General features: G+C 39.7%; 52 protein-coding genes, 3 pseudogenes and 1 CRISPR repeat array (1 of these 56 running past the window's edge). Of the genes and pseudogenes, 9 read left to right on the top strand and 46 right to left on the bottom strand.

The window, feature by feature from the left end; translation table 11 throughout:
- The 11 genes and pseudogenes from G7Y42_RS08190 to G7Y42_RS08140 form a co-directional block, all read right to left on the bottom strand.
- Nucleotides 1-304: the start of a PTS sugar transporter subunit IIC gene (locus G7Y42_RS08190; RefSeq protein WP_165005671.1), read on the bottom strand. Its footprint begins 986 nt before the window's first position; 304 of the gene's 1,290 nt are visible here — the first part of the coding sequence; its start codon is at nucleotides 302-304; the stop codon falls past the left edge of the window.
- Between the two features lie 25 nt (nucleotides 305-329).
- Entirely contained in the window at nucleotides 330-632 is a 303-nt protein-coding gene (locus G7Y42_RS08185) for a PTS sugar transporter subunit IIB (protein ID WP_165005670.1), read from the bottom strand.
- A gap of 24 nt (nucleotides 633-656) precedes the next feature.
- Nucleotides 657-2,750 carry a PTS sugar transporter subunit IIA gene (locus G7Y42_RS08180; RefSeq protein WP_165005669.1) on the bottom strand — a complete coding sequence of 698 codons (2,094 nt, stop codon included), beginning with the start codon at nucleotides 2,748-2,750 and terminating at the stop codon, nucleotides 657-659.
- Nucleotides 2,751-2,988: 238 nt separating this feature from the next.
- Nucleotides 2,989-3,748 (bottom strand): annotated as a pseudogene (locus G7Y42_RS08175) (TIM44-like domain-containing protein).
- A 104-nt stretch (nucleotides 3,749-3,852) separates the two neighbouring features.
- A complete protein-coding gene (gene mdcB / locus G7Y42_RS08170) occupies nucleotides 3,853-4,731 on the bottom strand; it encodes a triphosphoribosyl-dephospho-CoA synthase MdcB (protein ID WP_165005668.1) in 879 nt (292 codons plus the stop codon).
- 25 nt (nucleotides 4,732-4,756) lie between these two features.
- Nucleotides 4,757-5,842, bottom strand: a pseudogene (locus tag G7Y42_RS08165) (acyltransferase).
- 24 nt (nucleotides 5,843-5,866) lie between these two features.
- A complete protein-coding gene (locus G7Y42_RS08160) occupies nucleotides 5,867-6,460 on the bottom strand; it encodes a malonate decarboxylase holo-ACP synthase (protein ID WP_165005667.1) in 594 nt (197 codons plus the stop codon).
- A 2-nt stretch (nucleotides 6,461-6,462) separates the two neighbouring features.
- Nucleotides 6,463-8,139, bottom strand: a complete 1,677-nt coding sequence (gene mdcD, locus G7Y42_RS08155; protein WP_165005666.1) for a biotin-independent malonate decarboxylase subunit beta — start codon at nucleotides 8,137-8,139, stop codon at nucleotides 6,463-6,465.
- Entirely contained in the window at nucleotides 8,129-8,428 is a 300-nt protein-coding gene (locus tag G7Y42_RS08150; RefSeq protein WP_165005665.1) for a malonate decarboxylase subunit delta, read from the bottom strand. The genes mdcD and G7Y42_RS08150 overlap by 11 nt, the downstream gene beginning before the upstream one ends.
- A gap of 118 nt (nucleotides 8,429-8,546) precedes the next feature.
- Nucleotides 8,547-10,193, bottom strand: coding sequence for a malonate decarboxylase subunit alpha (gene mdcA, locus G7Y42_RS08145; RefSeq protein WP_165005664.1), 1,647 nt, complete (start codon nucleotides 10,191-10,193; stop codon nucleotides 8,547-8,549).
- Nucleotides 10,194-10,198: 5 nt separating this feature from the next.
- Nucleotides 10,199-11,110 (bottom strand): acyltransferase domain-containing protein, encoded by a 912-nt coding sequence (locus G7Y42_RS08140; RefSeq protein ID WP_165005663.1) that lies wholly within the window; start codon nucleotides 11,108-11,110, stop codon nucleotides 10,199-10,201.
- Between the two features lie 120 nt (nucleotides 11,111-11,230).
- Here G7Y42_RS08140 and G7Y42_RS08135 point away from each other — a divergent pair, with 120 nt between their 5' ends.
- A complete protein-coding gene (locus G7Y42_RS08135) occupies nucleotides 11,231-12,085 on the top strand; it encodes a LysR family transcriptional regulator (RefSeq protein WP_165005662.1) in 855 nt (284 codons plus the stop codon).
- Nucleotides 12,086-12,135: 50 nt separating this feature from the next.
- Here the strand turns inward: G7Y42_RS08135 and G7Y42_RS08130 are convergent, their stop codons facing one another.
- The 4 genes from G7Y42_RS08130 to tdc form a co-directional block, all read right to left on the bottom strand.
- The gene (locus G7Y42_RS08130; protein ID WP_165005661.1) at nucleotides 12,136-12,495 is read right to left on the bottom strand and encodes an MmcQ/YjbR family DNA-binding protein; all 360 of its coding nucleotides are present in this window, start codon (nucleotides 12,493-12,495) and stop codon (nucleotides 12,136-12,138) included.
- A gap of 101 nt (nucleotides 12,496-12,596) precedes the next feature.
- Nucleotides 12,597-13,940, bottom strand: coding sequence for an amino acid permease (locus G7Y42_RS08125; protein WP_165005660.1), 1,344 nt, complete (start codon nucleotides 13,938-13,940; stop codon nucleotides 12,597-12,599).
- Nucleotides 13,941-13,956: 16 nt separating this feature from the next.
- Nucleotides 13,957-15,390 (bottom strand): amino acid permease, encoded by a 1,434-nt coding sequence (locus G7Y42_RS08120; RefSeq protein ID WP_165005659.1) that lies wholly within the window; start codon nucleotides 15,388-15,390, stop codon nucleotides 13,957-13,959.
- Between the two features lie 253 nt (nucleotides 15,391-15,643).
- Nucleotides 15,644-17,479 carry a tyrosine decarboxylase gene (gene tdc / locus G7Y42_RS08115; RefSeq protein WP_165005658.1) on the bottom strand — a complete coding sequence of 612 codons (1,836 nt, stop codon included), beginning with the start codon at nucleotides 17,477-17,479 and terminating at the stop codon, nucleotides 15,644-15,646.
- A gap of 515 nt (nucleotides 17,480-17,994) precedes the next feature.
- Here tdc and G7Y42_RS08110 point away from each other — a divergent pair.
- Entirely contained in the window at nucleotides 17,995-19,419 is a 1,425-nt protein-coding gene (locus G7Y42_RS08110; protein ID WP_165005657.1) for a DNA-binding protein, read from the top strand.
- 41 nt (nucleotides 19,420-19,460) lie between these two features.
- Here the strand turns inward: G7Y42_RS08110 and G7Y42_RS08105 are convergent, their stop codons facing one another.
- The 6 genes from G7Y42_RS08105 to cas9 all read right to left on the bottom strand — a co-directional run bounded on the left by G7Y42_RS08105 (nucleotide 19,461) and on the right by cas9 (nucleotide 26,636).
- Nucleotides 19,461-19,823: a DUF1622 domain-containing protein gene (locus tag G7Y42_RS08105; protein ID WP_165005656.1), complete on the bottom strand. Its 363-nt coding sequence runs from the start codon at nucleotides 19,821-19,823 to the stop codon at nucleotides 19,461-19,463.
- Nucleotides 19,820-20,185, bottom strand: a complete 366-nt coding sequence (locus tag G7Y42_RS08100) for a DUF1622 domain-containing protein (RefSeq protein ID WP_165005655.1) — start codon at nucleotides 20,183-20,185, stop codon at nucleotides 19,820-19,822. Before G7Y42_RS08100 ends, G7Y42_RS08105 begins: the two co-directional genes overlap by 4 nt.
- 179 nt (nucleotides 20,186-20,364) lie before the next feature.
- Nucleotides 20,365-20,664: a CRISPR direct-repeat array (repeat unit 36 nt; unit sequence GTTTTGGAAGCATTCAAATCAACATAGCTCTAAAAC).
- An 89-nt stretch (nucleotides 20,665-20,753) separates the two neighbouring features.
- Nucleotides 20,754-21,416, bottom strand: coding sequence for a type II-A CRISPR-associated protein Csn2 (gene csn2 / locus G7Y42_RS08095; RefSeq protein ID WP_165005795.1), 663 nt, complete (start codon nucleotides 21,414-21,416; stop codon nucleotides 20,754-20,756).
- Nucleotides 21,406-21,750 (bottom strand): CRISPR-associated endonuclease Cas2, encoded by a 345-nt coding sequence (gene cas2 / locus G7Y42_RS08090; RefSeq protein WP_165005654.1) that lies wholly within the window; start codon nucleotides 21,748-21,750, stop codon nucleotides 21,406-21,408. Before cas2 ends, csn2 begins: the two co-directional genes overlap by 11 nt.
- Entirely contained in the window at nucleotides 21,747-22,613 is an 867-nt protein-coding gene (cas1, locus tag G7Y42_RS08085; RefSeq protein WP_165005653.1) for a type II CRISPR-associated endonuclease Cas1, read from the bottom strand. Before cas1 ends, cas2 begins: the two co-directional genes overlap by 4 nt.
- Entirely contained in the window at nucleotides 22,614-26,636 is a 4,023-nt protein-coding gene (gene cas9, locus G7Y42_RS08080; RefSeq protein ID WP_165005652.1) for a type II CRISPR RNA-guided endonuclease Cas9, read from the bottom strand.
- Nucleotides 26,637-27,157: 521 nt separating this feature from the next.
- Here cas9 and G7Y42_RS08075 point away from each other — a divergent pair.
- Both G7Y42_RS08075 and G7Y42_RS08070 read left to right on the top strand, forming a co-directional pair.
- Complete coding sequence (locus tag G7Y42_RS08075) at nucleotides 27,158-27,286, top strand: methanol dehydrogenase (RefSeq protein ID WP_165005651.1); 129 nt, start codon at nucleotides 27,158-27,160, stop codon at nucleotides 27,284-27,286.
- A 49-nt stretch (nucleotides 27,287-27,335) separates the two neighbouring features.
- On the top strand, nucleotides 27,336-29,030 hold the full coding sequence (locus G7Y42_RS08070; RefSeq protein ID WP_165005650.1) for an oleate hydratase: 1,695 nt from the start codon (nucleotides 27,336-27,338) through the stop codon (nucleotides 29,028-29,030).
- 436 nt (nucleotides 29,031-29,466) lie between these two features.
- Here the strand turns inward: G7Y42_RS08070 and G7Y42_RS08065 are convergent, their stop codons facing one another.
- Nucleotides 29,467-30,351, bottom strand: coding sequence for a hypothetical protein (locus G7Y42_RS08065; protein ID WP_165005649.1), 885 nt, complete (start codon nucleotides 30,349-30,351; stop codon nucleotides 29,467-29,469).
- Nucleotides 30,352-30,594: 243 nt separating this feature from the next.
- Here G7Y42_RS08065 and G7Y42_RS08060 point away from each other — a divergent pair, with 243 nt between their 5' ends.
- The 3 genes from G7Y42_RS08060 (at nucleotide 30,595) to G7Y42_RS08050 (ending at nucleotide 32,912) form a co-directional block, all read left to right on the top strand.
- A complete protein-coding gene (locus tag G7Y42_RS08060; protein ID WP_165005648.1) occupies nucleotides 30,595-31,728 on the top strand; it encodes an alcohol dehydrogenase catalytic domain-containing protein in 1,134 nt (377 codons plus the stop codon).
- 38 nt (nucleotides 31,729-31,766) lie between these two features.
- Nucleotides 31,767-32,084 carry a YrhK family protein gene (locus G7Y42_RS08055; protein ID WP_165005647.1) on the top strand — a complete coding sequence of 106 codons (318 nt, stop codon included), beginning with the start codon at nucleotides 31,767-31,769 and terminating at the stop codon, nucleotides 32,082-32,084.
- 93 nt (nucleotides 32,085-32,177) lie between these two features.
- Nucleotides 32,178-32,912 (top strand): class I SAM-dependent methyltransferase, encoded by a 735-nt coding sequence (locus tag G7Y42_RS08050; protein WP_165005646.1) that lies wholly within the window; start codon nucleotides 32,178-32,180, stop codon nucleotides 32,910-32,912.
- A 160-nt stretch (nucleotides 32,913-33,072) separates the two neighbouring features.
- On the opposite strand, the gene G7Y42_RS08045 is transcribed toward G7Y42_RS08050, so the two are convergent.
- The 9 genes from G7Y42_RS08045 to G7Y42_RS08005 form a co-directional block, all read right to left on the bottom strand.
- Nucleotides 33,073-34,326, bottom strand: coding sequence for a PTS sugar transporter subunit IIC (locus tag G7Y42_RS08045; RefSeq protein WP_165005645.1), 1,254 nt, complete (start codon nucleotides 34,324-34,326; stop codon nucleotides 33,073-33,075).
- 27 nt (nucleotides 34,327-34,353) lie between these two features.
- On the bottom strand, nucleotides 34,354-34,671 hold the full coding sequence (locus G7Y42_RS08040; protein WP_165005644.1) for a PTS lactose/cellobiose transporter subunit IIA: 318 nt from the start codon (nucleotides 34,669-34,671) through the stop codon (nucleotides 34,354-34,356).
- A gap of 22 nt (nucleotides 34,672-34,693) precedes the next feature.
- Entirely contained in the window at nucleotides 34,694-35,014 is a 321-nt protein-coding gene (locus G7Y42_RS08035; RefSeq protein WP_165005643.1) for a PTS sugar transporter subunit IIB, read from the bottom strand.
- A 243-nt stretch (nucleotides 35,015-35,257) separates the two neighbouring features.
- Nucleotides 35,258-36,673, bottom strand: a complete 1,416-nt coding sequence (locus G7Y42_RS08030) for a glycoside hydrolase family 1 protein (RefSeq protein WP_165005642.1) — start codon at nucleotides 36,671-36,673, stop codon at nucleotides 35,258-35,260.
- Nucleotides 36,674-36,704: 31 nt separating this feature from the next.
- Nucleotides 36,705-38,012 carry a PTS transporter subunit EIIC gene (locus tag G7Y42_RS08025; RefSeq protein WP_165005641.1) on the bottom strand — a complete coding sequence of 436 codons (1,308 nt, stop codon included), beginning with the start codon at nucleotides 38,010-38,012 and terminating at the stop codon, nucleotides 36,705-36,707.
- A gap of 159 nt (nucleotides 38,013-38,171) precedes the next feature.
- Nucleotides 38,172-38,870 carry a FadR/GntR family transcriptional regulator gene (locus tag G7Y42_RS08020; RefSeq protein ID WP_165005640.1) on the bottom strand — a complete coding sequence of 233 codons (699 nt, stop codon included), beginning with the start codon at nucleotides 38,868-38,870 and terminating at the stop codon, nucleotides 38,172-38,174.
- A 199-nt stretch (nucleotides 38,871-39,069) separates the two neighbouring features.
- Entirely contained in the window at nucleotides 39,070-40,059 is a 990-nt protein-coding gene (locus G7Y42_RS08015) for an aldo/keto reductase (RefSeq protein WP_165005639.1), read from the bottom strand.
- Between the two features lie 78 nt (nucleotides 40,060-40,137).
- Nucleotides 40,138-40,497, bottom strand: coding sequence for a peptide-methionine (S)-S-oxide reductase (locus G7Y42_RS08010; RefSeq protein ID WP_165005638.1), 360 nt, complete (start codon nucleotides 40,495-40,497; stop codon nucleotides 40,138-40,140).
- A gap of 210 nt (nucleotides 40,498-40,707) precedes the next feature.
- Nucleotides 40,708-40,794 carry a type I toxin-antitoxin system Fst family toxin gene (locus G7Y42_RS08005; protein ID WP_126344868.1) on the bottom strand — a complete coding sequence of 29 codons (87 nt, stop codon included), beginning with the start codon at nucleotides 40,792-40,794 and terminating at the stop codon, nucleotides 40,708-40,710.
- 576 nt (nucleotides 40,795-41,370) lie between these two features.
- On the opposite strand from G7Y42_RS08005, the gene G7Y42_RS08000 reads away from it, so the two are divergent.
- Together G7Y42_RS08000 and G7Y42_RS07995 are read left to right on the top strand one after the other, a co-directional pair.
- Nucleotides 41,371-41,925: an ImmA/IrrE family metallo-endopeptidase gene (locus tag G7Y42_RS08000; protein WP_165005637.1), complete on the top strand. Its 555-nt coding sequence runs from the start codon at nucleotides 41,371-41,373 to the stop codon at nucleotides 41,923-41,925.
- Between the two features lie 2 nt (nucleotides 41,926-41,927).
- Entirely contained in the window at nucleotides 41,928-43,043 is a 1,116-nt protein-coding gene (locus G7Y42_RS07995; RefSeq protein ID WP_165005636.1) for an FRG domain-containing protein, read from the top strand.
- Nucleotides 43,044-43,118: 75 nt separating this feature from the next.
- Here the strand turns inward: G7Y42_RS07995 and G7Y42_RS07990 are convergent, their stop codons facing one another.
- From G7Y42_RS07990 to G7Y42_RS07925, 15 genes and pseudogenes are all read right to left on the bottom strand, one after another.
- The gene (locus G7Y42_RS07990) at nucleotides 43,119-44,093 is read right to left on the bottom strand and encodes an N-acetylmuramoyl-L-alanine amidase (protein WP_165005635.1); all 975 of its coding nucleotides are present in this window, start codon (nucleotides 44,091-44,093) and stop codon (nucleotides 43,119-43,121) included.
- Complete coding sequence (locus G7Y42_RS07985) at nucleotides 44,093-44,305, bottom strand: phage holin (RefSeq protein WP_165005634.1); 213 nt, start codon at nucleotides 44,303-44,305, stop codon at nucleotides 44,093-44,095. Before G7Y42_RS07985 ends, G7Y42_RS07990 begins: the two co-directional genes overlap by 1 nt.
- A gap of 12 nt (nucleotides 44,306-44,317) precedes the next feature.
- Nucleotides 44,318-44,524, bottom strand: coding sequence for a BhlA/UviB family holin-like peptide (locus G7Y42_RS07980; RefSeq protein WP_070872800.1), 207 nt, complete (start codon nucleotides 44,522-44,524; stop codon nucleotides 44,318-44,320).
- 59 nt (nucleotides 44,525-44,583) lie between these two features.
- Nucleotides 44,584-44,709 carry a CD1375 family protein gene (locus G7Y42_RS15150; protein WP_277424428.1) on the bottom strand — a complete coding sequence of 42 codons (126 nt, stop codon included), beginning with the start codon at nucleotides 44,707-44,709 and terminating at the stop codon, nucleotides 44,584-44,586.
- Between the two features lie 37 nt (nucleotides 44,710-44,746).
- Nucleotides 44,747-44,860, bottom strand: a complete 114-nt coding sequence (locus tag G7Y42_RS15145) for a CD1375 family protein (RefSeq protein ID WP_277424427.1) — start codon at nucleotides 44,858-44,860, stop codon at nucleotides 44,747-44,749.
- Nucleotides 44,860-45,192 carry a hypothetical protein gene (locus G7Y42_RS07975; RefSeq protein WP_165005633.1) on the bottom strand — a complete coding sequence of 111 codons (333 nt, stop codon included), beginning with the start codon at nucleotides 45,190-45,192 and terminating at the stop codon, nucleotides 44,860-44,862. Before G7Y42_RS07975 ends, G7Y42_RS15145 begins: the two co-directional genes overlap by 1 nt.
- Nucleotides 45,193-45,205: 13 nt before the next feature.
- A complete protein-coding gene (locus tag G7Y42_RS14990; protein ID WP_241161935.1) occupies nucleotides 45,206-46,510 on the bottom strand; it encodes a BppU family phage baseplate upper protein in 1,305 nt (434 codons plus the stop codon).
- 17 nt (nucleotides 46,511-46,527) lie between these two features.
- Nucleotides 46,528-47,352 (bottom strand): hypothetical protein, encoded by an 825-nt coding sequence (locus G7Y42_RS07960; protein WP_165005632.1) that lies wholly within the window; start codon nucleotides 47,350-47,352, stop codon nucleotides 46,528-46,530.
- A gap of 3 nt (nucleotides 47,353-47,355) precedes the next feature.
- Nucleotides 47,356-48,405: a hypothetical protein gene (locus G7Y42_RS07955; RefSeq protein WP_165005631.1), complete on the bottom strand. Its 1,050-nt coding sequence runs from the start codon at nucleotides 48,403-48,405 to the stop codon at nucleotides 47,356-47,358.
- On the bottom strand, nucleotides 48,402-49,274 hold the full coding sequence (locus tag G7Y42_RS07950) for a phage distal tail protein domain-containing protein (RefSeq protein ID WP_002342059.1): 873 nt from the start codon (nucleotides 49,272-49,274) through the stop codon (nucleotides 48,402-48,404). Before G7Y42_RS07950 ends, G7Y42_RS07955 begins: the two co-directional genes overlap by 4 nt.
- 3 nt (nucleotides 49,275-49,277) lie before the next feature.
- Nucleotides 49,278-55,796: a phage tail tape measure protein gene (locus G7Y42_RS07945; protein ID WP_165005630.1), complete on the bottom strand. Its 6,519-nt coding sequence runs from the start codon at nucleotides 55,794-55,796 to the stop codon at nucleotides 49,278-49,280.
- A gap of 194 nt (nucleotides 55,797-55,990) precedes the next feature.
- Entirely contained in the window at nucleotides 55,991-56,302 is a 312-nt protein-coding gene (locus G7Y42_RS07940; protein WP_165005629.1) for a hypothetical protein, read from the bottom strand.
- Nucleotides 56,303-56,346: 44 nt separating this feature from the next.
- Nucleotides 56,347-56,805, bottom strand: coding sequence for an Ig-like domain-containing protein (locus G7Y42_RS07935; protein WP_165005628.1), 459 nt, complete (start codon nucleotides 56,803-56,805; stop codon nucleotides 56,347-56,349).
- A 72-nt stretch (nucleotides 56,806-56,877) separates the two neighbouring features.
- Complete coding sequence (locus G7Y42_RS07930) at nucleotides 56,878-57,465, bottom strand: major tail protein (protein WP_165005627.1); 588 nt, start codon at nucleotides 57,463-57,465, stop codon at nucleotides 56,878-56,880.
- A 54-nt stretch (nucleotides 57,466-57,519) separates the two neighbouring features.
- Nucleotides 57,520-57,671: pseudogene (locus G7Y42_RS07925) on the bottom strand (IS5/IS1182 family transposase); the annotation flags it as partial.

The raw sequence follows: 57,671 nt of genomic DNA, 5'->3' as shown, positions 1-57,671 counted from the left end.
TTAGTGCGATATCTCTGCCTAAGCCTAAATCATTCATCGCTTGGCCATTGATGGACTCAATAGAAGGGATGATCCCTTGCATATGGAATCCTTCAGTAAAAATTTTCCCGAAATAAGTCAAGCTTCCAACGATGATGCTCGAACCAGCGCTCAATACTTGGAATCCTAGGAGTGTCTTTAACGTGCCAGAGATGACTTGTCCTGCTGTTTTCTTCTGCAAAAGTAGACCCAACATAGCAATCAGTGCAATGGTGATCGATGCCTGAGTCAAAATATTTTCGATGATAAAATTGATAACGCCCATCTTTTTACCCTCTTTTCTTTTTTATTTAGATAACTCCTTTATCTTGTAGAACTGGGGTGATTTTTTCTTCAATTTCATTTTTCGAGACAATATTTTTCAAATAGATCATCGCCGTTTTTGGATCGACTGTGAATTTTTCGAACTGCGAACGAAAATTTTCTGCTGTGATGATCACATCTGGTTTCATGGAAACTGCAGAAGAAATATCACAATGGTCCAGTTTGGCTTCTACCCCTAATTTGTTCAACACATCCTCAGCAGACATCTGTGCTGCAAAACTGCTTCCTAAACCTGCACCGCATACGAATAAAATGTTCAATTTGTTCATCTTTGTTCTCCCCCGTATCATTTATTATTTCTCACCTGCTGAAAAAAGCAGTTGTTTGAAATCTTCGACATTCGTGCATTCGGACAATCGATCCAACTTCTCTTCGTTGTTGATCAGTTCGATCAGTTCTTTCATGATATTCAGATGCGAGTAGGAATCTACTGCCGCCAGACAAAAAATAATCTTTACTGGATCCATTTCAGGATTACCAAAATCGATTGGTCGTTCGATCGTAGCTACGCTGACTCCTAACTTATTGACCCCATCTTCTGGTCGAGCATGGGCTAGCGCCATGTGTTTGCCAATCACGATATATGGACCATATTCATTCACTGCGCGGATCATCGCTTCGACATAGCGTTCTTCGACAATGTTTTCTTTGACCAATGGTTTAGCAGCTAGTTCGATCGATTCCTCCCAAGTAATGGCTTTTTCTTTGATCATAATATTGCTGTCCGTCAAAATATCTTTTAACATAGGCTGGATCTCCCTTTTGTTGATTTCTAAATTGTTTGTTTCGAATAGTTTTTCCAACTTGCCATAGATGATGCGATCCACTCGGCCACCACTTTCTTCCATGACGGCTATTATTTGAGTGAACAACTCCGTCGATTCATGACTGTTAGGCTCTAAACGCTGTAGTCCTTCATTTCTTTTCAAGAAGTCTTCTATAACCAAGACATTCGTCTCAGTCAAAATCGGATCGACAACTAAAAGCGGTTTATTTCGGTAATTCAATTGAAAGGTGCTGAAAACTAGATCGACATCCAGTTTATCCACCAAATCGATTTCTTTTGAACTTAAAACTGCAACAATCTCGATCTGAGGAAATTTTTCTTTCAGGTTTTCTGCTAACAGATTCCCGGTAGCCATACCGTGATTGCAGACAACGACTGATTGATAAACATAATTCAAGTCTCGCTTGATCACACTGGCGATCGTCGAAAAGTGGATGACAAGAAAAGCTATCTCGTCCTCAAGCATCTTGCCACCAATCACTTCTTCAATCGTAGGAACAAAATGAGTGACGGCGCGGTAGATCGAAAAATAATTCGTTCGGATATTTTCTTTCAATGGATTCATGACTTGGATATCGTTCTTGATCCTTACGATCAGAGCAGCCATGTGTTTATAGAGATTTTCGAATAAAGCTTCTTCTTTTAGATTGAAAGGGATGCGTGTCTCGTTCTCTACAGATTGGATCAATTGGATCGTTAGCAATTGAGCTTGTACCCACTCGATCGAATTGGAGATATCTCTAGCATTGAACGTCTCGATAGTGAAACGAAGGTAATTTCTTTCTACTTGCGGGACATTAGCCAATTGAAATCCCTCGATCATGAGATCCATAAATGCAGAAAAGCTGCTGTCTTTTATTTCTGTATTTTTCCAATTGATCGCAGAGATAAATTCATGCTTCCTGATTCGCTGGACCCAGATCAATGTAAAAAGCAGGATTTGCTTTTTATACATCTCATCCTCTTGTTTCGATAACTTCTCGGAATAGATCTCCTCTATTTTTTTGATTTCCGCCAAAGAAAAATAATGGAGAAAGATTTTTTGAGCTGGTGTTGATTGCGAATCTTGGTCCATAAAGAAGTCGGTCATCCCCAGATTCTGATTGATAAAATCATAGATCATCGTACGGATAGACCGTTCTGGACCTTTATAGACCAGTCCTTGCTTTCCATAACTGACGATCTCGATCCCATAACTGACCAGCGTTGCCCGTAAACGTCTCATATCTTCATCTAATGTACTTTTAGAGATTTGGAATTCTTCTTCTTTTCTGTTTAGGTGGATCGGGCTCCGGCTGTAAGCAATGGCTAAAACTAAATCAAAAATGCGTTCGCGCCGATTCAAAAATCCGTCTTTCACATCTTTTATTTCAGTTTCTAATCGAACTTGCTTGTCAGCCTCCAGCTTCAACAAAAAACCTTTATTGCGAATCGTACGGATTTCCGGAAGCTGTTTACTGCTCAGCCAGATGTTCGCTTCAAGAACTTCATTACGGATCGTCCGCTGACTGACATTGAATTCAGATGCTAGATGTTCCGCTTTTATCGGATATTGGGCTGTCAAGATTCTGTGAAGTATTTCAATCGTTCTTGTTTTCATAGAAATGATCTCCTTCTGATTCCAAGTATATGGTTCCGCTTACAAAATAAAAAGTAGATGTTTCTGCCACTTGAAGTGGAAAGAAAGTAAGCAGAGCAAACAAAAAAATAAGCCATATGCTTCTCCATCTCCTCAACGAAAAAGACATACGCCTATTATTACAAAAAATTTGCTCAACTTTACAAAAAAACATCGAAGCAAGTAATAACCCTTACTTCGATGTTCATAAATTTCCCTGTCAATCCAGCGAAAGCGGTTGGATGAAATCCGCTTTCCATGTTTTTTCTGCTTCCTCATAATCAAAATACCATATCTGAGAAAAATACTGTCGCTGCTTCTTACTCCCTGAGATCAGTCGTCCATCTTTCCGGTCAACTAGATAATCATAGCAACTGAAGTCGATCCGGATCGAAAAACTATTTTCACGGATCTGCCGATAATTCCCTAATTCTTGGACGGTTATTTTTTTCGTGTGGTTCCTTACACCGTCTGCTTTGTTTTTTTTGCAGGACTTTCTGATGTTCAGCAAACAGCTTCTCCGTATAACAGCTTCTAGCTTTCTCAGGAGCTTCTTCTTCCCAAGCAGTTTGGATCTTCGTGAATGTCTTTTGGATTTCTAGAAACTGCGCTTTCTTTTCTTTAGCCGTTCCTGACATGTGGGACAATATCTCAGCTTTCAGCCTTTTCTTTTGTCTTTTATTCTTGACGATAGAAAATGCAGAAACACCTCCTAATGACAAAACAGCTAATGCAAGAAAACCCGTTTCCTCATAGCTAGAAGTTCCCGTACTTGGACCATAATATCCACCATAAGAACGACTGCCAAATGAACTACGACCACCAAACGAGCTTCGTCCGCCAAATGAACCGCCACCGGAACTTCGGCCACTTGAGGAACCTCCTCCGTGTCCGCCTGCGACTGCAAATCCTTGGACTGGCAAAGCAAATAAACATAGACCTAATAGCAGAACAACTGCCAAACAATTGATTTTTTTCATCGTCTTCCTCGTTATCTTTTATTACAAAAAACTAGTTTAATCATAGACTTGCTAGTAAGAGGAGTCAATAGGCAGATGTATCAACTGTTTTTTACTGGGCTTTGCTATCTGTTTTGCTCATGGAGCAAGATTGGGGAAATGCGAGCATCTGCTATCCAGAATTTCTCTACTTCCAGCAGGAATAGACTGGCTGATAAAAGATCAGCACTTCCTCCTGGAGAGATTTGTTTTGACTGACAAAAGTCCAGCAGCTTCGTGAAATCTCTATTCGGCAGCATACTGCGACTTGCTGCATGCGCTAGTGTTTGCATCTCGATCAATGTTTCCTGATCACTTCGATGCAATACACAGGTGTCGTCTAAAGAACTCATCAAGACTAACAGGATATGCAGCTGTTTTTGGACTGGACTATCTGTTTTCAGTTTTTTAGTAGCTTCGAGCGCAAGCTTGATGTGAGGATAACCTAACACTGCTTCTTCATATGCGCCATTCACACCGTATTTTTTCTTTACCTTATGACCGTGTGTCGCTTTCTTGGCACGGTATTTCGTATCTGGAAAAGCAGCGAGTTTACTGACATCTTCTAGGACTTCCGTTACAGAAAAAGATTGTTCGTCACTGATCTTTTGAGCAGTGACACTGATCAATAAGCCCATCGCCCAGATCGCACCTTTATGGGTATTCACTCCATTCGTCGCAGTCAACATCGCGTGTTCTGCTTCACGCCCGATTTCAGCGATCGCTTCTCTCAGGTTCTGATCGATAGGATGCAGCCATGCTGCTTGTGCCATTTTTTCGAAAAAAGGAGTCAGCGTCCTGGCAGACTTAAGAAACAAAGCAACATCCATATCCGAATGTGCACCCGTATCTAACGCGTCGACTAACCCGGGCTTCGGACTCAAAGTAACCTCTGCGATCAATGCTTCCTCCACCAAACTAGCTAGCTGTCGGGTCATTGCTTTTTTTCGTTCGTCATTTTCCATGACACTCACTCCTCTTTCGATTATTTTATTTGCTGAAGCCTTTTTTTACTGCAGACCAGATGATATGCAGCAGCCAGCTCAGTGCAAATGCACAGCTTGCAGTGGCGAGATATGCTAGAAGGATCATGATACCTGAAGGCAATTTCAGCAAAGTATCTTTGAATAACAATAGGATCACTTGGAAGACAAATACGTTTGCTAAATACGTACGGTAAGCATAAACAGCTAGCCATTTGAACAATGGCAGTTTAGGCGAATCATTCACGATCATCTTAGAAGCGCCCATGAAGACAGCGAAGATGATCACTAAACTATACAAGCTTTGGATCGTATTCAAATATGGCGCATTGCCAAAATTCAAATCTCCAGGAAATGCAAGCAGTGAACGGACAGAAAGCAGCCCGATGATCAAGCCTACCGGCAGGAAAAGATACCTTACATGTTCCAACACTCGATAGACTTTTTCATGATAGACAAAGGCTGCCACACCGTAAATCCCGTAAATAATAAAACTTGCGACAAACCGGTCGAATAAATACCAGCTGTCATGATGTGGTCCGGAAAGGATCTGTGTGTCATAGAAAAGATACCACACGACATATAACGCCGTTTAGACTATAAGGACAGGCCACGCATTCTTTTTATTCGCGAATACTTTATAACCTAACCAGACGAAAAACGGCATGAACAACTGGATCTGGAGCATCATAACGGTATACCATAAATGAGGTGCGCCATCTCCTGTGACATATTTCAATAAGAAACTGGCAACGTCTGTATAAGGCGTCTGCTGCTGGACCGCAGGGAACAGCCATAGATAAGCAGTCGTCCATAAAAGATACGGTACGACTAATTCAAAAAATTTTTCTTTCAAAAATTCCCAATAAGATAAGTGCTGACTCGTTTTTACCATATTATAAACAATTGCAAAAATAAACATTGGTGCCGTATATTTGACGAACACATAAAACGTGCCTATGAAAGCTGCTGTTGTTTCATTATGGCAATTGGCCAAGGCAAAACTCAAGATCGTCTGCATCATCACAGCAGTAACAGCGGATACTTTTTGGAAATCGCTTACATTGATTTTGATTTTCTTATTTTCAAACATCTCTTTTTCTCTCTTTTAAATTTATTACCAAATCTCTCTGGTTAATTCTGGGCCGGCTGCTGTTTTCAATAAAATCTTTTTATCTGGCAGTCTCAGATATTCTTTCAAAGCGAATCCACCTTTTGAGGTGATCACTTGTGTATCGAATTGTTCAAAAAAATCAGGGTGGGATTGGATTGCCGCATTCGGCAATCCAATCGGAGAATCGGCATAGATCAAAAGATCGAAATCACTGGTTTCTTTTACTGCTTGGATCCCAGTAGTCAATTCAAATCCCAGACTGCCGCCAACGCCCCACTTGTAACCTGACAATAATTCTCTAGCGACATGATATTGCTGATAAACAGGAAATTGAGCGATTTCTGACTGGCGAAAAGATTCTTGATCAATGATTTCCCACGGATGGACCACTTTTTGGACAGCCTGCATCGGGATCTCCAAAGCCAAGCGTTGGTTGCGCGCAAATCCTCGCAATCCTATCCCTAACTGTGAAGGGTCCTTCGGCAATGCTCGGCGAACAGTTCCATACATCTTCTCTGACAGAATGAGCCACTCTGGAAGTGTCTGCTGTTCAATTACTTGTTTATCAAAAATAACGACATCATGTGCTTGAATCATTTTTATGCATCCCACTCTTCATTCATTTTGTTGCGAACTTTGTTTGTTTCTACTCGTCCCATTTTTACGGCTGTTTCGTTCGTATAACGGGCAGTTAACATGGTGTCATCATTTTCCCGTACATCTTTGATTGCTTCATTGATGGCACGGATCACTTCTTCTACGTGTGCTTCAGAAGCTTCTTGATCTGTGATGTCTTTCAGGAATTCATGGATGGCTCCTAATTTTGTGTAATTGTTGATATCGTAAGCGATAGCAGGTACTTTTTCTGCGGCTGCTTCGATTTCAGCGATCGAACGTTTCGTTACTCGAGCGGCACTGGCTTTAGACATCGCTTGGACAGTGATCTCACTACTGTTCAGGGCAATCAAGCGACTAGATTGAAGACCATGTGCCAAAAATGCACCAGAGATAGCATTGCCGACGATCAGTCCGATGACTGGATGTCCAGCTTGGCGTAATTTCGCATAAGCAGCAGCACTGTTTGCCAAAGCAACGTGGATACCGATCAATTCTTCGTTATAGCCATACGCTTGACTTGGTACATCAATGACAACAACGATTGGACGTTTCACTGCTTTGTTCTTGTCTTCTTCGTATACATGATCCAAGATCTGTCCCATACGGAAGCCTTCTACTAATCCGACTTCCCCATTGCGTACGCGATACATTGGATTTTTAGGATCTGGAACGATCGAAGTCACGACTGCTTCTTCTGAGAATTTATTGGATGTGCCATAATAAACGGTACTGATAGAAGAAGTTGGATTTTCCATGCCAGTCAATGCTTGGAACCAGTCATAGCCGACACTTTCAGCTGCTGGTTTGTCACCTTCAGTTATACGAGGCAAATCGATCGCTTTTGCTTGATGGCTGGCGATTGCTTCGTTGTATTCATCAATAGCCATTGGTTTCGACAGATCCAATGATTCCAATAATGATAAATAAAAGGCTGAATTTTCGCTTCGGTGTGTGTCTTTGCGTTCGTTCATCGCAGAAACGACTGCTTCTTTGATCGATTCCACGCTATCTGTGACTAATTCGTCAATGATCTTTGATTCTACGCGTTGATGAGAACCTAATGTATTCCAGATCAAGTCTTTGTCACTAGAATCAAATTCACGGACGCCAGCTTCTTGCTCGATTACTTCTGGACCATTCAAACCGACTCTGGCTTTTTTTGTGGCGATCAAATAACTCATCAATGCGGAAGTGATGGACATCCCGCCGAATGAACCGACACGTCCAGGGATCAAGCCGATCACTGGGACATATTGTTTGAGTGCAATGATCAGGTTTCCTATTTCTGAGATAGAAAGCAGACCGTAATTTGCTTCTTGCAGACGGACACCGCCTGTATCTAAAACGATAATAGGAAATAGTTCGTTTCCTTTTTTGTTTTCTTCTAATGCATGTTCTAAAGCTGAAATGATCTTAGCGCCTGAAACTTCACCGATCCCGCCACCTTGGAATTTTCCTTCCATGGCAATGACAAGGGCATTTTTCCCGTCGATTTTCCCACGGCTGACGACGATTCCGTCATCACTTTCAGGAACGATCCCTTGTGCGATCAAGTTTGGTGCGATCATTTGGTCAAAAGGTCCGATCAATTCGCGCCCATTGTCCAATAAAGCATTGACCCGATCTCTGGCGTTTAATTCTACAAAACTATTTTTCATCTGATAGTTCCTCCATTGCTTGCGTCAATCGCAGATATACGACACCTGGAGTTGCTCCGAAGTCGTTGATCACGATATTTGCTGAAATTGGGTAACGATCAAAAAATCTCGTTAATACGTTGTTCCACACTTCGCCGAACCCATCGCTTCCTGTGTAGATGCTGACAGTTGTTTCTGTATTGTCAGTTGGAAACATCAAAATTTCCAAATCACCGGAACCGACGACTCCTACGTGGATCTTTTTCTTGATTGGTTGTTTTGTCTGGTAGCTGTAAGATAATTGCTCCATGAATCTCTCCCCTTTTTATGGGAGTGGTACATCGGTAAATCCACTCTCATTCTTTTCACTTCGAATAGATATTCTTTGTTTGCTTGTCTTTTCAAAAAATAATTCTGAACAGCTGTTTTTATGACCAAGTTCTGAATTTCATTGGTGGTTCATACAATCCATCTGACCATTCGATCAAATCATCGACTGTTTGAGCAGCCAATAGAGAACGCTTAGCATCACTGCGTTTGATCCCTAGATCTTCAGGCAATTTCACGATACCTGCTTGACGCAATTCGTCTAAAGATTCTTTTGTGCTGGTCATTCCTAGAGGCGTCACTCCTCCGATTGCTGCGATCGCTGCTTGACGTTCTTCTTTGTTTTTTGCTTTGTACAGATAAGCGATCCCTTCTTCGGTGACGATATGTGTTGTGTCTTCGCTGTAGATCATGACAGGTGCATTGGCAAGACCTGCTTGTTCTTGCACGGCTAATGCGTCAAGTTCTTCGACGAATACCGGTTTTTTGTTTGCGCCATAAGTTTCGACCATTTGTACAACTAGTTTTTGACCTTTGCCTAATGGATCGTTCGTGTCGCGAAGGGATTGCCATGCTGGTGTCGAATGACGACGTCCACCAGGGTTGTGTCCCATGTTTGGTGCGCCACCGAAACCAGATAGACGACCTTTTGTAACAGTGGAAGAATTTCCTGTGTAGTCTAATTGTAGCGTCGAACCGATGAACATATCGATCGCATATTGACCGGCTGCTTGAGAAAGTGTCCGGTTGCTACGCATGGTGCCGTCTTTTCCGACAAAGAAGACATCAGGACGAGCGGCGATATATTTTTCCATTCCGACTTCACCGCCAAAGCTGTGGATGCTTTCGACCCAGCCTGATTCGATTGCTGGAATCATCGTTGGATGTGGATTCAATACCCAGTTCTTAGCGATTTTCCCTTTCAATCCTAGTGATTCACCGTATGTTGGCAAAAGCAGTTCGATCGCAGCTGTATTGAACCCGATTCCGTGGTTCAATGATTGTACGCCGTGTTCTGCATAGATCCCTTTGATTGCCATCATCGCCATCAGGATTTGGATCTCTGTGATGTTTTGTGGGTCACGTGTGAACAATGCTTCTAACTGATAAGGTTCATCCGCAGCAACAACGACATCCACCCAGTCTCCCGGAATATCGACACGTGGCAATTCGTCGACGACTTCATTTACTTGGACAATGACGATCCCGTCTTTGAAAGCAGCTGCTTCGACGATCGTTGGTGTTTCTTCTGTATTGAATCCTGTATATAGATTCCCGTCTTTGTCTGCTTTATCTGCAGCGACTAAAACAACGTTTGGGATCAAATCAATGAATAAGCGTCCATAAAGTTCTAGGTATGTGTGGATATCGCCTAATTTCATTGTGCCGTCTTCGATCATTTGAGCAACGCGAAGGCTTTGTGCGCCTGCGTAAGAAAAGTCCATTTTGCTGGCGATTCCTTTTTCGAAAATATTCAAATGTTCCGGTCTTGAGATACTCGACATGATCATGTGCAGATCATTGATTTTTTCTGCATCGACTTTTTCCAGGCTTTCTGAAAGAAAACTTGCTTGTTTTTGGTTGTCGCCTTCTAAAACGACCTTATCTCCAGGAGCGATCAATGCTTCCAGAACTTCAACGATTTTGTCAGTATCTACGTATTTACCGTTCATCAAATGACTGATTTTTTCTAATCGCTGCGCTTTTTTTTCGCGTTTAGAAGCCCAATTGCGTGTTGGTTTTTCCATGAAATTCATCTCCATTTTTGATATAAAAACGCGGCATCATCAATGCCATGCTGGTCTAGATTGATTGTACGAATATCTTTTTCTACCCCAAATTTTGCATGAATCAGCTTTGTTAAAGTATTGCCAGGGGGAAATTCAATCGTCAGGTCCATTCCCAGTTCTTTTGCCAAGTCCATCATCTGATTCCATTGAACAGGATGGGCAATGTTTTCCAGCAGGTCTTTTCGGATCTCTTCTGCCTCTTTCGTTGCCCGAGCGTCTGTATTCTTCAAGTACAGGTATTTTGCATCTGATATCTGAGCTGACTGGATATACGGAGTGAATCTGTCAACTGTGTCCTCCATCAAGATGCAGTGAGAAGGTACTGGAACTTTCAGCAGTTTAGCAGTTTGCGCTTGTCGTTTTTTAGCTTCTGCTAATGTTTTTTCCAGTCCTGAGATACTGCCGGACAAGGTATGCTGCATCGGGCAGTTTTCATTCGAGAGATAGACTGGATAAGCTGGATCGAATGTTTCTTTTAAAAGCTGTTCTGCTTCGCTTCGGGTCAATCCAACGACCACCCCCATCGCATACCCGCTTGGATAGGATTCTTTCATCAAAACAGCACGGTGATAAACCAATTCTGCAGCCGTTTCAAATGTCAATGCTCCACAAGCCACTGCTGCGCTGAAAGCTCCGATCGAATGTCCTGCGACGATTTCAGGAAAAATATGATTTTTTTCCATTTCGTCCAGATAAAAAACGGCTTTCGTCAATAATGCCAACTGGATAAATACAGTATCTTGTAGCATTTGTTCATTATCGATCAAGCGATAGCCCGTAACGTTTTCTACACGGTCCAGATATTCAATCGGTACATCCGATAACATCCCCAATTTTTGGCTTCCCTGACCAGGAAATAAAAATCCTGTACTCATGGATGGTCCCTCCTTTGGCACTTACTTTTTCCACTGTTATATTAGTAAAGTTCTGCTATAATAAAAAATACCGAAAAAAGAAAAAACCATAACAAAAAGGTATGAATCGGGTGTGAAGCAGTGAAACTACTCCATTTGCAGTATTTTAAAAAGGTATTCGAAACGCAAAATATCACGCAGTCTGCGAAAGAATTATTTATTTCTCAGCCTGCATTGAGTCGTGCAATCAAGCATTTGGAAAATGAATTAGGCGTTCCTCTTTTCTATCATAAAGGACGTAATATCGAGCCGACGATCTACGCGGAAGAATTCTATCCTTATGCAGTAAAAACATTGGAAACACTAGAAGAAGGAATCAAGACAGTTTCTTCAGTCAATGAAAAAATCGTGACCTCTGTCATTTTGTATCTAGAGGTTGCTTCTGTCTCGATCCCTAATCTCGTACGTATTTTTTTAGAAAAACATCCTGATATCCAATTGTCCATCATGCAGCATCATCTACCTGAAGAGGTGACCGATCCGGTGTTGTACATCACGTCGGAAACAAAACCAGGATTGACAAATGTCCCTATCATCGAAGAACCGGTCTTTGTCGCAGTGCCAAAGAATCATCCGCTAGCAAAAAAAGAAAAGCTGGAGCTAGAAGACATCCAGCGAACACCGCTTCTGATGCTGTCTAAAAACAATGCCTTTCGACACACATTGGATGTCGCTCTCGAAGCCAAAAACATCGAACTTTCGATCAGCTCGACTACAGACGATCCCGCGACATTGCGATCGATCATCAAACAGGGGCTAGCGATCAGCTTTTTCCCGAAGATCTCATGGTCCTATGATGAGAAAGATGCCTTCGTTTTAAAAGAGATCGCTGATCTTCCGTTGACCCGGACGATTTATTTATCTTCGACTTTTACTAAAGATCATCCACTGGTCAAGATGATCGCCAAGACTATGAAAGAATTTTATTTGGGATAAAAAAACACCGTTGTTTCAAGTCTCCACTCAAAACAACGGTGTTTTTTTTCTTATTTCTGAGTCAATTCAAAACTGGCATCGATCAGCTGCATCAGTTCATCCGGATTTTTTATCTTGCGTATATCAACGGTGATCCAGTGCTCCTTGTTCATATGATAAGCTTGAAAATAGCCCTCTTTCCCTCGTAACAGTCCGCCTAGCTCAGGTTCGACCTTCAAATCGATGATGTCTATCGCGCCAGTACCTGAACCGTATAATTTTTCCTCTGGGATATTCATCAATAACCCAAACCATTTTTTGTTTTTTCGATGTCTGAATACGCAGTAATCCGGAAATTTCTTAAAGACATGCTCCGGATTCAATTGATAGGTCTCCTCTATATAGTCAATGATCTCTTGTTTCGTTGCCACACTGTCCCACTTCTTTCGCCCCATAGATACATAATTTTCTTTACTTAAAAATACCATATAAATGCAAGAAAAATCAAAAGCAAGCATATAGCAAGATTGTGTTATTCCCTCGCGCTGTTCTCTTTCACTGCTTTCCGATAAAAAAGGAGGAGGGCACTGAACCATAAGAAAGAATATAGCGGGACAAATCTGGTGGCTGGTTCAACCAACAAACTGATCCCTACTGCACAAAAAAATGCGATCACTAGCTTATCCCTGTAAACAATGCGTTGAGAGTTTGCCGTTTTTCTTTCTTTGACCATCTGGATATGTGCATAAAGAATCGAAGACCAAACAAATAAAAAACAAGAAGTCGTCATCCCTGCTAACAATTGGAACAAGATTCTGCTATCTGCTACAAAAAAATGTAGGCATAGACCGACAAAAAACAGTCCTGCAGTAAACAAGATCCCATGCACAGGTACCCCTCGTGAAGAAATAGCTGAGAACCAGTTGGGCAATCTTTTTTCTTTTGCTGTATCGTATAAAATACGGCTTGTACTGTAAATCGCACTGTTGGCAGAAGAAAGCGAGGCGACGAGGACGATATTATTGATGATCGCAGCTCCACTTTGACAATGGATCATCTGAAGCATCGTGACTAATGGGCTTTCCTTTAAATCCAGTTGCTGCCACGGGACAACGAGCAAGATCGCTAAAATCGTCCCTATGTAGAAAAACAGGATACGCCAAGGAAGACAATCGATTGCTTTTTTCATGTTGTTTCGGGGATCACTCGTTTCACCAACAGTCAGTCCAATCATTTCTACACCGGCAAAACTGAATAAGACCATCGGCAAAGAAGCCAAGAGACCTTTCACGCCGAATGGAAACAAAGAAGCGACTCTTCCAAAATTTTCCCTGACGCCGATCGTTTGTGTATGGAAGGACCAGATACAAAGTCCTGTTCCCAGCAAAATGAAAAGAAGGATACCGATGATCTTGATGATCGAAAAGACAGACTCCAATTCTCCAAACCATTTCACTGCTATCATATTGATCATTCCCAGTAAACACAACGTTACCACACCACTCATCAAGGCAGGGATGTCAGGAAACCAAAAATGGATGTATAGACCGATCGCTGTCAATTCTGACAAACCGCCACCTACCCAGCAAAGCCAATAAGTCCAATTGACCAAAAATGCCCATTTTCCTCCTAAATAATAGTCAATAAAATCACCGATCGACTGGAAGGTGCCGCCGATCAAAAATAGGTCCCCCATCGCCCGCATCATCGCGTAGACCGCCAGACCGCATATCAAATAAGTGAGCAGAACTGAAGGTCCGGCTAATTTTATGGCCTTTGCTGACCCTAAAAACAATCCTGTCCCAATTGCGCCGCCTAAAGCAATCAGCTGGATATTCCGATTCGTCAGCGACTGTTTCATCCTTGTTTTTTCCATTCTGCTCACCTTTTTTCTATTCTTCTTTCATTCGTTTCACTACTTCTTGTTCCCATGACGGTTTTTTGAACTTTTCTATCAATAACGGTGCACAGAACAACACGATACTAATGATGGTCACAGCGATCAAGTTGATTAAGGTCCCGGCTTTCATCGTCAGCCCGACTGAAAAACAGATCGAGGAAAATAACAGAATGACCACAAACCAAAGTGCCCAATCGCTTTTACTGTCTTTCTTCCCGATCTTGAACGGACGTGGAATCTCAGGATGCGATTGGCGCAGTTTCAAAATAGCGATCCCCATGATCACGTAGACGATACAATAAATGACGGTCGTTGAGTTCACGAGCATTAAAAATGCCTGATTGACTCCAGGGATCAGCAGATAAAAGAGTGAAAAGATCGAAATAATGACGGATTGAGTCAAAATGACTGCTTTTGACACATCATATTGGTTGGTCTTCCAAAATTTGAATTTTGGCGGATAGGCTCCTTTTCGCGCACTTTCAGTTACAGTTTTTGCTGGTCCAGATGCCCAAGCTGACAATTGGACTGCTACACCGACGAAAACAAGAAGGCTGAACAGATTGACCACCAAATGAGGCAACCCTAATATCTGACAGTAGATCGAGATCGATTGCGCAATATTGTTCAGTTCCATCTGGCCTTTTGGTACGACATTTGCTACGACCAATGCATTCAGTATATTCACGAAAAATAAAAAGACGAGTGCTGCAAAGATGCCTTTGATATAAGTTTTGACTGGATTCTTCAATCGAGTGATATATACGGACGACATCTCAATCCCGGTAAAAATAAACATGATCGGTGCAAAATAAACGAAGGATTTTGCCGTAGAAGCATCTGGAATCAGCTTTTCTAAAGAAAATTTCCCTAATGATCCTGTAGGTACGATCCCAACTTTGACCCATGCAGCAATCCCTAACAAAAGCATCATCGCTAAAGGAATATAAAGTCCTAGCCAGACCCCGATCTTACCGCCGATTTTAGCCATGTCAAATTTCAGATTCAAGAATGTGATGATCCAGTAAACAACTAAAATAACGACAAGTGTGAATTTGCTATTCAATCCCAAGGGTACGTTATCGATGATATTCCCAAATAAAGGAGCTAATGCTGAAGCAACCATGACCATTCCAGGAAACATCTGCACCCATAATAGCCATGAAACGACGAATCCCCATTTTTTTCCTAACGAATTGGAGACCCACAGCTCTGGACCGCCGTTTTTCGGGAACATCCCGGCAAATTCTCCGGAGATCAAAGAGATAGGAAAAGCGTACAATAATACTGCTACAAGCATATAAAACAGCATCGTCCAGCCAGTAGCCGCCACATCCGGTATATTTCTAACACTTGCTACAAGTGCACAAGTCATCCCGATAAATGTCAACGTCGTGATTTGTTTGGATGAATCAGAAGTTCCCATTATTTTTCCTTCTTTCGGTAGAATAGAGTGAGTAAAACCGGCACCTTTTCTAGTCTAGATCCAAGTAGTTCGTTTCATTTTCTTAGACAGACCTCGTCCCGGTTTTTCTCTTCTCTAAAAATATATACGTGCAAATCAAAAATTTTTTTATCTCAGAGAATGAAAAGCTGGGGGAAACACACAGTCATTGTTTCAACTGTCTGTCAGCTTCTCTCTCCGATATCGTTTTTTCTTTATCTGACACAGATCGTTCTTATTCGATGACCTCATTCAGTTTCTTTTCCATCGCTTCTGTGATCGCTTTGCTGTAAAAGTCAAAAATCGTATCATCATTCAGATAAGGGGTCATGATGGCTGCTCGAAGCAGCGTGACTTTTTTCTCCTTTTGCCACTCTTCTTTTGACAATCCCATGTTTTCAATGAATTTGATCGGTGAATCGCCATAATCTGCTTGAGTAAATGTCGTATGAGAAGTAATGAAACGTTCGTCATAGACATCGCCGTCCATGTAAGAAGCATGATCGAACATTTTTTCGTTCAATTCATTGATTGCTTTCAAATCTGTACAATCTTGTACTTTAAATACCCAGTCGACCATATTGAAATCTGGATGGTTCAGCGGATAGACTTCGATCGTTTTTCCTTTTACAGTAAAGCGCAATTGACCTAAAAATTCTCTGAAACGTTGCGCTGCTTCGATCGAGGCGCCAATCAGCTGACCATACCCAGTCACATTCAAAGGCAGTACTCGATGTGCTGTCCAGACTGCTGCCGCCGTCGCTCCTGCTTTTGAGCCTTCCAAAATATAGGCACCTAGCATATCTGGTGCTTTGACTGATTTTTCGAATACATAAGGCGCAAAATAAGAGATGATATTTCGCATATCCTTGTGTTTTAGGACGATTCCTCCTGCTGCGTAAGGGACATACCCCATTTTGTGCGGGTCAACAGTCACGGATTCTGCTTCTGAGATTGCTTTGAACCCGTCATATACGCTTTTATCGATGGTTACGCAATGATGGAAAACATTATGTTCTTCAAAGAATTCAGCTAATGATTCATAAGGGACGAATTCACCAGCTTCATTTAAGAACAAGGAACGACCGTAACCGCCGTACGCAGCGTCGACATGCAGATAGAAGTAGATCCCTTCTTCTTTGAGTTCTTCCCGCAAAGCGATGATTTTATTCACACTATCTACTTGACCTTCTTCTGTCGTTCCTACTACAGCCACGACACCTAGAATCGGGATTTTTTGCTCTGCTAGTTCGCGGATCGTCTGTTCCAAAGCTTTTGTGTCCATCCGATAATCGTCTTGTACAGGAATAGCGATCATTTGATCCAGTCCGACTCCGCAGATGTCCAAGGCTTTCATCCAAGAATAATGTTTAGTCTGGGGAACTAGCCATTTCCCTAATTTTTGGATATGTTTTCCACTTCTAGAAGAAGCTGCTTTCACGCGATCCAGTTCTTCATCACTGAATTGTTCAACCATTTCTAAAATCTCTTCCACAGAAAGATTCAATAATTCCCATTCTGTTCTTCCCTGTACTTTTTCTGGCAAGACTTCTTGGACAGCTAAAGGAATCGATTTGATACAGCGGGCATACCATAACCCTTCCAAATTTGCGATAGATCCGTCTGCTGCGATGTGTCCCCAACCGTCTGGCATGCTGAATAATGCGGCTAGATCATTTCCTACCTCCGCTTCCATCTGAGAAGTCGCCATGGATGATTCTAGCGCGACATTGTTAGGGTTCCAAAGCATCGCATAATTGTAGGCTAATAAAGAGGGCATCAGCGTTTCTGCATTCATTTGTCCCCAATATCTCCCTGCTGAATGCCATGGGATCGAACCTGAGCGAAGTCGCCGGCTCACTTCATCTAAGACTTTCATCATATGTTCACGAGTGGCTAAGTAACTTGGTGCTGTTTTATCTGCCTCACTGATAGCCGGCATGTCAGAAGGAAGATAATTTTCTCGCCACCCCAGATGTTCATCGACCATCTTATTCAACAGCATTTTATACACTGCTCCATTTTCAGCTTTGTCGCCAATAAAGACGGCTTTGATATCCATATCTCTCATGTTCGTTTCCTCCTATTTTTTTTGTTGGCCAACATTTCGTAAATGCAGATATTCTGTTTTATCTGTATCACATCTCTGACTATACGGCGAAAAATGAGAAAAATTTTTTTATAACATCAAAATAGTTACGCTTTTTTCGAAAAAAAAGAAATAAAATCGGATTTTTCTGAAAATTCCGCTTTTAAAGCCGAACGATCGAAAAAGCCGAAAAAATAGAGCGTACGTATAATCATAAGAAACATCTGTTTTTTATTAAAAAGACCATCTCCATAAGCGAATGAATTCTAACTTTTCTGTCTCTTCGTCCGCTTCCTTTTTGTCTCCTTCGCTTTTTGATCATTTTTCACAAACTTTCTATATAGCTATTTTTTTCATTTTTCATTTTTTATAACAAAAAAAACAATTAATAACAGTCAGTTTATAATCATTTCAGAAATTAATTGATGCTTTCATTTTTAAATCATGGCATAATTGTTTCTATCTTGTGCAAAAACATACAATGTGGAGGATTTTTAATGATTGAAGAATACATTGAGAAAAGTATCTTGCGTCAGTTATTTTTATGCGGGCAATTTTACGTAAATAAAGAAATAAATCTAGACACTTGCTCAACATTATTACAAGTCTGCAAAACCACTTTGCTAAATGACATCAAGAATCTGACAAAAGAGCTGGAAGAATCTATCGTCTACAGACAGAGGGAAAAAGAACGTTATTCCTTGTATTTTTCAGAAAACGTGTCGCGCTTCCAGCTGATGCAAAGGATCGCTCGTCATTCTTTGTTCCTAAAAACTTGTCTGCTTTATTTGGAGAACGAACCTGACTACATCCAATTAACCGAAATCGAATTTGTTTCTGTCAGTAAAGCATATTCATTAAAAAAACAAGTGTTGAGTTATTTTCAAGAGTGCGGGATCACCATCGAGCATTGTTCTCCCCGCTTCTCAGAAATGGAGCGCCGCTTGTTGCTGCTCAACGTGTATTATCGACTAGGTTTTTCCAATGGAGAAAAGGTTCCATCTGACTACATGGACCATGCGAATCGCTTTATCAATGCTGTGACGGAAAAATGCGGGAGGATTTATAATAAGGAAAATCGGGAAATTTTGCGTATAGGTTTCTTGATCAGTTATTTGAACCAGCATAAACATCCTCTGATCATCGATCTTCCTTTTGTCGAAGCTCTCAAGAAACGTCCTGTCTATCGATTTGTCGCTGACGCTTGGCAAAACGATGCCTTCAAGGAATATTATTATGATGATGAATTCTATTTTATTCTTTCATTATTTAATTTATGTGATTACGGATTTGATTCTTATGAAGCAATTGAAAAAGACTTTCGTCAGCTCCATCAGGTCTTTATTGAGGAAAGTGATGAGATCCAAGCGTTGATTTCTTTATTTGAAGAGCATTTCGACCGTGCCTTTTTTGGAAACAGGCCATTTGAACGTGCACTGATCCATCTCATGCGTTCCACGTGGGACAACTATCAGTTATTTATGCCGGAAAAATTTTATCTTCTGACGCCTGATCAGCTCCAGTTATTGAAAGTGGTACAATCACTGATACACACTTGGTCGAAACGACTCCCTTATGATTTACGGATAAACAGCAATTGTCTTCGTGCGTTTGTCGTCGAATTAAGCGGGATTCTTCGATTGGATAAAACACAGCTACAGGCTTTCATCGTAACGAATTCAGATGTCAACTATCTGATCTATCGTGATGCACTAGAGTCCGTCTCCACTTGTACGATCCAAGTCACGCCCACCATCTATAACAAGCTTTCTGAGGAACTGATCATCTTGGCTGATCAGTCGGATCATCGTGTTTTTTGCGAACGAACACTTTATACGAAAGCTGCAACTTGCTGTCCGAACATCGTCCCGATAACAGTCGATACCATCGAGCAATCGATTTTACTTGCTGTTCAGCAATAAAAAAACGTGCTGCTTCCCAATCTGGAAAGTAGTACGTTTTCTCATTCTTTGACATCGGCAGGTCCGATTTCTTTATTTAAAAAATACGAAATAATCGTTCGGATAACTACTAGTGCAGCCAATTGGAATACATCCTCTAGCGTAGGCTTGATGATCGATTCGATGATTCCTGCAGATATCAGGACTTCTAAGCTTAGCAGGATATAACCGCCGAGCATCTTTTTTATAGCATTGTTTTTAGTGATCCGGGTCGTTTTATCTGGAGCTTCTGTCATAGAGAACTTCAAGAAATCTTTGATCGATAAGAAAACACCCCATAATAATATAGCGATCGCAAAAATATCTAAAATCAGCACGAGCCACTCAAGATACGGATAGAGCTGTGCCATCACATCTGTTTTCATTTGGTCTCGCCTCTTTCATTCTTTGCTTTATCTGTGATCTCAAGATTCAAAAAGTACGAAATAATCGTTCGTATGATGATGATCAATGCAAGTTTCAAGATATCTGTCCAGGTTGGCTTGATCACTGATTCGATGATATCTGCTACAACTAGTACCTCTAAGCTCAATAAGATGTAGCTGGCTAGCAATTTCCGTACATCTGCATTCCGTTTGTTCCTTGTCGCATAATCCTTTTTCAGCGGATGCTGACTCAATAGATTTTTAAGAACCAAAACGAGCCCGACCAGCAAAATAATGATCGAACAGATATTTAAAATAGCAATAATCCAATCTAAATAACCGATCAATTGTGTGTCAAACATTGCGTCTCCACCTGTCTTTTTCCATTTAAAGGCCGATACTTTTCATAAGCTATCATTCTTTTGACTATACAGCTACGTATCTGTTACCTATTGTAAAAGAAAACAGATATTTCCGTCCACTCATATGAAAAACAGCCGTGACACTCATCCACTTTGGATAGGTGCAAAGGCTGTCTTTACTAATAGCAGCATTCAAATCAAGATAGCTCTAAAACTAGGCAGAGTCCAAACCCCAACGCTTTACAGTTTTGGAAGCATTCAAATCAACATAGCTCTAAAACAAGGAGCAACGTACGGCGGTGACAACAAGCGTTTTGGAAGCATTCAAATCAACATAGCTCTAAAACTATTTCTTTATCGAATCGGTATCTTCTACAGTTTTGGAAGCATTCAAATCAACATAGCTCTAAAACCGCTATGGGTTGGGTTGGCTCGACTTGGATGTTTTGGAAGCATTCAAATCAACATAGCTCTAAAACCTCGCAGAAAAAATTTTTCTTCGACGTTTCGTAATCACGCTACTCGTTCATAGCAAAACTTCAGCTTTGAATGTTTCTTGTTTCCATGATTATACCATGTTTTCCAAATTCAAAAAATAGTCTTTATCCAATACAAATTGTTTTGTTCCTTTGATCGTACGCGGCTCTACAAATAACACTTCCATATGATATAGCGAAATATAATCTTGCACTTCGCTGATTTCTTCTTCCGTGAGATAGGAACACACATTGATCAAAACCAATAGTTTTTTCTTGGACAAGTATTTATAAACCTGAAGCAATTCAAGTAATTTCTCAAAAATAGTATCACTTCTTGTCTCGATCTTGATACCCAATGCTTTGAACAATTCCAAGACCGTAATCTCGTCCCCTTCTAAATCGAGTTCATGATCCAGCAGCTCGTACCCGATCAATTCACTGATCGTCGCTGTCAGTTTATCAATCATGGATTTCACTTCTACTTTCTCATTGAGCTGACGCTCCAAATCTGCGTAGATCAATTTTAAAGTCGATGCCGAATTGATGTCAAAACCTAAAATATCCGTGATGATCAATAAATCTGACTCTTTTAATTCTTTGTATTTTTCGTTGAACAACTTTAGTTCCTTCGCTTCACTGTACTGATAGAACCATTTCACGACTTTTGCAAACACAGTAACATCTTCTACGATTAAAAATGTGGCCTTTTCCAGTGGCAGCGGCTGTTCCAATAATGGAAAATTAAGATTCAGCATCCTCGTCCTCCCCTAGATAAATGACCCGCTTATCCGAATTAGCCACACTTGTATCTCTTTCCCCGCTCAAATAAACCATACGCGCGAATTGTTTTTCCGTTACCGTGAGTAGTGTGACAAATCCTTTTTTGGGGTTATTGTTTTTTAATCGTTTCAGCATAGCCTGACTGGCTGTAGGATTCAGCAACAATTTGCTGTAAACGGAAAACTGGTGCATGATGAATCCTTCACTCAATAAAAATTTCCGGAATTTCCTGTATGCTTTACGTTCATCTGCTGTTTCAGTGGGCATATCAAACATTAAGATCATTCTCATATAGCGATAACTCATATCCGAAATTGAGGGACTCCTTCCGTCTCGTTATTCAATACTTTGATTATTTTACTCGTATAATCCGATACGATATTGGTAAGAAACATTTCTTTTTTTCCATAACTGTATTTATTGGTAAATAAATCAAATAATCGTCGCTTGATCACAGGAAATTCGCAGTTGCGGTAGTGATAAACAAGCTCGTCTACGATCGGCCGGAATGGCTCCATGAAATCACTAGCCAAATTAAAATCATTGAACTGATTCGCATGTTTCAAGCCAAACTGTGTCATACAACCATTTTTCACGATTTCTCGGGCAAACATGCTCAATAACAGTGTATATCCGTAATCTAATCCTGCATCGATTTCATTGTTTTCTTCACGAGTAAACTTCGTGCCGAACAATGTTTGAAAATAGATTCTCGCAGCATGTCCTTCGCGATTCGTCGGGTCAAATTCAAGCAAGCCTCCGTGCAGATCTCGTATTGATTCAGCTTTTTCAGTAAATGATCGCTGCTGCAAGAAGCTGCTTTGATTCTGGATTTTCTGGGAAATGATCGCTGTCCATACTTGCCCCTTTTTTTCAGGAGACCACTCCAATTGCCGCGTCAACTGCAAACTACTGTCATGTCGACTGTAAAACGGCAACAGTTTAGCAATAGGCAGTCGTTTGTCGTCACAAAACAGTACAAGTATTTTCTCATCGACTAATCGTTTCAAGAGCATCGTTGTGATAGTGATATCTGTGGTTTCCAATAACAGCACATCAATTTCCGACAGGTGGAGACGTTCGGTTCTTTCAGCATTTTTGAAAATCAGATGATTATTTGCGTATGCTAATTTTGAATGTGTGTTGACCACTACTGTGCGCCATCCCATCTACTTTCCCAACCTGATCCGAGTTTCATACAATCCGGTGATCGATTGATGAATGATCGTTGACTGCCAGATCTCAGTCAAGCTAGTATATCTTTTTCGCGGGATCGTTACATCAAAAAATTTGAAATCAGCCGGTGCACCTATTGCGTTGAACTGCATGAGATTGACAAAAGAGCTTGCTAGTTTAGCTATATCGCCCGTTTGGTTTTCTTTGTAGAGTTTTTCCAGTTTCTCACTATTTTTCTCTGCCAACGTATATTTTCCTGCAAATTCGAGAACACGATCGAACACTTCTGAAAACTCTTTGTGATGTTCATTAACATAGTCAAAGCTTTCTTTGTGAGAGATTTCATCGTAATGTTTCGCATGATAAAGAAGTGTGACTAAATGCTCCGGCAAGAGAAATGAATTGGCTTTTTGAGCTTCCTTGTTGCTTGCAACCATTCGTTTACGCCCATTTTCTAGTTCAAATAACGTGTATTTAGGCAGTTTCATCTTAATTTCTGCATGTTCGTATCCTTTGTTTTTCAAAAATAAAACTGGGGCTTGTTCAAATGCTTCTCTCTCCATGATAGTGATGCCTTCTAGCGCATTTGTCCGTTTGCGAGCTTTTCCTTTTTCATAAGTGAAGGCGATGGTGTAAGCAATAATTGGGCTGCCTAACCCGCCGTATTTAGCTGGATCCCAGTTCTTTTTCCTAGGTAACAGTTTAGAGGAATCCTTTTTAGGTTCAACCGTTTCTTTAGAGAATCCTCCTTTTTGAATTTCTGTTTTTTTCACGACATTCATATGGTGACTGTTGATGACTTTTTTTACCTGAGCGATACTTTTTGATTTGTCCCAGAAAATCTCGCCATTTTCATCGCAAACCGGTGTGTCGCTTTCTAGAAATTTCATGATGTTTGAATACAGTTCTTTTTTTGCTGTCGCTTTGTTTGCTTTATGCGCATTGAATTTCAGATATTCGCCATAAACGAATTCCGGTGCTAACTGTGGGTATTTCTTCAAAAGAGCAAGAGCGACCACTCCGTTCAGGTATGCATCATGTGCGTGATGATATTCATTGATCTCACGTACTTTGTAGATTCCGAACCGGTTTCTGAATTGACTGACCAGTGCAGATTTGAGCGTGATGATCCGAACTTTGTGTATCGGTTCGTTTTTGTCTTCTGTTTTATTGAACCGATGATGTAAAATACCAGCTACTTGTTTGGTGATCTGACGCGTTTCCACCAATTGCCGTTTGATGAACCCCGCTTTGTCTTCTTCCGTCAATTGGATTTTTGTCAGATTATCAAGTTTTCTTTTACTGATCAGCTTAGACGAATACAGGTCGTACCAGAAACTGCTCATTTTTTTCACGACTTTCTCACTTGGTACATCGTCTTTTTTCAAACGATTTTCTTTTGAGGCAACTAAAACTTTGTTGTCTATCGAGTTATCTGTCGTAAAGCTTCTTGGGATGATATGGTCGATATCGTAATCTGATAATCGATGGATATCCAAAGGTGTACCTGTATACATATCTCGACCATTCTGCAAGTAATAGAGATATAATCGGTCTTTTTGCAGGGAGCTGTTGTCGGTCGGATACTCTTTCATCAACTGACTGCCGAAATCTTTGAGTGATTCTTCCAGAGCTTTCAACCGCGGCCGTGAATTTTTGAGTCCTCTGCCCGTCGTTTGGTTTTCTCTTGCCATCTCGACTACGATGTTTGTCGGCTCATAGCCCATGATACCAACGATCTCATCTACGATCTTCAAACTTTGGAGTATCCCTTTTTTGATAGCTGGACTGCCTGTTAATTCTTTGACGATCTCTTCTAGGTTCTCTGTGTCTGTGATCATTTGTGCTTTTTTGATTTCTTTTTTGAACGATAAGCCATCATCATTGATCAACTGCATGAAGTTACGGTTTCGATGATGAGGAAAATCGTCATCATTGATCAGATAATCCAAGATCGTTTTGTTCGTCTGTTTTTCTCGGATTCCTTGGATCAGTTCTTTCGATAATCTGCCCCAACCAGTGTAATGTTTTTTTGTGAGTTTCTTGATCATATGTTTTCCTAAAATCGATTCATAATGACTCAGCCTTGTTTTGATCATTTCCCGGTCCTCAAAAACAGTCAGCGTTTTGATAATTTCTTCAAACATCGGTGCTAGTTCAGGATCCTCCAGCAATTGTCTCATTTCACTTTTGTTTTCACTCAAGGTCAAAAAATCGTGGTACGTTGTATAGGAAGCGTTGAAGGTTTTTTCGATACCAGACAGTTCCGCGTGTTCGATGTCGTATTTCAAATACAAGAATTCTTGTAAATCCTTTTTGGTTACTTTACGATTTTTTTCGAACAATTCACGAAAGATCTCTTTTTTCTCTACGCTGGAAAAATAGTATGTCTGTCCACGTTCATCTTGGTAGCTTACTTTAGTCAACTCGTTAAAGATCGAAAATTTCTGATACAACAGGCTGTTTTTTGGCAATACCTTGTTGTGCGGCATATACATATCTGTATTGATCATCCGTTCGATGAACTGGACAGCAGAGCCCTCCATATCCACCACTTCAGATAAGTTCCAAGGTTTGATTTTTTCTTCTGATTTTCTGATAAGCCACGCAAAAGGGCTACTTTCCTGTTTTTTAGCTAACGGACCGACGTAATATGGGATCCTAAAGGTCAATAAATTCTCTATTTTTGCCTGTTCTTCTTTTAAAAAAGGATAATGCTTTTTCTGGTTCGCAATAATCGCTCTCAACTCGGTCAAATGGATCTGATGCGGGATCACACCGTTATCAAATGTACGCTGTTTCCTCAAAAAATCCTCTTGTTCGATCTTTGTCAGGAACACCTCGCTGCCTCGGATACCAGTCAGTTCTTTTTTGACAAATTTATAGAAATCTTCTTGTGTCGTATGCCCTTCGATATATCCTGCGTATCCATTGACTGATTTATCCCCAAAAAAGGCGCGATATTTTTTCGGCAAGTTCTCTTTCACAAATCGTTTCAGAAGGGCCAAGTCTTCTTTATGTGCATCATAGCGGCTGATCATCCCTGCTGAAAGCTTCGCACGAGTATTTTTCATGCCATCAGAAAGAATCTCAGACAATAAAGCAGCGTCATAGACATTTTTCGCTTGAACAAAAAGATCAATGTAGCTATCGCCGATTTTCTCTAACAATTCGTCAAGATCTTCTTCGTATGTTTCTTTTGAAAATTGCAGTTTTGCTTCTTCTTCTAATCCAAATACATTTTTGAAATTCCCTTGGTTCCCTACCATCAATTTTATAAATTGACTGAGACGTCCATTGGATTTTTCATGCGGGAAATATCTCAGGATAGTTTCTGCTTTTTTTGTTTTCGACATCTTTTCTGTAAAAACTATGGAACAATCGGCCGTTTCATCTAACTTTTCTGTTTGATTGTCGACTGTTTCACTGAATTGCTGGTTATACGTGCTCAGAAATTGACGAAAGGTCTCTTTCACTGAGGAATTCTCCGTGTTCAGTTCACCTTCGATCAAAAAATGTCCCCGATATTTCAAGATATGTGCCATCGCTAAATAAACGAGACGGATGTCCGCCTTTTCTGAAGTGTCAGCTAGTGTTCGTCTCAAATGATAGATCGTCGGGTAAGTCTGATGGTAGCTTTTTTCTTCTTTTATCGTAGCAAAGATTGGATGCTTTGACTGTTTCTTTTCATCCGGGACTAAAAAACTTTCATCCAATCGAGCAAAAAAGTGCGCATCTATATTCGAGATCTCTGGTGCGAATATTTTTTGCAGTTCAAGGATTCTTTGTCTACGCCGTGCTAGCCTTCTGCGAGCAGTTCGCTTGCTTCTTCTTGCTTCAGCAGTCTGACCTTCATCAAAAAGCCGAACGCCCCAAAAGTTTTTCTTCGTACTGCCCTTTTCTGTATTTCCTGCTACTTTCATCTTTTTGGAGACCAGTCGATAGTCATCTGTCAATACGGACCACCCGACGGAATTGGTACCGATATCTAATCCGATCGTATACTCTTTCTTCATGCGCTAAATCATCCTTTCATCCAACAGCTCATCATAATTGAAAAAAAACGAAAACACCTATTGTAAACGCTGTGATTTTTGCTATAATAAATACATTGGTAGCATTCAAATCAATATAGCAAGTTAAAATAAGGCTTTGTCCGTCATCAGCTTTTTTAAAGCAGCGCTGTTCTCGGCGCTTTTTTTATGCCTTTGTTTTCAAAAAAATTCCTCGATATTCCTAACGAAGCAAAAACATTCCCATTGAAATTATATCATATAATTTTTTTAATACGATTCACTTTTTTCTGTTTTACAGACTTTTTGGACGGTGTTTCATTAGTCACAGAAAATATCGATAGTTATTTTTTGTGCGTCGATTTCTGCTATTTTCCTTCTTCCATCTTCTTGTTTTCTGACACGGCATTCAGACACTTGCTCCAATCTGTCCAGATTCCTTTATCGTATCATTTGGCTTTCTCCAAGAAACGCACTATCCTTGAAATTGTAAAGAAGTTTCTAAATCTGAGGAGGTAATTTTCATGAGCAAGAAATGGATCAAAGCAGGTATCGGTTTAGGATTACTCGCATTAAGAGCAGTTTATCTAGGAAAAAAAACAGGATTGCTTGAAGATGACAGCCACTTATACGATGAATTCGAATCTATCTAGTCATTAGTCAACGAGTCCGCACAAAGTTGTAAACATTGGAGGAATCACGATGAAAAAAAGCAAAGCAATCATGATAGGAGCCGGCATCGCCAATATGGCAGCGGCTGTATATTTGATACAAGAAGGCAAATGGAAAGGCGAGCAGATCACTTTCTATTCTTTAGATGATCACGGCTCGAATGATGGAGCACCGACAGATACGGTTACTGATGAATACTGGAATAAAAATCATCCATTGGAAAACCAAAAAGGTTATGTTGCCCGTGGTGGCCGAATGCTCAATTACCGCACCTATGTCGATCTGATGGATCTGTTAAGCAGGATCCCTTCCGCAACGGAACCTGGTATGACGGCTGCCGAAGATACTCGGGACTTCGATGCCAAACATCGTACATTCGATAAAGCACGTTTGATGGAAGGCGGGAAAGGGATCATCGACGGAGGCAAGCTAGGCTTCAACAATAAAGACCGCTTGCTTTTGACAAAACTGATCGCTATGCCTGATTCAGAGGAAGAAAAATTAGATAATGTAACCATCGAAGACTATTTCAAAGATGATCCTCACTTTTTTGAAACAAATTTCTGGTTTATGTGGGAAACTACTTTTGCTTTTCGTACTCGTAGCTCTGCTCAGGAGTTACGACGTTATATGCACCAAATGATTTATGAATTCACTCAAATCGAGCATTTAGTGGGGGTCAACCGGACCCGTTATAATCAGTATGAAAGCATCATGCTGCCATTGATCGATTATTTAAAAGAACAAGGCTGTCAAATCATTTTGAACCGTCGTGTCACAGACTGGACGTTCAAAGATACTGCCATGCAAGATGAGATCACTGTTACAGGATTGAAAATGACTAATACATTGACGCAAGAAGAAGAATATGTCGCAGTCGATGATGATACAGCTGTTATTTTCACTAATGGATCCATCACAGATTCCGCTACGCTTGGCGATTATGAAACACCTGCCGTTGAAAATATGGATTATGGCGCTGCTTCTAGTTTATGGAAAAAGGCAAGCGAACACTTCTATAATCTAGGGAATCCAGATAAATTTTTTGCAGATCGTGACGCAAGCGAATGGGTCAGCTTTACTTTAACGACCAAAAATCATTTGTTATTGAACGAAATCACTCGGATCACGACACAAGAGCCTGGAAATGCGTTGAATTCATTTATTTCGACAACACCGATCACGCCATTAGGACAAAAAGATGTGAATATGTCGATCGTTGTACATCATCAGCCGCATTTCACTTCTCAAAAACCAAATGAAACGGTTATCTGGGGTTACTTCCTCTATCCTAGACGCCGCGGTGAATTCGTAGATAAGCAATATATCAAAATGAACGGGAAAGAAATGCTGGAAGAGCTGATCGGACAATTGTCGAAAGTCGATCCAGGTCCTGGGAATATCCGCGATAAAGAAACAGAAATCTTCGACAGTGTGGTAAATAATATCCCAGTATACATGCCTTATGCTTCGGCATTATTCAATAACCGTGCCAAAAGCGATCGGCCGAAAGTGATTCCGAAACATTCGACAAATCTCGCTTTCACTGGAGAATTTGTCGAGCAGCCTTATCAAATGATTTTCACTGAACAAAGTGCTGTCCGTTCTGGTGAAATCGCTGCGTTCCATTTTGCAGGTATCCCAATGTCGCGTCTTGTCAAAACCCCTCGCTATGATAAGGACATCCCGACACTTGCACGAGCAGCGAAAAAAATGTTCGATTGATTGCTGATCCACCTGTTTCATTCCCCTGCTTTCTCAATCAATCCAAACGCAAGGAGCTGTGACAAAAGTCTTGTCGCAGCTCCTTGTTTTCGTTCAAAATCTTTCATCTGCGGTAATAAGCCTAATTAGATGAAAAATATGGGAAGCTATTTTTATCTGATTGTTCTTACTGCTTGATGCAGAACAGCTTTTTTACGACCTCTATAAACGGTGGTCCACCTGCTGCTTCTCGGCAATAAGTTCACTGCACAAGAAAATATGGGAAGCTATTTTCTGTTCAGTGTCCTTATTCCTTAAAGCAGAACGCAGTTGTCACGACCTCTTCACTAAACGGTGTTCAAAAGCTTGCATCTGCGGTAATAAGCCCAACCAAACGAAAAATATGGAGAGCTATTTTTGTTTGTCTGTTCTTATTACTTGATGCAGGGCAGCTTTTTCACAACCTCTGATTCACAGTGTTCTCCTCACGCACTTTTTTTAACACTATATTCATTCTGCTCAACAGCCAGAAGAAAACTGTTACTCCCAACATCCCAACAGCAAACCAGACAAATATCTCGCCAAAAGAAGTGATATAAGAAGACATCAGCTGATTCATCGCCTGAGAATAATTCGACAGATGATTCGTCAGACTAGACATCCGGATATTTACTACAAGGATCAACCCCAGGAGCTGAAGACTTGCTCCACCTGTAATAAATGAGAGCGCCCGAAAAGAGCTTTTCCACGATCTGTCTACTAAACAAATGACAGCTAAACTACCCAATACTCCAAGAGCCGCAAGAACTGGCAGAGCTGATTTCATCATTTTTTCAGCGACACGGACATTGTCCACAAAAGCGGTTAAATAAGGCGCTTGTATGTATCGTTCAAAAATACCGGTTGCCATATAGCGAATGATTTGGTTGTCCCCTTGATTAAAAATATCTGAGTTGTCCACTGCCTCTTCTTTTTTTCCGTAAGTATCGATCACTGCTTGAAGTTTTTTTTCTACCTCTGCTTGTCCTGTCAACTCAAAGGGTTCTTGTGCGTACATACTGCGGATGAAGTTTTGGATATTGGTGTGTACCAGCTTTTCAGAAACGACTCCAGCGAATTTCCCCGATTCGATGCCGCTCTCATAACCATAGCTGCCGATACTTTCATTTATCTCTTTTGCTACTTGCTGCGCATAGTCTGACTTCACACTTTGATCCAGCATGAATTGCTCGCTGCCAAAAGTCAATAAGAAGCAGCACGCTGTAGCTAAACAAAAAATACTGATCGAACTGACCACGCCGCAAAAGATGCTGATGATCAGCCGACTCTTTCTTTTTTTCATCTTTTCATGTCCCTCCAGATCCTGAACGAATACTATTCCAACTATACCGCACCATTCTTTCGATGCTAAATCTAAAATTTCTGAATTTGGAAATTTTAGGAATTTTACCTTATTTTAATCAACAGAACTTTAAAAGCGTTTCATTATCAAAATGTCTAGAACTCCTTTAGAATAAAATTAGTACAACATTAGAAATTCCACTTTTGACACCACTAGAATCGATGAATCGAAAGGAGAACTACCATGAAAGCAGTAACTTGGCAAGGCAAGCAAAAAATGGAAATCAGAAACGTTGAGGACCCTCGAATCCAAGAACCTACGGACGCGATCATCCGCATCACTGCTACAGCGATTTGCGGCTCTGATCTCCATCTCTATCATCATGGAGAATCAGTACTAGAAAAAGGCTATGTCGTTGGACACGAGCCAATGGGTATCGTGGAAGAAGTAGGCTCTCAGGTTACTACATTGAAAAAAGGGCAACGCGTCGTGATCCCTTTCAATATCAGCTGCGGGCATTGTCATTTCTGTACGCACGAGATGGAAAGCCAATGCGACAATTCAAATCCTGATCAGTTATATGGCGGACTTTTCGGGTTTGGCAGTCTGAATGGCAATCATTGGGGCGGTCAAGCTGAATATTTAAGAGTTCCATATGCAGATAACACCTCTTTTGTTGTGCCAGACAACGATCTTCCTGATGAAAAAGTATTGTTTTTATCGGATATTCTACCGACTGCCTATTGGAGTGTCGAAAATGCAGGTGTTAAAAAAGGCGATACTGTCGTGATTTTAGGATCAGGACCCGTTGGATTATTTGCCCAAAAATTTGCTGCGATGGCAGGTGCCGAGCGAGTAATCGCAGTCGACCCTGTACAGCATCGCCTAGATAAAGCAGCACAATACAATAACGTTGAAACCTACTTTTTAGAGGATACGGGAGAAGCAGGCAAAGAATTATATGAACTTGCCAAAGGAGGAGCTGACGTCATTATCGATTGCGTCGGCATGGATGGACTCGAACCAACGAAAGAAAAGGCGAAGAACCTAGTCAGCCTGCAAAGCGGGACGATCTCCCCTATCCAAATGGCTTCTCAAGCAGTCAAAAAATTCGGCACGGTCCAAGTAACTGGCGTCTATATGACACCCGCTTCTTCTTATCCGCTTCAAGAGTTTTTCATGAGAGATATTTCAGTCAAGCACGGACAGGCGCCAATCATCCATTTGATGCCAAAAATCTATGATATGATCGCACAAGGTTTATTTGATCCAACTCAGATCATCACTCATTCTATGCCTTTAGCAGAAGCAGCTAGAGCCTACGAAATTTTTGACAAAAAAGAAGATAAAAATATCAAAGTCGTATTGAAACCTTGAGATGACAATGAGAAATATAGATACAGGTGATTTTCTATATGCCGAAGATTGAACGAAATACTCACGAGATCGAGATTGGTAAAGAAGAAGATATCGAGATCAAAGGACAGCGTTTCCGACTATATGTCCAAAACCGCTACACATTGATCTCTCTTGCAGTCGATTTGCTGACTGGGATTTTTTACATTTTTGGGAGTTTGGCGACATTGACAAAAATACCTGACCGATATGGTACTTATTGTTATCTTGCGGGAGCTGTTTTCCTAACGCTTCGTCCTATTTTGAGAATCGTACGCAATATCTTCATCTATGACGACAAAAAAGCAAAAGACAAAGAACGTCGATCAAAACAATAAAAATAGCAGCCGATTAGCTGAAGAACATTTTCTCAGCAATCGGCTGTTTCGTTGCTGTCTTATTCGTTACAATAGAGATGAAGGAGGAATTGGATGAAAAAAACAGTTTATGACAACCCTGATTTCTTTACGAATTACAGTCAGATGGCACGAAGCCAAAAAGGCCTGGAAGGAGCTGGTGAATGGTCGGCTCTGGAAAAACTGCTTCCTGATTTCAAAGAAAAATGCGTACTGGATCTTGGATGCGGATATGGCTGGCATTGCAGATATGCTGCTGAACATGGCGCAAAAAAAGTAATAGGCGTCGATTTGTCGAAAAAGATGCTGCAAGTCGCAAAAGAACAGCCATTGTATGGAACGATCACTTATCTCCATGAAGATATTTCAGAAGTTTCTTTTGAAGAAAACACATTCGATATCGTATTCAGCTCCTTAGCGTTCCATTACGTCGAATCATTCGATGCGCTCGTCAAAAAAATCAATCGTTATTTGAAACCAGAAGGACAATTTATTTTTTCTGTCGAACATCCTGTCTTTACTGCTTCTGGTGACCAAGACTGGATTTATGATGATGAGAACCGAATCCAGCACTTTCCAGTCGATCATTATTTTGAAGAAGGAGAACGGCTCACGAATTTTTTGGGATCTCCCGTCAAAAAATACCATCGGACATTGACGACTTATTTAGAGACACTACTCACAACTGGCTTCCAGATCAACCACGTCATTGAGCCCATGCCACCAGAGGATATGATGGATCAACCAGGAATGGAAGATGAAATGCGGCGGCCGATGATGTTGATAGTATCAGCGGAAAAGAGGTTGTGACAGTGCCGTTCAGCTTTGAGGGTTAAGAAAAATTTTGTGAAAATGGTTTCCCATATTTTCATCCACGAAAATTTTTTAACTATCTTTTCATGAATGGTCACGAAATTGGAAGAAAAAAGAAGCAGATCCTGTTTCGCCAGGTCTGCTTCTCTTTTATTTTTTATGCGTCTAACGCTTCTTTTCTTCTTTCTTGGATCGTCGCTACTTTGACAAATGGCATGTAGATCAATACAGAAAGAATCAAGTTCACAGCAGCCAACACGCCGCCAGCGATACTTTTCGTTGCTAACACTCCGCCAATGATCGGTGGTGTGACCCATGGCGGCATCACTGTAGCAGCTGGCACTAAGCCTGTTGATGTCGCAAAATACGCCACACTTACAAGGATCATCGGTGTCAAGATGAATGGAATAAACATGATTGGATTCAATACGATCGGCAATCCAAACATCGTTGGTTCATTGATATTGAAGACACCTGGTGCGATCGACAAGTTCGTTACGACCATATAAGGTTTGTTTTTGCGCCCCACTAAGTAGATAGCCAGCAACAACCCTAATGTCGCGCCAGTACCGCCTAGATTGACAAAACTGTCAAAGAAAGGTTTGTTCACGATAAATGGCGCACTGTGTCCAGCTGCGATAGCATTGACGTTTGCTTCGATCGCTGGTGCATTGATCGTCTGCATCAACGGATCGACCATGTTTGCTCCGTGTAATCCAAAGAACCATAAGAATGGTGTAATGAATGCCAAAAGCAAAGCAGATGGATATGAGTTTGCCAATCCCATGAATGGTTCTTGGACAGCTGTATAGAAAGCGCCTACGATATCATCTACGCCAAATGCTGCAAAAATCGCTGCAACTAATGCAAATGCTGAGATCGTGATCATTGCTGGCAATAATGAAGCAAATGCTTTTGCCACTGCTGGCGGTACCCCATCAGGCATCTTGATGATCAATTTTTCATTTCCGCTCAAACGTACAAAAATCTCTGTTGAAATAATCCCAACGATAATAGCGATAAACAATCCATTTGAGCTCATGCCCAAAGCTCCGCCTAATGCGAAGAATGATCCTAATGAAATCACGCCGGCAGATACGCCGTCTTTACGATAACCATTGGCTAAATGATACGCAAGTAAGAATGCAATAAGTACAGAAAGTATCGCAAATGTACCATTCCAAGCAGAGGCTCCGAATCCTTTCCACGCTTCCCCTCCGAAAATCGAATTCATCAGTTCTTGGAATCCCGGGATCGGCAAGTTATTGATCATTACCGCTAAAGCCCCTAAGATCATCAGCGGCATACTTACCATAAACGAATCACGAATCGCGACTAAATGCCGTTGTGCACCAATCTTAGATGCAACCGGTATAAAATGTTTCTCCATAAATGCAACAAATTTATCCATTACTTTTTTCTCCTTCCTTCTTCTTTACTACGCGTCTAACCGACGATATAGATCAATGATTTCTTTTGCCAAATCGGTGAAAGCAATCGAAGTCATCAGGTGATCTTGACTGTGGACAGTCAGCAGTGTCACTTCCACATGATTGCCTTGTGCTTCTTGCGTCAGCATCTCCGTTTGTGAATGGTGTGCTTGTACCAAAGACTCTTCCGCATCTTTGATTTTGGCATCTGCCGTTTCAAAGTCACCTTTTTTCGCTGCGGCAATCGCTTCCATTGCATCGCTTTTTGCATTCCCGCCAAACATGATCAACCCCATGATGGCTTCGAGATTTTTTTGCTCTTCCATAATTCGTTTCCTCCGTTTTTGATTATTTGCTGATCAGGTTTTCAGCTTGTTCAAGGACTTTCGCGCCATTCATCATACCGTAATCTGCCATATTGATCACATCTAATGGAATTCCCTTAGGTTCAAGCTTTTCAGCAAATTGTTTTTCCATGAAACGGACTTGAGGACCTAAAAGTAAAACGTCTACATTTTTAGTTTCCAATTGGTTATCTGCATCTGAGGCAGATACAGCGAAGATGTCTGCTTCGACCCCTTTTTCTTCTGCTGCTTTTTGCATCTTTGTAACGAGTAGACTCGTACTCATTCCAGCTGAGCAGACAAGCATGATTGTTTTCTTTTCCATAATTAACACTTCCCTTTCTCTTTTACACTTTTATATAAAGCAAGTATCGTGCCAAAATTTAAAGCGCTTCATCGCTGTCCTATCAAGGGTTTTAGGTCTATACCATATGTACGCACACTAAGTTTTTATTTGCACACTATTTTTAGTGTGTAAATATTATCTGATAACTAGACAAAAAAATACCAGTCTGTGAAAGTTACGTTCTACGCTAACTTCCACAGACTGATCCAAGCTTATTCCTATTTATCGATACATTTCATCAGGCAATTCGAATGTTCTCGTATCGATCAATGACTGATACCAGCTTGCTGATTTTTTCAAACTTCTCGTGCGTGCTTCATTTAATTCGATCCTGACTAATCCATAACGATTTTTGAACGCATTCATCGGCGAAACACAATCGGTAAATGCCCAAAGCATATAACCTTCGCAATTGGCACCTTCTTCAGTCGCTTTGATCAAGTAACGGAGATGCTGCCCGATGAACGCCATACGATAATCGTCTTGCACGATTCCATTCTCATCCATGAATTGTTCTTCATTTTCCCTACCCATCCCATTTTCCGTGATCAGCCAAGGAATGTTGTGATAATTGTTTTTCAAATACATCGCCATATCATACATGATCTCAGGATGGATTTCCCATCCTCGTGAGAGATTCATCCGTTTTCCTGGCAAGTCGAATAGCTCATAATAAGCTTCTGGATGAAAAGGCGTCGCCTCATTCCATTGATAACGCGGCGCGCGGACTCGCTTCGGATAATACTGATTGATCCCCAGAAAATCGACTCGATTCTCTTTGATGACTTTCAGATCGTCTTTTGTTGGATCGAAGTAGATCTGGTGCTTTTTACACAAATCAGTCAATTCTTCTGCGTACTCCCCATTCACCATCGGATCGAAATACACACGATTGAAAAATAGATCATACATATGGGCCGCTTTTTGATCAGCTGGAGAAGAAGACCGAGCATAGACCATTTCAGGGTTCAGTATACAGCCGATTCGGCCGCTGTAATTTCCCTGATGGTAAGCTTCGACAGCTTTTGCTGAAGCCAACACTTTATGGTAATTCCACAGCATCCATTTTTTCGTATCCTGCTCATGTGGCCAGCGAACGGCATCTAGATAACAGCGGGTTTGCGGTACGATTGGTTCATTAAACGTAAACCAGTGCTTCACGCGATCACCGTAGCGCTCAAAAGCGATCCGCGCATAGGCAGCGTAAAAATCCACTACTTTTCTCGAAGACCAGCCATCGTATTTCTCCATGAGAAAAGCAGGCACTTCGTAATGTTCTAAACAAAGCATTGGCTCCACTCCAGCTTCAATCAATGCATCAACCACTCGATTGATATGTGCCGCGTACTCTTCATCCACGATGCATCGTTCATAATCTGTGAAAAAACGGGCCCAATTGATCGATGTGCGGTAGTGTGTCAGATGGATCTGCTTCATCAATTCGACATCCTGCTGATAGTTTTCCATAAAATTCGTCGCTACAGCTGGACCATAACCGTTGTGCCAGACAAAGTTTTCATTTTTATACCAGCTATCGATAAAGGAATCTTGCCCTTCTTTTTTTCCTTTCCATCCTTCTGTTTGCCATGCAGAAGATGCAGCCCCAAGAATAAACTGTCTAGGTATGTTTATTTTCATCATTTGCCTCCCGATTGAATTTGCTTCATTTTTAATTCACTTCATTTATAGTACGATTCGATACTTTCACAAATGGCAGATAAATCAGGATCGAAACAAGGATACACACGATCTGTGTCACTACCGCGCCAATATCACCCGCAGTCGCCAGATAGGCATTGACGATCGGTGGCATCGGCCAAGGAACCATCACGACTGCTTTGGCCGCAAATCCTAAAGCGGTCGCAAAATAGCCGATCGTCCCTGTGATCAGTGGGGTCAAGATAAAAGGAATCGCCAGAATCGGATTCAACATGATGGGCATCCCGAAAATAACCGGTTCATTGATATTGAAGATTCCTGGCGCCAAAGACAATTTCGTGATCTGACGCATATCTTCTCTTTTCCCTACAAGTAAAATAGCAATCAGTAAACCAATCGTCACGCCCGAACCGCCCATGCTCATGTACATATCCCAAAATGGCATCGTAATGATATTGGGCACTGCTTTTCCGGCCTCGAACGCTTCTGTATTTACGGCGATCGCAGCTAATAGAAGCGGTTCGCGGATAGGTTTCACCATTTGATTGCCATGAATACCAATCACCCAAAAGACTTGTGCGATAAACATCAACAGTAAAATACCTGGGAGTCCTTGGACGACCCCTTCTAAAGGTCGTTGGACAACGTTATAAATAATATCGTATAGGTACATTCCTGTGATCTCTTTGATAGCAAAACCCGCCGCCGCAATGATCGTCACTGTCAGGATCGTTGGGAACAAGGCAGAAAAACTGGCGGAAACATTGGCTGGGACCGTATCCGGCATTCTCAGCTGCAAGCTTTTCTGTTTTCTCAGCCAGCAATACAGTTCGATCGAGACAATGGCAATAAACATCCCTAGAAATAACCCTTTTGTATCTGTATATTGTTTTGCCAGCACATTTTCTACCATCGTCGTCCGGTCTTCACTGACAAATTCATAGACAGTCGGATTGACAGATAAATAGGACATGACTGCGATGATCCCTGGAAACACGCCATCTACTTTATTCAGTTTCGCTAATTCGATCCCGATCAGAAAAACGGCGTAAATCGTCAAAAAGCTTAATGTAACATAACTAATAGCAGAAGCAATTGGTTTCAGTTCTTCTAAAAAACGTAGAAAACTGATTTGTGCCAACCCATTTTCCGAATCAAAGACCATTGCAGAGAACAATGTACCAAATGCTCCTGTGATAATCACTGGAATCAATGCAGCAAAAGCATTTTTGATCACCATGATATAGCGCCAACTATTGATTCTTGTTGCTACGTTCCCTAAAACCGTTGCTAGTTTATCCATAAACCCCGTTTGCATCGCGGCTCCCCCTTGCGGATTCTTTTCTTTGCACATTATTATGTAGCGCTTACATTCGATTGTAAAAAAATAAGATAGTCCTCACCCTTTAGTTGTTTACTGATCTTCCCCCTCAAAATTCATCTGATGTATTTATCATAAAATACATCAGATGAACTGTCAAATACTTTCTTTCATCGCAATGATCTTTTGTAATTCTTTGCGATTCATCGCCATATGGACAGTCATCGCATCCAATGCTGCTAATTCATTTCGCTGCTCGATGGCTTTGACGATCTCAAGATGGATATCGATCGTTTCATTTTTCAAATGCGCGATATCATAGTTTTTATTGAACAAAGCGATCGATTCGTTGATGATCGGAATGATATGAAATAGCGCGACATTCCCGCTAGCCTCAGCGATCGTCGTATGAAAATCGATATCCAATGCGACATGTTCAGTAGTCCCTTCGATAAACGATCGTTCGATTTTCTGTATCAGTTCCTTCATTTCATCAATTTGCTCTTTCGTGGCATGACGCGCTGCCAGCCCGGCCATCTTGGGTTCCAGCAAATACCTCAACTCAAAAAGATCCTGAATCATCCGGTCACGGTCTTTGATCAGTGAAAAGCCTAATGGATCGTTCACGATCCCCCGCTTGTCGCTGACAAACGTCCCTGCTCCTTGACGTACTTCCAAGATATTCCGTGAGACCAAAGTCCTCACTGATTCTCGGATCGTGCTTCTACCCACATCCAAGTAATGGGACAACTCATATTCATTTGGCAATTTGTCACCCACTTGCAGATCGTGCGCCGTCATATATTGAAGAATTTTTTCTGTCGTTACTTCGACTAACGTTTTGCTTTCTTCCAACTTTCTCCCTCCATTCGATACATCAGCTGTATGTTCCCAATTATTTTCAAATTTACCGAAAAATCATCAGATGAATCTCATGATTATTGTAGCTGTTAATCGTTGATTTTTAAAGCACAAACTTGTTTTTCACAAAAAAACCCCTAAAAATCGGCTTTTGACCAAACTTAGGGGTGGATTCTCTATTCTTTGTTGATATCTATTTCAATACTTGTTCGATTTTCGCTACTTCTTCTGCTGAAAATTCCAAATTATCCATCATCCGTACACTTTCCTGCAACTGACTCAAGCGACTAGCACCAACTAGTACACTCGTCACTGCTTTTTGCCGTAAATTCCAGGCTAAAGCCATTTGTGCCAGTGTCTGATCACGTGCTTCAGCAATTTCTTGTAGCGCATTGATTTTTTGTAAAGTTGGCGTGACTTGTTCTTCTGATAAAAACGGGATCTCTTTTCGATGGGCACGAGAATCTTCCGGTATCCCATGTAAATAACGATTCGTCAATAACCCTTGAGCTAGTGGACTGAAAGTGATCGCACCAAGTCCTTCTTCTTCCAATACTGGCGCTAAATCATCTTCCAGCAGTTCCCGAGAAAACATGTTATAACGCATTTGATGGATGATGAATGGTGCTTCTTTTCTACGCATGATCTCAGCCATTTTTTTCGTATCTTCGCCATTATAATTTGAGATACCTACATATAACGCTTTGCCTTGACGAACAAGCTGCATCAATGCCTCAGCGGTTTCTTCCAGTGGTGTGTCAGGATCTGGACGGTGATGATAAAAAATATCGACGTAATCCAGTCCCATTCGCTTCAGACTCTGGTCACAGCTAGCAATGATCGATTTTCGAGATCCCCATTCGCCATAAGGCCCTTCCCACATGTGGTAGCCGGCTTTACTGGAAATAATCATTTCATCTCGATACGGGCGAAAATCTTCTTTAAAAATCCGACCAAAATTCTTTTCTGCTGCCCCCGCAGGACCACCGTAGTTATTCGCTAGATCAAAATGCGTGATCCCCATGTCAAAAGCGCCTCTTAAAATCTCTCTTTGATTGCTGATAGGATCATAATCGCCGAAATTTTGCCATAAGCCTAAAGATAAAAGCGGCAATTTCAATCCAGAACGACCTGATTGACGGTATTCCATTTTTTCATAACGTGTTTCTTCTGCAATGTACAAAACTTTCCCTCCTAGTTAAAACGCTTTCTTTTCTTCCACTTCAGTTTACTACACTTTTCTATAAAAGAGTGAATGAAATCATTTTTTCCGATCTTTTTTTCGCCATTTGTTTTTTATTCGTTGATAGAACAAAAATTGTTTGCGTACTTGCTGGATTTTTTTGTAACGTTTCGGCTGTTTCTTGTAAAACTGCTGATGATAATTTTCTGCTGGCCAAAAAACCGTTGCCTGCCGAATTTCTGTAACGATCGGCTTCGTATATTTTTCTGTTTCTGCCAAGTGAAGCTTTGATTTTTCGGCGATCGCTTTTTGTCCTCCATCCTGAACAAAAATGATCGGGCGATACTGACTTCCGCGATCTTGGAATTGTCCAAATGCGTCTAAATTTAGAACGGAAGTGAACATATATAAATGGAAAAAAACTTTAAAATCAACCATTTAATAGTATGACTTTAGAAGTAACTGCCATTGAATATACCATAAAAGGTAGTCAAAGGGTAGTCATTTGACACAATTTATCTATCATGTATAATAATAGATGAAAACGAAATGCATTTTTCTTTCCTGACCTAACAAGTTGCTGATTGTTAGGTCTTTTTTATGTAAAAAACACTTAGTAGTTGCTGCTACTAAGTGCCATATCGACTCTTATTTCTTATCTAGCCAATGACTAAATAATGCCAATGCTAAACCAATTAACAATGGCAAAAGCACGTGCTCAAAAACAAAATGCATTCTCCTATCCTCCTTCCACAAAAATCTCTGTGGAAGCGACGAGCCGACATTTTATTGTAACATAAAAAAAGAAGCACCCGAAGGCGCTTCGCTGTTTAGAGTTGTAAAAAGATTGGGAAATTGATTCATCAGCTGTTACGATTATTATTATAAGCTCATCTTGTAAAAAATCAATACTAAAAAAGCTACTCTTTCGAGTAGCCATAGTCGAGGTAAAAAATAAGAGATCTATGAGTTTTTTTTGATAGTGTGTTTTACTTCGACATTATTTTGTGCTATTTGATTGAAATAGAAAACGCAAATGTAACATAGTAAGAGCTTGTATAGCACGCAATAATTATAACATGTAAACGCAATCAAATTCTATTCGATTTTGTTATAGCTGATATAAAAAATACCACCCGAAGGTGGGGATGAAACGGCTATTGTTTGGGAGTTTATGAGAATTTTTTATAATTCTAAAATATGCAAGTAGTTAAATACCGCATTCTAATTTTATTTAACTACTTTACCTTCATATACTTATACTGCTATACTTATCTTGAAAATAAATTTCTTTCAGAGGTGTATATAATAATGAATAAAACAATCTCTCAATTTTATGATTCAGATTTTATAATAAAATTTGAGTCGCACGCTACTGTCTTATATGAAGTAAATTTTGATGAGACAAAGCCTGAAATTGACGTTAAAGAAATTGCAAATAAGTTAGGATTCAATATAAAGTATGTTTTTATGGAAAAAAGTGGAAAACTAGAAGATGGTATTATTAAGGTAAATCTTTTAGATCATGAAGTAAGGCAACGATTTACTATAGCGCATGAAATAGGACATTTTTTATTACACGACCCCAATGAAGTAATGTATAGAGATGTTTCATTACAAAGCTATAAAAGTATAGTAGAAAGAATAAAAGAACGCGAGGCAAATGGATTTGCTGCCGAATTATTGATGCCCAAACGTTTATTAATTAAATTAATTAATGAATATTTAGAAAAAAATAATTGGGATTCTTTACTCGATGATATTCAATTTGAGACATTATTGAAAGACATCTCCAAAAAACTTAATGTATCTAAAAGTTCTTTAGAGTTTCGATTACAAAATTTGGGTGTCATTAAGGGAGAATGACTATGAATTATTCAAATATTAAATCTAAATGTGCTCCAGACAATATTTTTGATACTATCACTATCCAAATCACTATTGCTCCATCCAAACAAGAGAATAGTGAAGAATTAGATTACAGAATTCAAGATCTTGGAATAAATGAGGAGAAATCTTCTAATTTAGATAGTGAGCTATATCAAGTTTTAAAGCAGCATTGTACTCTTTTAAAAGAAAGAATAGCTAATGACCTGCCAATGAAATGGAAGGTCTTTTATTTATATAAAGAACTATTTCAAAAAATAATCTGCGAATCTAGCATAGGCAATTTCAATTATTTTCGAGGTCAAGCAAAAAATTGGAAAACCATTCCGGGTATTTTCAGAACTAATACATCAGCGACATTTATTGATGAATTTGAGAAGATTTACAAGCGCATTAGCATAGAATTCCCTAACGAAATAGAATATACTGAATATGAAACAAATCCCGACAGTCTAAAAAAAAGAGCAAAACAATTAGCTATGTTGCAACATTATGGCCTTAGAACTAGTTTATTAGATCTTACAAGAAATCCTTACATTGCTTTGCTATTTATGGTTTCTGATTCTAGTAAAACTGACTTTTCTTCCGGAGTTATTGAAGCATACCAAATTGACGAAGATAAGCATAACCAAAATAATATTTTTATTTCTGTTGAAAAAGAAGAAAACAATAGGCGTTTAAAAGCTCAAGATGGAGCCTTTTTATATTATGATAAATTGGCTGATTTGGATATTGAGAGCATCATTAAAATACCTAGAATAGTGATTGAACTATCATATGATACGAGTGAACTTGCAAAAGATATAGAAGAAAAAATATCAGAAATTGAGACTGCTCTATCTCAATTACCTGCGAATTTCCCAAAAAATATTTCAGAAGCTTTTGATGAAGAATTGGCTAAACTAAAAAAGGATTTATGTGAAGTCAAAACTAATGTTGATAAAACAGGTATCTTCACAAAAATTCATGACGAAATAAAAAGTAAGTTAAATGAATATTTTTATTTCGAAGAATCTCTGTTCCCTGACCTATATAAATATATTGAATTTATACAACCAAAATACATTAATAGACCTAATGTACAAGTTAAACTTTAGATGCGAACTAAATAATATTTTTTCAAATTGAATTATTATGTACTGCTCCTCAACGAGGAGCTTTTTTATTTATGTTTATAAGGTTAAATAGATATCCTTAATCCGCACATCGTTCACTGCACCTTCACCATTCGCTTGATTACAACGGCGGAAAATGACATCAATTTTCTTTCCTTTCATCCAACTAGAATCAAAAGTAACATCAAAACCTAGCGCATCGCCACCTTGATATCCGTATGCCTTTTTGACGTCTGGACGAGCAATACCTTTTGATTGGATACGCGTTAATTCTTTAGACGTCCCGTGTTCCATCACAAGCACATAAGCATATGTTCCAATCACGCCTTGAGGCTTGTCAGGGACCAACCAGCCAGCAACGCGAGTCGTTTTGTCTGATACCTTATTGAATTTATCTAGTTTTCCATAGGCATTCCCTTGGTGGGTTGGTTTACTCGCTGCTACTGCTTCATCATGCGATTGATTTTCTGAGGTGCCGTCTGGTTTCAGATTAGGATTATCATAATACTTTTTGATTTGTGAGATAAAGTAGTCTTGCATTTGAACAGTGATTGCTGCGGGCACTGCTAACGTAGAATCATAGCCACAATGTTCCATCAGTGAACGCTTAGGGCATTCCGTTGCTGAGAATTGATGGTGGCATTTGACTGTATCTCGGTTAACTGGCAATCCGTAAAAACGAAGATCCTCCGCTGCTTGCCAGAAAGCATTTTGTTCCGCTTGTAGGAACGCTGCTCTCGGTGTTTCTCGATTTCCACGAACTTCATAACCTAAATAGCTGTTATTGCCATCTGCATTCGCGACATGCCACGCCCGATTGTAAGTATCTTCTGTGCGAATGATTGTATTCTCATCACAGTAATAATGAGCAAATCCGGCTTCTAGCTGGGTAGGTGTCATACCTGCCAAACGGTTCATTTCTTGTCGCGCCGTTGTGTTGGTCCATGTATTATGAATCACTACGCCCTTCACGTCCCCTACACGACAACCTGCTACACCACGACACACTGAGTTATTAATAATTTCAACCATTATTTATTTCCTCCATTTTTCTTGTAATTTGTATTTGATACCTGCATGATTGTCCCTAAAAATGTCGTCACAGCCGTGATCGTTGTGACCGCCATATCTGTATGCTCGTATCCGTATACTTTGCCTAGTCCACCCACTAACACAGCAAGTGCAGGTAAAACAATCGACACCACCCATTTGATGATGTCGTACGTTGAATTATTCAGTTTCATTTAACTTTCCTCCTACTGTAATTTTTCGTGGATTTTCTCCACCGTACTTTTGATTGCTTCCACATCGCCCAAAGCGTTTGTTAATTTATCAATCGTACTTTGATATCTTTTTTCTCGTGCGTTGTTCTGCTGCATCACCCAAATAAATAAACCCACAAACAAAACAGCGAAGCTTATTTGTTCGGGGTTTGAGAGTAACGATCCTAGTAATTTTTCCATGATTCACCAACTTTTCTTGTATTAAAAAAGCGCACTCGTTTGAGTACGCTTCGTTTCTGCTATTCTGCTAATTCTGGCAATTCCATATCAATAAGCACATCTTTTACTTGCTGCTCGATTACACTTGGTACATCTTCAATTGTCTTCTTTCCCTTGATAATCAAAGTTGCATATACTACTACCATCATCTTGACCTCCTTTCGTAATAAATAAAAAGCAATCTTAGTCTTCATTTGTTTGAGACAAGATTGCTTGAACTTCTTCTTTATGTCTGTCAGGAACATCTTCAATCGTTTTCAGTCCCTTGATAATTAATTCAGCATAGATAGAACCCATTATTTTGTTGTACCTCCTATCATTTCTTCATAAATTTCTGTCAGCGCTAATTGAGCGTCAGTTATCTGTGTGCTATGACTATCTGCTCGAGTATCTAACACTGAATTTTGTTTTTCTAAAACGCTGAAAAGAGAATCAAGATTATCTAATTTTTCTCGATCTAATCCGTTGATAATTTCTTTCCAACGATTCTCCGAAGGAATAAAGAACTGATCTTCTAACTTGATTCCTTCTATTGGCGATACATCGGTGAATGGAACTTGAATGGGAAAATCATCTGATACTTGCAGTTCCTTTCCACCAGTACGTTTATATTGCCAGATTGTTTTCATTATTGTATCACTCCTACTCATATGAAATTGCAGCTGGAAAGCTACGCGAAATCCAGTAATTTTTAGCAGCAGTCGTATCCCCATACGTCTGCATAATTGCCAGTTTGCCATCTTTTGTTATTCTTGCTAATGCGTGAGTTTTACCGTCTTCTGAAATAGCATCCCACGTAATATTATTTAGACCGGGAATCACTGCTACATGAAACTCTGATTTTAAATTTCCTATAACATTCTCGCTCCAGGAATTAATAGGCTCTATCATTAATTGTCCACTAAAATTTATGATGTCTCCATCTCTTCTAGCATAAAAATAGTTGCTAGTCGCTTTCCCAATAATCTCTAGCTTTGTCCATGAAGTGCTGTATTTTGTTCTAATATCTTTCCCGTTTATTTGAATGCCGTCAATAAAATTCTTCAACCCGAACGAAGACTGTGGATCGTTGAGATTCATCACTTCACTCGAAATAGCAATTTTTTTCCAGCTTCCCCACGACACTGGGTTCCCAGCGAGGGTTCGCATGTATATAGCACCTTGAAATTCATATTTTTGAATAATAACTGCCAGTTCATTGTAAACGGTCAAAAAACCGTAAAGTTTCCCCGTATATGGCATATTGGCTCCAGTTGCTGCTGCACAATAATAAATACCACTTTCAGTGATGTCATTCCAATCTTGAGTAGTAACAGTTGTATTTTTGAAAATCAACGGACCAACTTCGACACTTTCTTTTGCTACAAAATATTGATCTGCTTCTTTAATTTTTTCATCTAAAGCAGTCACATTTTTATCAATACTATTTATTAGCGCTACAAGTTCATTATATTTTGTGTAAAGCGTTTGATAATCAAGAGAACTTTCTTCTAAAAAGTGTTCAAATTTGGTATTGAACTGTTCTAATAATTTTTCTAATGTCGAAACGTAGTATTGTGCTTGTTCAGCTGAAATATCTGCCCTTGGAAGAACATCAACTATAAAATCTTGAAATGTCACTTTTTGATTGTTTAAATCAGTATATTCGAAATATGCATTTTTAAATTTGTTGCTCACACTAAAATTTTCTTTAGAAAATGTATAAGTTATTAAGCCATTAGTGGCATCGACTATTGTAGGAAACCCGTCAGTAAATTTTCCTATTGAATTTTGTGCTATAAATTTTAAACTTCCCGACGGATCGATTACAAAAGGGGTGACTTCATCTGCTTCAAGGAGCTGCACATTAATTGTTGTTAGTCCTCCGTCTCCAACCCTACCTACAACACGATGACGCACATAAGGTTGTCTCTTGTTTGCGGATAATTTAATTTCTAAATTTGCCAATTTTTAACACCTCCTAGCTAAAAAGAAACTATATATCTAAGAACCATTTTTGAATTGTCTCCACTTGCATTGCTTGCTGCGCCAGTAAAAACATTGCTATTCGAATTATAGTTTATTCGTTTGCTGAACCACTTTTTATGGTAGTCATCAAACCCTGATACAATTTCCCCTAAAACATTTGTGATGATTATACGTTCTTTGTAAAAAGGAGTAGTTACATATCTGTCTTCAACCACTTGTCCGTTTTCATAGGGAAGCCATACTAATAAAAAACCCGACGTTGTTTGCCAAATTTGTTTAGAAGGTTGAACAGTCTGCGTATCATGCATTAACGCAGTTCCTCTCCACAAAACTTCTCCTTTTGAAAGAATCAGCTCGTAACTATCTGTAATTTTTGAAATCGAAACAGTTGATCCTGTAGAAGTAACTGAGCATAGTGGCAAATTATATACTTTATCACCATTGTTCAAATTACCTTCTACAATTTTTGTTATAAATTCCAACTTGACTTGATTATTAGTCCATTCATACTCCTCTGATTCTGGAAGAAGAGTTCCAGGTATAACTTCTTGTGTTAAATCAACTGTTAATGATATATACCCACTTGAGTTTGCCGGAACAGTAATACTTTCTTCTTGTCGAATAACGACCATACGCCCTTGGATAACAGCTGCTCCTGCACCAACTTTTACTGTTAATCCACTGGAAGATAAATTCATAGACTGGTCGTAACCATCAATAACTTGATTTTTTCGATTATATAAGATGTGATAAAGCCTAGCATCGTTTTCTGCACTAACCTTCACGTTGTCAAATTGATATCCATCTACATTGCTGACCATTCTCTAACCTCCATAATCCTCAAAATAATCCATAAATCGACTTCGGACATTACCAAATGTCAATTCTATATTCTTTTTACTGCTGGATATTCGCCAGGCAGTTAGAACAGATTTGTAAGTCTGCTCTTTGTAAACAATAGTCGCTAACATTCCTGTTTCGATATTTTCTACATTGATATTTCTAGCATTTAGCACAACATTAACTTTAATTTCATGTGAATAGGCGTTGCCTTTAAGCTCCGATTTAGCTACCTCTTCATAAGAAGGTCTATCTTCTTGAGTTTGATCATATATATTTACTAAATTAACCGTAGGCAAAGCAATGTTCTTATTCGTTGAATCTTGCGTAAGATTATTTTCGTCATCTAAATACCACGTAGACAATACCAAGGGATTTTCTATATCTTTCATTGCTTTATCTACGATCAATAATTTGTTCTCGTTCCCTGGTCCAGGAGATTGCACAAAAACATCCCAGTCATTAAACTCAGATGAATTATCTTTAATATAAATTGAATCATCAACTGCTCGAATACCAGTATATATTTTTTTACCTTTAATCTCTTTGACATACCATTTAACATTATATTTTTTGAACCCATTTATTATATATGCATTCAATCGTCTCTTATTTGTGTCAACAGCTTGATAAGAATGAGAAGTAACGCTTTCTGTTTTTACCTCCAAAATATTTTTTAGTTGTTTTGTTGGATCGTTCAATAAGTAGTATTCAATCAGTCGTCGAATATGCTCTTCATAATTGGCACCTGATATTTTTACAGTCGGTATCTCGCTATCGGCCAAACTGAGTAATCCTTTGCAATTTATTTTTTTATCTTCTTGCGAGCTAATCACTCCAAAATATGCAATCTTCCCGCTAGGACTAAATTTTGCTAACAAAAAATCTCCTGATTTTACATGGACATATTTATCTGTAATAAAATTACTTACTTCTTCTCCAATTTCATCCGTTCCAAATTCGAACTCAGTCGAAATTAAACGTTCGTTATATAAATTCATATCTCGGTGAAAGAGGGTAATGGCTAAAATCAAAATAGATCACGCTCCTCATAAAGTTCAATCTCTACATTTGCATGTCCAACATGAAAAACAACGCTGAATTCTCCTAGAGGCGCTTGGACGAAGTTTGATTTAGTAAAATCTTGTTGTTGATAAACAGAAGATTCAACTCCACCTACATCTTTTAAAATTGCCGTTTGGTCTTCTAGCAAACTAGACACTTCTAATATTTGTGTGTCTTTCATATTAATAAAATAGCCATCTGAAGCTACTACTTTAGAGTTTTGGATAACTTCCCAATATGGATTTGAGCACTCTCCAATAATCCTTATTTTTAACGGAGACATTCGCTCTGTACTATTTGTCAAATATACAGAATTATTACTGAACTTAAATACACCTTTCTTTTCCCATACATTTTTGGTGTAGACATATGGTCGAACAAATGAGTAAACTTTTCCACGTGTATTGAGAGAAGTTGAATTCTGTATTAATTTTTCACGCTTGATAGAATACCAGCTTGAAGTAAAATATAGATTCAAAGTATCTGTTAGCAATGAGCTTTGGGAATCAATTTCTGTTTTAGATAATGATTTCAAACTACATTTCCTGATCATTGTTTCTGAATCAAAAGAAAATTCTAGTTCAAAAGGTCCATTAGCCAGAAATTCAACTAATGAACCATATAATTGTTGTTCTCTAAATCCGTGAACAGAAATCATAACTGATGATTGAAATTCAGACAATTCAATACTCTCTCCTATTTCTCTGAAACTACCCCATTGCCCAATATGCTCTTTTGTAACTTCAAAACCTAGATTCGACATTTCAGTAGCAAAATAATCTTCTGTGGACAAATCAATTTCTTCATTTAATTTATTTCTTAATATTACTGTCCTCAAATTTTATGTCCTCCTGATTAAAATTTTCTGAATATCTAAAGCTAGTTCTTTATCTGATCGATTGTTACTTTTAAAAAACGAGAGTAATAATGATAGCAGATCATTTGTCATACGAGACTGTTTTTCTATCGCTTGGAGGATATGTCTATTATCTACAGAATTAATCTCACTTTTCGTTTCTTTTTTATTGCTTCCAGAAAGGAAGGCTAATGCTTGACCCATAAGTTCGATAGCTCTTGTTTTTCTTGTCAATGGAATAACCATTTCTGGTTTATTTCCTTCGCCAGCTCTGTAAAGGCCATCTTTAGTAATCAAACCGCCGTTGGCATAACCGTGACCTCTTCCAATAACTTGCAACATTCCGGCAACTCCATAACGCTTCTTAGCGTAATTGATAGCTGCTAACATATTATCGAAGCCGTTCATAATATTTCCGTGACCAGGAAAAGCATTCGCTGCAAAAGTTCCGGGTTTCGTTTGAAGCAATCCTGTTGCATTTCCTTCAGCGAGTCCATCATTGCCGCCGATTGCTTTCTCATTACCACCAGATTCCGTTTGGATTTGGGACATCCACGCATTTATATAAGCTGCTGTAGCTGGCAACCCATTCATTTTCAATGCTTTAGACACATAAGAACGCCAACGTGCAACACCACCGCCTCCAGCTCCACCACCAGTGAATATATCCCCTGAGCCCATTGAACCGTTTAGGTGGATATGATCAAAGTGATCACCGTCTGGCCAGTTCGTCCATTGTCCGCTTGACCCTGTTCCAGATAGCCCCATGCGGTCACGTACACGCCCATTCGTAATGACATACGCAATTTTTGAAGGGAATTTCTCGAAAGCATAATTAGCAGCTGCTGTATATCTAGGATCTCCTGATACACCTGGATAAGCTAAGTCAATAGCTTGACGTTTTCCGTGATAATAAGCATCTCCTGCTCGATAACCAGATGTTACTGTAAGTCCTGGGAACTTACCCATTACTTTCTGTGCAACATCAACTAAATATTGATAAACACCATTGGCATTTACTGCACCATCAAAATTGCCATGAGTGAAGAATTCACTTAATTTTGATTGAAGCATTGTATTTGCAGCTTTGGACATTAATGACGTTCCTGATTTAGTCATATCAAGCCATGGTTCATTAATGCCTGAAAAGTCAACTTTGCTAGTTAAGAATTCTAACATTCTTTTTTCATCATCAAGTAAATCAACGATATCTAAATTTCCGACACCATTTTCATATCGTGGAACATTTAATCGTTCTTTTAATTTTTTAGTTAAGGAAGCATTTAATACCTGAGCGCCTTTAGGTAGGTTAACCAAGAGGTCCCGACCTTTGGCAATAAATCCACGACCGTCAGGCATCTGAACATATTCTTCATGCACGAATCCTTTTTGATCATTAATCATAGCAAGGCCGCCCGGATGCCCTTCGGTTCCTTTAGCGTACTGAGGGATTGGCCAGTTGCCAATACTCTTGCTTGACTCTACTTCTTTAAGAACATAGTTAACGCCAGAGATAACACCATTAACACCTTTGCCCATGCCTCCGACCATTGTATTCGCTACGCTGTTCATTGTAGAAGCTAGAGAATTGCCCATTGAATTCATTCCATTGATTAATGACTGCAGCAGGAATGAGCCTGCATTGTAAAATCCGCCATTTTTAGAACGAAGATTGTTAATCGAATCATTGCCGAGTTGATTTACGCGGGCTATAAATGATCCGTATAGTGAATTCCAACCGTTAAGACTGTTCTGTTGCCAAGTTCGCCCGTTATTGTACATAGGCGTGTTGTAGTTTCTAAGCGTCACCATCGCTTGATTGCAAAATGAATTAATTGTAACAATGAACGTGCCTGTTAAGCTGTTCCACCCACTCATCAAATTCTTATTCCAAGTTGCCCCCTGTACGTAATTAGGATTATTTTGCGATTTTAGGGCGTTAAGATAATTCGTAATAAAGAGCGTTTCGCTGTTCATGTATTGAGGAACAACTGAGTTCCAGCCGTTCATTAAATTAGTCAGCCACTCTGTTCCAATTGCGAGATATTGATCTGACTTTTCTGACAAGGCATCAGGAATAATCGGTTGCGCAACCTTTGTATCAGTTGTTGACTGATTGCTGACTGGCTGCTGACTTCTTAATACTGCCGTCAGCTCATTAATAGCTAAGATTAAAGCATCAAAATTCGGCGCAGTTGAAATAGTGGTTATATTTCCTACACCATCAGCATATTTAGAAACTAATTGTTTCGTCCTGGAGGCTTTCAACACTTTTGATCCTCGTGGAAGATCTAAAATAACATTACGACCTTTCGGGATGAATGCTTCTCCGTTTGGCAAAGTTACAAGCTCTTCGTATGTCGAACCTTTTTGGTCGTTCACCATTGCTGCGCCGCCAGGGTGAAAATTTGTTCCTCTGGCGTTAAGCGTTGGGCCTATAAAGTCAGCGGATACCGTTTTAGTAATTTTATCTGGTATTTTTGTTTGGAAGATGTTGAATGCTTCAAATGCATCTTTTGCAGCTTGTGAAGCCTCATCATGACCTACTGCAGTTTTATCGTTTAGGAATACATTCTTGTTATAGTTATCAATAGCAGCTGATGCATCACCTACCGCGCCAGTTAAGCTTGAATTATCGCCGAATAGTTTCTTCAATAGAGGAAGTACATTTTTGTTATAGTCTTCGATGCTAATAGTTCCATCTTTGACTTTAGTTAAAATATCAACATTATCTCCAAGCATCCGCTTGACAGGGTCAGGAATTGCTTTCCATGCATTGAAAGATTCTTCTGATGCAAATATTTTGTTTAACAGATCTTCATTGTTAGCTAAGATGTTTTTTTGATCAGTTGGCAACTGATTCCATTGATTCAAAGTTTCTTTAGATGTTGAGATTTTTGTTAAAAAATCCACGTTATCAACAAGAAGCTTTTTCTCTGAATCAGGAATTGAATTCCATCGAGCAAAATTTTCTTCTGAACTGTAAATTTTATTTAAGAAATCGTAATTGTCTCCTACTATTTCTTTCACATCTGTTGGTAATCCATTCCAACTTGCTAGTTTCTCTTCTGATTTAGAAAGAATAGTCAAAAAATTATAATTTTTAGCATTCAACTCTTTTATTTCAGGTTGATACTCGTCCCAATAACCTAAGTTCAGTAAAGTTTCTGCCATTATTTCAGGAGTATTTGAGTAAAGTAAAGCTTTTTTCTGATCGAAAGTTAGCTTTTCCCAATCGCCTTTTGCTTGAACAGCTTGCGTAATAGTTTTAGTGACGTTGGACTCAATCAACGCTTGTTGATCAGTAAAGGTCATTTTGTCCCATTTACCATTTGCTATTGCCGCCTCTGCAATCATCAATTTGGCATTAGAAGAAAGGTTAGCTTTTTTACTTGCCCAAATTAGTTTGTTCCAACCGGCTTCAGATTTAGCTGCCTCATTGATTGCTTCTTGGGCGTTGGTTTTCACTTCTCCTGTTTTCTTTTCCAATACTAAATTATTCCAAAATTCACCGACTTCGGTTGCTTCTGTAGATATTAAATCTATTTTTTTAGCATTTTCTTCAGCAGTTTTAGCCGCCGTTCGAGACATATCCCCGAACGTTTCCATCATTTTTTTATTTTGCTCAACCGCTGATTGACCTGCATCACCCATAGAACTAATAAGTTGACCGTTAGCAAGAAATACTTCTTGTGCCAGTTCTGGATATTTGCCTAGAATTAGCGACATTTGATCTTCCGTTAGTTCAGTAGCTGATTTGCTACTCTTCTCAAGCAAGTCGAACATTTGCTTAGCGTATGAACTATTCAGATCATATCCAGCATCAACAAGATGTTTTTTCATGTCTTCTTGCATTTTAGAATATTCGATTTTAGAATTTTGTCTTTGTTTACCCAAAGATTCTAACCAGCTTTTCGCTTGATCTTGAGTAGCGTTGTCCACATTTCCGGTCATGGCATCTAAAATCTTTTTAGTTTCGTCTTTGCTCTTTCCTAAGGAATTTACATAAGCAGTTGCTGATTCTTCAGCCAACGCTTTGACGATGACAGATTCTTCATAAGAAATTTTACGGCCGTTTTTAGAAGCATTTTCTTTTATTTGCGTAATTCTGTCATTATTTTCTTGGACTATCTTTAAATATTCTTCTTGTTTGTCTATTTCGTCATCGGTTAGATCATCTGCCGCATCTTGAATATCTTTAGGCAGACCCTTAACTAGTTCCTTTAACGTTTTGATGCGATTAGTCATTTCAGTTTCAATTGACTTACCCATTTTTTCGAAATTACCGACCATAGCACCTGTATTATCAGATAGACCTTGTTCTATAAGTCCAAATTCACCAATTGCACCGTCGCCATAACCTTTAACTTTTTCGAGAGCTTCATCTGTTGCTTTACCTACATCCGTACCCCACTCTTTTGTACGTTGAGCGGAATTCCACGCTTCTTCTCCAAAAGTTTTCCATGCACCATATCCGAGAGCAAGCGCACCACCAACACCGACGACACCGAGTAATGCTGGACCTAATAAGCCTAATGATGTAGTCATCGCACCTACGCCACTTGCTCCCGCAGCGCTACTTGCTGCTGTTCCTGCTGCAGTCACAGTCGATGCGAAGGTGTTCATTGCTTTCTTTTCTGCTGCTTTAGCAGCTAAGTCAACAATTCCTTTAGTTAATTTTCCTGTAGACGAAGTAACCTTCCCGATGACAGAGGTACCGGTTCCTAAAAGCTTCAACGCTGGACCAGCAGCAGCTACCAAACCTACCCATTTAATAATGTTCCTTTGCTGATCATCGCTCATGTCTGAGAATGCTTTAGCCATGTTTCCTAGATTCTTTATTAGTGGTTTAGAAGCATCTAAGCCATCACGCAAAGCGTCAACAAATGGACCTCCTAAATCAATAGCAGCATTAACAGCTTCATTTTTCAGCATTTTTAGTTTTGATTCTGTTGTTTCATATCTTTTGTTTGCTTCATTTGTTAGCGCAACATTATCACCAAAAGCTTTATTCGAACGTTTAACAGCATCTTTAAATAAATCACTTGCGTTACCTGCGCGAAGCAAGCTGTCTCGCAATCGAACCTCACTGATTCCCATTTCGTCCAGCATTTCAATAGCGGACGTTCCTTGAGATTCCGCATTTCCTAAACCTTCGATGAATTTACCAATCGCGCCAATTGCATCTTCTTCAAACGCCTTCTTGAAATCTTGTGCTGACATACCAGCAATTTTCCCGAAATTTTCAAGGTTGCTAGAAGCTTTCATGATACCGGTAATCTCGGTGGTAGTCATACCTATAGAATCAGCTAAAGCTTTGAAGTCTTTGGAATTATTTGAAGACATTAATTCTAATTCTCTTCGAGTCATACCTGTCTTAGCAGACAAATCTTCCATCTGTCCAAGCCCGTTTTTTGCAGCTACTTGCATGTTAACCATAACTTTAGATATAGCTGAACCACCCATTTCAGCCTCGATACCGACTGACGAAAGTGCTGCAGATAATCCTAAAATGTCGCCTTGACTCAATCCAATTTGACTACCGGCACCTGCTAAGCGTAATGCCATTTCTGTAATTTCTGACTCCGTGGTTGCAAAATTATTCCCTAAATCAACGATTGCAGCTCCCAAGTTGCTAAACTTATCTTGTGGTAACTTAGTAATATTAGCTAATCTAGCCAAAGAAGTCGCAGCTGTTTCAGCTGACATATTAGTAGATTCGCCCATATCGACCATCGTCTTGGTGAAACTAACCACATTTTCTGTCTTAATCCCTAATTGACCTGCTGCTTCAGCAACGTTCGCTATTTCTTGGTGGCTCGCTGGCAATTTAGTCGCTAAATCACGAAGTCCTTTTTCTAAATCACTGTAGGAGTAAACTACGTTCCCATTCGAGTCTACAACTTCATCGTTTGTCTTTTTTACACCTGCAAAAGCACTTTCCCATGAAATAGCTGCAGTAGTCACTGCTGTTGCGCCTGCTAAAATTGGAGCAGTCACTCCGACACTGAGAGCCGTACCCATCCCGGAAATACCTTTACCGAATGATTCAATTTTTTTGCCCGAGTTAATCAATACATCAGAATTAGCTTTTAATTTGCCAGTGAACCCTTCAGTTTCAACTTTCATCCGCGCAATTTGCCCGACAGTTGTTTTCATTTGAGATTCGTAACTTGCGGATCTAGCTGTTGCTTGATTCAATTGATTGGCGTATTTAGCAGTCGAAGCAGTAGCGTTACCATTAGCATCAAAACTATCTTTATAATCTTTAGTTAGTTCTTTTACTAGTTTTTCATTTGCTTGTAGAACACCGCCTAAACCCTCATATTTTGCCTGTAAAGCACCGAGAGAATTACCTGACGAGTTCATTACTTGCATCTGTGATTTCATTGCTTTCATTTGATGGTTTACAGCATTTTTTGCTCCTGCCAATCCGCTCGAAAATGCTGAACTATCTAAATCTAATTTGATAATCATGTTGCCTAAGGGTTTTCCATTCGCCATATGTTTACCTCCTTTCTACATAGATTTCAAAAAGTCTTTAAGATCAACTTCTTTTTCCTTTTCTTTCTTAGGTGAAGTACATGCAATTTTCATCATCATTTCAAAGGAGTTATCTTCTATGTCAGATAGTGACCATCCCGCTTTCACTAGCTCTCTGCATAGATTTAAGTACATTTCTTCTGCTTCTTCAGGCGTTACTTTTTTGCGTCTGGATCTGGATTATCTTCAACGCCCATTACTTGTGCTAGTACACCATCTAATGTGCTAATAACTTTTTCTGAAGGTAAGCCTTCTAATATTTGGTCTGATGTCAATTTACTTTCTCTAAAAACTCCAACTGCAAAATCAAGATAGATATCTAATTGATCCCACATTTTTACACTTTCGTTGTTTAAGTTTTTAATTGCTTCCAATGCTTTACGATAGTCTTTACCAGTAGTGTCAAGATTTTCATGTACTACTTTTTCACCTTTTTTGTTTTTCAATTCGATTCTTACTTTTGCCATTTAGATTCCTCCCGTATTTTCAAATAAAAAAGCTAGTCCGAAGACTAGCCCTCTGTTTTTTCAATAACTGTAACAGTGCATTTAGCTACTTTACCGCCATCCGTTGTAGTAAATGAAACTTCTGTTGTCCCACCAACTTCAGCGTCTGCTTTTACGCTAACAGTGCCCCCGCTGACTGTAGCAACAGCCGTATTCGAACTGCTCCAACTTCCTGTTTTATCTGTTGCATTTGCTGGGGTTACAGTTGGTGTCAACTTCACTGACCCTCCTTGTTCGACGTCAGCTGTTGTCTTATCCAATGTGACTCCGGTAACAGAAATAGGTAATGTTTCGAATGCAGGGATATCTACTTTTGAAGATTCTTGACCTCCTACAACACGAGTAGCTTGATAATCACCTTTAGCGACTTGTGTATTAGCTGCAATTCCGGTAATAGTTAGAGGGCTTTCGCCCTCTGTCACTTTTGTTCCATCTTTTTTATAAATTTTAAATGTATCTGGCATAGTTATCCTCCTAACTTAATTCAACAGTTGCCCCTTCAGTAGTGGGAGTGATTGCTCCGACAGTGGGGCTAGTTACTCCCCCGCCGTAGGAAATACCATCTCTTTCAAAGCAGTGATAGAAGCTTCTTCGTCACCGATATATTTTGCGACCGTTTGACCTTTAGCATCACCTTCCGCATCGTTTGCGATAGCCGAGAAAACATATTCTTCTGCTTCTGGTTCAAAAGCTTCATTTGTTGTGGTGTTAAGATTGATAGACTCTCGACTGAATTTCCCTTTGAACATTGCAAGCATTGCTGTATCACCGTTCAAATCCTCTGATTCCATTAAGATCGCGCAATATGGTGGCTCAGTATCTTCTCCCAAGAAGCTGATTTTGTTTGTATCAGTTTTGTAACCAAGAATTTGGTCATTTACTTCTGTTGGTAAATCTAATAAGCCAAATGTTGCTGAAACATCGCCTGTTCCTTTTTGAGAGACATAGTAAGCGATGTTTGATCCGTAAACTTTTGATGGTTCTTTAGATAATCCACTGATTTCAGCAGATACAGTCGCACCTTCATCTTGCTTACCTTCAATTACATATAGATTTGCTGCTGGAATCTTACCTGTGCTATCAAAGACCCCAATTGTCATTTTTTTAAATCCTACTAAAGTCATATAATTTTCCTCCTAATTTTGGGTAATAAAAAAAGACACGATGATTTCGTGTCTTCAGACTGTAGACAAAAAGGAGTGGCTTAATTGCCAACTCCTTTTTGGTAGTCTTTGTAGAAATTTGAAATAAAAAGCCATAGGCTTTTTTGTTTTCCATAGCCATGTGGCTAGTTTTTTTAAATTCATGGCAGCAAACGTAAGCATCGTGT

Source organism: Enterococcus sp. ZJ1622 (assembly GCF_011038845.1).
In the GTDB taxonomy this organism is placed as follows: Bacteria; Bacillota; Bacilli; order Lactobacillales; family Enterococcaceae; genus Enterococcus_B.
The sequence above is the reverse complement of the archived record's forward strand: the minus strand, read 5'-3'. Positions and strand labels throughout refer to the sequence as shown.

What these genes read in the sequence shown, in the direction of transcription:
- G7Y42_RS08030 (WP_165005642.1), bottom strand. Translation starts at nt 36,673, where the DNA reads ATGAAAATAAACATACCTAGACAGTTTATTCTTGGGGCTGCATCTTCT.
- G7Y42_RS08045 (WP_165005645.1), bottom strand. Translation starts at nt 34,326, where the DNA reads ATGGATAAATTTGTTGCATTTATGGAGAAACATTTTATACCGGTTGCA.
- G7Y42_RS08105 (WP_165005656.1), bottom strand. Translation starts at nt 19,823, where the DNA reads ATGAAAACAGATGTGATGGCACAGCTCTATCCGTATCTTGAGTGGCTC.
- G7Y42_RS07995 (WP_165005636.1), top strand. Translation starts at nt 41,928, where the DNA reads ATGAATTATTCAAATATTAAATCTAAATGTGCTCCAGACAATATTTTT.
- G7Y42_RS08110 (WP_165005657.1), top strand. Translation starts at nt 17,995, where the DNA reads ATGATTGAAGAATACATTGAGAAAAGTATCTTGCGTCAGTTATTTTTA.
- G7Y42_RS08185 (WP_165005670.1), bottom strand. Translation starts at nt 632, where the DNA reads ATGAACAAATTGAACATTTTATTCGTATGCGGTGCAGGTTTAGGAAGC.
- G7Y42_RS08180 (WP_165005669.1), bottom strand. Translation starts at nt 2,750, where the DNA reads ATGAAAACAAGAACGATTGAAATACTTCACAGAATCTTGACAGCCCAA.
- G7Y42_RS08150 (WP_165005665.1), bottom strand. Translation starts at nt 8,428, where the DNA reads ATGGAGCAATTATCTTACAGCTACCAGACAAAACAACCAATCAAGAAA.
- G7Y42_RS15150 (WP_277424428.1), bottom strand. Translation starts at nt 44,709, where the DNA reads ATGGTAGTAGTATATGCAACTTTGATTATCAAGGGAAAGAAGACAATT.
- G7Y42_RS08100 (WP_165005655.1), bottom strand. Translation starts at nt 20,185, where the DNA reads ATGTTTGACACACAATTGATCGGTTATTTAGATTGGATTATTGCTATT.
- G7Y42_RS07985 (WP_165005634.1), bottom strand. Translation starts at nt 44,305, where the DNA reads ATGAAACTGAATAATTCAACGTACGACATCATCAAATGGGTGGTGTCG.
- mdcD (WP_165005666.1), bottom strand. Translation starts at nt 8,139, where the DNA reads ATGAAAAATAGTTTTGTAGAATTAAACGCCAGAGATCGGGTCAATGCT.
- G7Y42_RS07945 (WP_165005630.1), bottom strand. Translation starts at nt 55,796, where the DNA reads ATGGCGAATGGAAAACCCTTAGGCAACATGATTATCAAATTAGATTTA.
- cas9 (WP_165005652.1), bottom strand. Translation starts at nt 26,636, where the DNA reads ATGAAGAAAGAGTATACGATCGGATTAGATATCGGTACCAATTCCGTC.
- G7Y42_RS07980 (WP_070872800.1), bottom strand. Translation starts at nt 44,524, where the DNA reads ATGGAAAAATTACTAGGATCGTTACTCTCAAACCCCGAACAAATAAGC.
- G7Y42_RS07935 (WP_165005628.1), bottom strand. Translation starts at nt 56,805, where the DNA reads ATGCCAGATACATTTAAAATTTATAAAAAAGATGGAACAAAAGTGACA.
- G7Y42_RS15145 (WP_277424427.1), bottom strand. Translation starts at nt 44,860, where the DNA reads ATGGGTTCTATCTATGCTGAATTAATTATCAAGGGACTGAAAACGATT.
- mdcB (WP_165005668.1), bottom strand. Translation starts at nt 4,731, where the DNA reads ATGGAAAATGACGAACGAAAAAAAGCAATGACCCGACAGCTAGCTAGT.
- G7Y42_RS08075 (WP_165005651.1), top strand. Translation starts at nt 27,158, where the DNA reads ATGAGCAAGAAATGGATCAAAGCAGGTATCGGTTTAGGATTACTCGCA.
- G7Y42_RS07990 (WP_165005635.1), bottom strand. Translation starts at nt 44,093, where the DNA reads ATGGTTGAAATTATTAATAACTCAGTGTGTCGTGGTGTAGCAGGTTGT.
- G7Y42_RS08120 (WP_165005659.1), bottom strand. Translation starts at nt 15,390, where the DNA reads ATGGGAACTTCTGATTCATCCAAACAAATCACGACGTTGACATTTATC.
- G7Y42_RS07940 (WP_165005629.1), bottom strand. Translation starts at nt 56,302, where the DNA reads ATGGCAAAAGTAAGAATCGAATTGAAAAACAAAAAAGGTGAAAAAGTA.
- G7Y42_RS08000 (WP_165005637.1), top strand. Translation starts at nt 41,371, where the DNA reads ATGAATAAAACAATCTCTCAATTTTATGATTCAGATTTTATAATAAAA.
- G7Y42_RS08140 (WP_165005663.1), bottom strand. Translation starts at nt 11,110, where the DNA reads ATGAGTACAGGATTTTTATTTCCTGGTCAGGGAAGCCAAAAATTGGGG.
- G7Y42_RS08025 (WP_165005641.1), bottom strand. Translation starts at nt 38,012, where the DNA reads ATGCAAACGGGGTTTATGGATAAACTAGCAACGGTTTTAGGGAACGTA.
- G7Y42_RS08055 (WP_165005647.1), top strand. Translation starts at nt 31,767, where the DNA reads ATGCCGAAGATTGAACGAAATACTCACGAGATCGAGATTGGTAAAGAA.
- mdcA (WP_165005664.1), bottom strand. Translation starts at nt 10,193, where the DNA reads ATGGAAAAACCAACACGCAATTGGGCTTCTAAACGCGAAAAAAAAGCG.
- G7Y42_RS07960 (WP_165005632.1), bottom strand. Translation starts at nt 47,352, where the DNA reads ATGGTCAGCAATGTAGATGGATATCAATTTGACAACGTGAAGGTTAGT.
- G7Y42_RS08065 (WP_165005649.1), bottom strand. Translation starts at nt 30,351, where the DNA reads ATGAAAAAAAGAAAGAGTCGGCTGATCATCAGCATCTTTTGCGGCGTG.
- cas1 (WP_165005653.1), bottom strand. Translation starts at nt 22,613, where the DNA reads ATGGGATGGCGCACAGTAGTGGTCAACACACATTCAAAATTAGCATAC.
- G7Y42_RS08005 (WP_126344868.1), bottom strand. Translation starts at nt 40,794, where the DNA reads ATGCATTTTGTTTTTGAGCACGTGCTTTTGCCATTGTTAATTGGTTTA.
- G7Y42_RS07930 (WP_165005627.1), bottom strand. Translation starts at nt 57,465, where the DNA reads ATGACTTTAGTAGGATTTAAAAAAATGACAATTGGGGTCTTTGATAGC.
- G7Y42_RS08035 (WP_165005643.1), bottom strand. Translation starts at nt 35,014, where the DNA reads ATGGAAAAGAAAACAATCATGCTTGTCTGCTCAGCTGGAATGAGTACG.
- G7Y42_RS08070 (WP_165005650.1), top strand. Translation starts at nt 27,336, where the DNA reads ATGAAAAAAAGCAAAGCAATCATGATAGGAGCCGGCATCGCCAATATG.
- G7Y42_RS08050 (WP_165005646.1), top strand. Translation starts at nt 32,178, where the DNA reads ATGAAAAAAACAGTTTATGACAACCCTGATTTCTTTACGAATTACAGT.
- G7Y42_RS07975 (WP_165005633.1), bottom strand. Translation starts at nt 45,192, where the DNA reads ATGAAAACAATCTGGCAATATAAACGTACTGGTGGAAAGGAACTGCAA.
- cas2 (WP_165005654.1), bottom strand. Translation starts at nt 21,750, where the DNA reads ATGAGTTATCGCTATATGAGAATGATCTTAATGTTTGATATGCCCACT.
- G7Y42_RS08010 (WP_165005638.1), bottom strand. Translation starts at nt 40,497, where the DNA reads ATGGTTGATTTTAAAGTTTTTTTCCATTTATATATGTTCACTTCCGTT.
- G7Y42_RS08060 (WP_165005648.1), top strand. Translation starts at nt 30,595, where the DNA reads ATGAAAGCAGTAACTTGGCAAGGCAAGCAAAAAATGGAAATCAGAAAC.
- G7Y42_RS08160 (WP_165005667.1), bottom strand. Translation starts at nt 6,460, where the DNA reads ATGATTCAAGCACATGATGTCGTTATTTTTGATAAACAAGTAATTGAA.
- G7Y42_RS08125 (WP_165005660.1), bottom strand. Translation starts at nt 13,940, where the DNA reads ATGGAAAAAACAAGGATGAAACAGTCGCTGACGAATCGGAATATCCAG.
- G7Y42_RS08040 (WP_165005644.1), bottom strand. Translation starts at nt 34,671, where the DNA reads ATGGAAGAGCAAAAAAATCTCGAAGCCATCATGGGGTTGATCATGTTT.
- tdc (WP_165005658.1), bottom strand. Translation starts at nt 17,479, where the DNA reads ATGAGAGATATGGATATCAAAGCCGTCTTTATTGGCGACAAAGCTGAA.